At 60.8% G+C, this 49,761-nt stretch carries 42 protein-coding genes, 2 tRNA genes and 3 pseudogenes; 22 read left to right on the forward strand and 25 right to left on the reverse strand.

All coding sequences use genetic code 11. The features are described from left to right. The first annotated feature begins 130 nt into the window (after positions 1–130). From NTD85_RS23195 to NTD85_RS23205, 3 genes are read left to right on the forward strand one after another with little or no spacing between them, the layout of a single operon-like run. Positions 131–790, forward strand: a complete 660-nt coding sequence (locus NTD85_RS23195) for a paraquat-inducible protein A (protein ID WP_045122636.1) — start codon at positions 131–133, stop codon at positions 788–790. Beyond that, positions 777–1,400: a paraquat-inducible protein A gene (locus NTD85_RS23200; protein WP_007961513.1), complete on the forward strand. Its 624-nt coding sequence runs from the start codon at positions 777–779 to the stop codon at positions 1,398–1,400. Before NTD85_RS23195 ends, NTD85_RS23200 begins: the two co-directional genes overlap by 14 nt. After that, positions 1,393–3,696 (forward strand): PqiB family protein, encoded by a 2,304-nt coding sequence (locus NTD85_RS23205; protein ID WP_003228208.1) that lies wholly within the window; start codon positions 1,393–1,395, stop codon positions 3,694–3,696. The genes NTD85_RS23200 and NTD85_RS23205 overlap by 8 nt, the downstream gene beginning before the upstream one ends. A 212-nt stretch (positions 3,697–3,908) precedes the next feature. Here NTD85_RS23205 and mksF read toward each other — a convergent pair whose 3' ends face one another. From mksF to mksB, 3 genes are read right to left on the reverse strand one after another with little or no spacing between them, the layout of a single operon-like run. Then, positions 3,909–6,749, reverse strand: a complete 2,841-nt coding sequence (mksF, locus tag NTD85_RS23210) for an Mks condensin complex protein MksF (protein ID WP_003228206.1) — start codon at positions 6,747–6,749, stop codon at positions 3,909–3,911. Next, a complete protein-coding gene (gene mksE / locus NTD85_RS23215) occupies positions 6,746–7,459 on the reverse strand; it encodes an Mks condensin complex protein MksE (protein WP_262143306.1) in 714 nt (237 codons plus the stop codon). The genes mksF and mksE overlap by 4 nt, the downstream gene beginning before the upstream one ends. Then, positions 7,449–8,729, reverse strand: coding sequence for an Mks condensin complex protein MksB (gene mksB / locus NTD85_RS23220; RefSeq protein ID WP_003228202.1), 1,281 nt, complete (start codon positions 8,727–8,729; stop codon positions 7,449–7,451). The genes mksE and mksB overlap by 11 nt, the downstream gene beginning before the upstream one ends. 232 nt (positions 8,730–8,961) lie before the next feature. Here mksB and NTD85_RS23225 point away from each other — a divergent pair, with 232 nt between their 5' ends. Next, the gene (locus NTD85_RS23225; RefSeq protein WP_003228200.1) at positions 8,962–9,708 is read left to right on the forward strand and encodes a hypothetical protein; all 747 of its coding nucleotides are present in this window, start codon (positions 8,962–8,964) and stop codon (positions 9,706–9,708) included. Beyond that, on the forward strand, positions 9,701–10,153 hold the full coding sequence (gene rimI / locus NTD85_RS23230) for a ribosomal protein S18-alanine N-acetyltransferase (RefSeq protein WP_262143307.1): 453 nt from the start codon (positions 9,701–9,703) through the stop codon (positions 10,151–10,153). The genes NTD85_RS23225 and rimI overlap by 8 nt, the downstream gene beginning before the upstream one ends. A gap of 112 nt (positions 10,154–10,265) precedes the next feature. On the opposite strand, the gene NTD85_RS23235 is transcribed toward rimI, so the two are convergent. Next, on the reverse strand, positions 10,266–10,670 hold the full coding sequence (locus NTD85_RS23235) for a hypothetical protein (RefSeq protein WP_003228197.1): 405 nt from the start codon (positions 10,668–10,670) through the stop codon (positions 10,266–10,268). A gap of 140 nt (positions 10,671–10,810) precedes the next feature. Here NTD85_RS23235 and can point away from each other — a divergent pair, with 140 nt between their 5' ends. Then, positions 10,811–11,455 (forward strand): carbonate dehydratase, encoded by a 645-nt coding sequence (gene can, locus NTD85_RS23240; protein ID WP_003228196.1) that lies wholly within the window; start codon positions 10,811–10,813, stop codon positions 11,453–11,455. A gap of 6 nt (positions 11,456–11,461) precedes the next feature. On the opposite strand, the gene NTD85_RS23245 is transcribed toward can, so the two are convergent. The 3 genes from NTD85_RS23245 to acpA all read right to left on the reverse strand — a co-directional run bounded on the left by NTD85_RS23245 (position 11,462) and on the right by acpA (position 15,152). After that, positions 11,462–11,977 (reverse strand): lysine methyltransferase, encoded by a 516-nt coding sequence (locus NTD85_RS23245; protein WP_103486148.1) that lies wholly within the window; start codon positions 11,975–11,977, stop codon positions 11,462–11,464. 178 nt (positions 11,978–12,155) lie between these two features. Next, on the reverse strand, positions 12,156–13,337 hold the full coding sequence (locus tag NTD85_RS23250) for a hypothetical protein (protein WP_262143308.1): 1,182 nt from the start codon (positions 13,335–13,337) through the stop codon (positions 12,156–12,158). Positions 13,338–13,457: 120 nt separating this feature from the next. Continuing rightward, positions 13,458–15,152, reverse strand: coding sequence for an acid phosphatase (gene acpA, locus NTD85_RS23255; protein WP_262143309.1), 1,695 nt, complete (start codon positions 15,150–15,152; stop codon positions 13,458–13,460). Between the two features lie 147 nt (positions 15,153–15,299). Between acpA and NTD85_RS23260 the strand changes: the two genes are divergently transcribed. Together NTD85_RS23260 and NTD85_RS23265 are read left to right on the forward strand one after the other, a co-directional pair. Beyond that, the gene (locus NTD85_RS23260; protein WP_262143310.1) at positions 15,300–15,590 is read left to right on the forward strand and encodes a nucleotidyltransferase family protein; all 291 of its coding nucleotides are present in this window, start codon (positions 15,300–15,302) and stop codon (positions 15,588–15,590) included. A 24-nt stretch (positions 15,591–15,614) separates the two neighbouring features. After that, positions 15,615–15,731: pseudogene (locus NTD85_RS23265) on the forward strand (HepT-like ribonuclease domain-containing protein); the annotation flags it as partial. Between the two features lie 36 nt (positions 15,732–15,767). Here NTD85_RS23265 and NTD85_RS23270 read toward each other — a convergent pair. Next, positions 15,768–17,186 carry a short-chain fatty acid transporter gene (locus NTD85_RS23270; protein ID WP_007961537.1) on the reverse strand — a complete coding sequence of 473 codons (1,419 nt, stop codon included), beginning with the start codon at positions 17,184–17,186 and terminating at the stop codon, positions 15,768–15,770. 312 nt (positions 17,187–17,498) lie between these two features. Here NTD85_RS23270 and NTD85_RS23275 point away from each other — a divergent pair, with 312 nt between their 5' ends. After that, positions 17,499–18,812, forward strand: coding sequence for an MFS transporter (locus NTD85_RS23275; RefSeq protein ID WP_262143311.1), 1,314 nt, complete (start codon positions 17,499–17,501; stop codon positions 18,810–18,812). 6 nt (positions 18,813–18,818) lie between these two features. On the opposite strand, the gene NTD85_RS23280 is transcribed toward NTD85_RS23275, so the two are convergent. Further along, positions 18,819–20,189 (reverse strand): GntP family permease, encoded by a 1,371-nt coding sequence (locus NTD85_RS23280; RefSeq protein ID WP_262143312.1) that lies wholly within the window; start codon positions 20,187–20,189, stop codon positions 18,819–18,821. A 330-nt stretch (positions 20,190–20,519) separates the two neighbouring features. On the opposite strand from NTD85_RS23280, the pseudogene NTD85_RS27840 reads away from it, so the two are divergent. The 4 genes and pseudogenes from NTD85_RS27840 to NTD85_RS23295 all read left to right on the forward strand — a co-directional run. Next, positions 20,520–21,206 (forward strand): annotated as a pseudogene (locus NTD85_RS27840) (PAS domain-containing protein); the annotation flags it as partial. A 102-nt stretch (positions 21,207–21,308) separates the two neighbouring features. Further along, a pseudogene (locus NTD85_RS27845) lies at positions 21,309–21,746 on the forward strand (methyl-accepting chemotaxis protein); the annotation flags it as partial. 173 nt (positions 21,747–21,919) lie between these two features. After that, complete coding sequence (locus NTD85_RS23290) at positions 21,920–22,519, forward strand: flavin reductase family protein (protein WP_103521180.1); 600 nt, start codon at positions 21,920–21,922, stop codon at positions 22,517–22,519. A gap of 75 nt (positions 22,520–22,594) precedes the next feature. After that, positions 22,595–23,227, forward strand: coding sequence for a LysE family translocator (locus tag NTD85_RS23295; protein ID WP_262143313.1), 633 nt, complete (start codon positions 22,595–22,597; stop codon positions 23,225–23,227). 81 nt (positions 23,228–23,308) lie between these two features. On the opposite strand, the gene ggt is transcribed toward NTD85_RS23295, so the two are convergent. Then, entirely contained in the window at positions 23,309–25,141 is a 1,833-nt protein-coding gene (gene ggt, locus NTD85_RS23300) for a gamma-glutamyltransferase (protein WP_262143324.1), read from the reverse strand. A 265-nt stretch (positions 25,142–25,406) separates the two neighbouring features. On the opposite strand from ggt, the gene NTD85_RS23305 reads away from it, so the two are divergent. After that, a complete protein-coding gene (locus tag NTD85_RS23305; RefSeq protein WP_262143314.1) occupies positions 25,407–26,519 on the forward strand; it encodes a M14 family metallopeptidase in 1,113 nt (370 codons plus the stop codon). Positions 26,520–26,624: 105 nt separating this feature from the next. Here the strand turns inward: NTD85_RS23305 and NTD85_RS23310 are convergent. The 6 genes from NTD85_RS23310 to NTD85_RS23335 all read right to left on the reverse strand — a co-directional run bounded on the left by NTD85_RS23310 (position 26,625) and on the right by NTD85_RS23335 (position 32,238). Further along, positions 26,625–26,701: transfer RNA gene (locus NTD85_RS23310), tRNA-Met, on the reverse strand. 86 nt (positions 26,702–26,787) lie between these two features. Continuing rightward, a complete protein-coding gene (locus NTD85_RS23315; protein WP_262143315.1) occupies positions 26,788–28,242 on the reverse strand; it encodes an amidase in 1,455 nt (484 codons plus the stop codon). A gap of 61 nt (positions 28,243–28,303) precedes the next feature. Next, complete coding sequence (locus NTD85_RS23320; protein ID WP_410017548.1) at positions 28,304–29,338, reverse strand: extracellular solute-binding protein; 1,035 nt, start codon at positions 29,336–29,338, stop codon at positions 28,304–28,306. Positions 29,339–29,377: 39 nt separating this feature from the next. Next, entirely contained in the window at positions 29,378–30,184 is an 807-nt protein-coding gene (locus NTD85_RS23325) for an ABC transporter permease (RefSeq protein ID WP_003228176.1), read from the reverse strand. After that, complete coding sequence (locus NTD85_RS23330; RefSeq protein WP_003228174.1) at positions 30,184–31,104, reverse strand: ABC transporter permease; 921 nt, start codon at positions 31,102–31,104, stop codon at positions 30,184–30,186. Before NTD85_RS23330 ends, NTD85_RS23325 begins: the two co-directional genes overlap by 1 nt. Positions 31,105–31,119: 15 nt before the next feature. Further along, the gene (locus tag NTD85_RS23335; RefSeq protein WP_262143317.1) at positions 31,120–32,238 is read right to left on the reverse strand and encodes an ABC transporter ATP-binding protein; all 1,119 of its coding nucleotides are present in this window, start codon (positions 32,236–32,238) and stop codon (positions 31,120–31,122) included. A gap of 227 nt (positions 32,239–32,465) precedes the next feature. Between NTD85_RS23335 and NTD85_RS23340 the strand changes: the two genes are divergently transcribed. Continuing rightward, the gene (locus NTD85_RS23340; protein WP_262143318.1) at positions 32,466–33,368 is read left to right on the forward strand and encodes a LysR substrate-binding domain-containing protein; all 903 of its coding nucleotides are present in this window, start codon (positions 32,466–32,468) and stop codon (positions 33,366–33,368) included. Here NTD85_RS23340 and NTD85_RS23345 read toward each other — a convergent pair. Beyond that, complete coding sequence (locus NTD85_RS23345) at positions 33,361–35,418, reverse strand: methyl-accepting chemotaxis protein (protein ID WP_262143319.1); 2,058 nt, start codon at positions 35,416–35,418, stop codon at positions 33,361–33,363. The genes NTD85_RS23340 and NTD85_RS23345 overlap by 8 nt on opposite strands. Before the next feature lie 444 nt (positions 35,419–35,862). Here NTD85_RS23345 and NTD85_RS23350 point away from each other — a divergent pair, with 444 nt between their 5' ends. Beyond that, positions 35,863–37,080 (forward strand): MFS transporter, encoded by a 1,218-nt coding sequence (locus tag NTD85_RS23350; protein WP_003228168.1) that lies wholly within the window; start codon positions 35,863–35,865, stop codon positions 37,078–37,080. Positions 37,081–37,266: 186 nt separating this feature from the next. Here NTD85_RS23350 and ychF read toward each other — a convergent pair whose 3' ends face one another. The 8 genes from ychF to NTD85_RS23390 all read right to left on the reverse strand — a co-directional run bounded on the left by ychF (position 37,267) and on the right by NTD85_RS23390 (position 44,187). Continuing rightward, positions 37,267–38,367 carry a redox-regulated ATPase YchF gene (ychF, locus tag NTD85_RS23355; RefSeq protein ID WP_003228166.1) on the reverse strand — a complete coding sequence of 367 codons (1,101 nt, stop codon included), beginning with the start codon at positions 38,365–38,367 and terminating at the stop codon, positions 37,267–37,269. Between the two features lie 22 nt (positions 38,368–38,389). Next, positions 38,390–38,974, reverse strand: a complete 585-nt coding sequence (pth, locus tag NTD85_RS23360) for an aminoacyl-tRNA hydrolase (RefSeq protein WP_003228164.1) — start codon at positions 38,972–38,974, stop codon at positions 38,390–38,392. 169 nt (positions 38,975–39,143) lie between these two features. After that, entirely contained in the window at positions 39,144–39,746 is a 603-nt protein-coding gene (locus tag NTD85_RS23365) for a 50S ribosomal protein L25/general stress protein Ctc (RefSeq protein WP_003228162.1), read from the reverse strand. Between the two features lie 141 nt (positions 39,747–39,887). After that, on the reverse strand, positions 39,888–40,829 hold the full coding sequence (locus NTD85_RS23370; protein WP_003171603.1) for a ribose-phosphate pyrophosphokinase: 942 nt from the start codon (positions 40,827–40,829) through the stop codon (positions 39,888–39,890). Positions 40,830–40,874: 45 nt separating this feature from the next. Beyond that, a tRNA-Gln gene (locus tag NTD85_RS23375) sits at positions 40,875–40,949 on the reverse strand. 37 nt (positions 40,950–40,986) lie between these two features. Further along, positions 40,987–41,838 (reverse strand): 4-(cytidine 5'-diphospho)-2-C-methyl-D-erythritol kinase, encoded by an 852-nt coding sequence (gene ispE, locus NTD85_RS23380; RefSeq protein ID WP_003228157.1) that lies wholly within the window; start codon positions 41,836–41,838, stop codon positions 40,987–40,989. A 3-nt stretch (positions 41,839–41,841) separates the two neighbouring features. Next, on the reverse strand, positions 41,842–42,459 hold the full coding sequence (gene lolB / locus NTD85_RS23385; protein ID WP_003228156.1) for a lipoprotein insertase outer membrane protein LolB: 618 nt from the start codon (positions 42,457–42,459) through the stop codon (positions 41,842–41,844). A 3-nt stretch (positions 42,460–42,462) separates the two neighbouring features. Next, complete coding sequence (locus NTD85_RS23390) at positions 42,463–44,187, reverse strand: tetratricopeptide repeat protein (RefSeq protein ID WP_003228155.1); 1,725 nt, start codon at positions 44,185–44,187, stop codon at positions 42,463–42,465. Between the two features lie 182 nt (positions 44,188–44,369). On the opposite strand from NTD85_RS23390, the gene hemA reads away from it, so the two are divergent. From hemA to NTD85_RS23420, 6 genes are all read left to right on the forward strand, one after another. Further along, positions 44,370–45,656: a glutamyl-tRNA reductase gene (gene hemA / locus NTD85_RS23395; protein ID WP_003228154.1), complete on the forward strand. Its 1,287-nt coding sequence runs from the start codon at positions 44,370–44,372 to the stop codon at positions 45,654–45,656. Continuing rightward, the gene (gene prfA, locus NTD85_RS23400; RefSeq protein WP_262143320.1) at positions 45,653–46,735 is read left to right on the forward strand and encodes a peptide chain release factor 1; all 1,083 of its coding nucleotides are present in this window, start codon (positions 45,653–45,655) and stop codon (positions 46,733–46,735) included. The genes hemA and prfA overlap by 4 nt, the downstream gene beginning before the upstream one ends. Beyond that, positions 46,736–47,566: a peptide chain release factor N(5)-glutamine methyltransferase gene (gene prmC / locus NTD85_RS23405; protein WP_262143321.1), complete on the forward strand. Its 831-nt coding sequence runs from the start codon at positions 46,736–46,738 to the stop codon at positions 47,564–47,566. Continuing rightward, positions 47,560–48,315: a molybdopterin-synthase adenylyltransferase MoeB gene (locus tag NTD85_RS23410; RefSeq protein WP_262143322.1), complete on the forward strand. Its 756-nt coding sequence runs from the start codon at positions 47,560–47,562 to the stop codon at positions 48,313–48,315. Before prmC ends, NTD85_RS23410 begins: the two co-directional genes overlap by 7 nt. Continuing rightward, on the forward strand, positions 48,308–49,099 hold the full coding sequence (gene murI / locus NTD85_RS23415; protein ID WP_003228148.1) for a glutamate racemase: 792 nt from the start codon (positions 48,308–48,310) through the stop codon (positions 49,097–49,099). Before NTD85_RS23410 ends, murI begins: the two co-directional genes overlap by 8 nt. A gap of 114 nt (positions 49,100–49,213) precedes the next feature. Further along, positions 49,214–49,732, forward strand: a complete 519-nt coding sequence (locus NTD85_RS23420; RefSeq protein WP_262143323.1) for an acyloxyacyl hydrolase — start codon at positions 49,214–49,216, stop codon at positions 49,730–49,732. The last annotated feature ends 29 nt before the right edge of the window (positions 49,733–49,761 follow it).

Raw genomic sequence — 49,761 nt, forward strand, 5'->3', positions numbered from 1 at the left:
TTGCGAAAGCAGTTGGGGTTTTGTTTTGCCCGCAGGAAAGTATTTTTGCTTAGCCAGCGAACAATTTTGCACAGTTATTTTCGAATCAGAACACTAGAATAGCCCCATCTTTTTCGGAGCCAGAGCCTTTATGTCAGATCCGGTTGACGCCCCAGGGCTGTCAGATTTACCGCTGGAAGACTTGGTGGCCTGTCATGAGTGCGACCTGCTGATGCGCAAGCCCAAGCTTGCCCATGGCGAGAAAGCGCTCTGCCCGCGCTGCGGTTACGAGTTGTATGCCCATCGTCACAATGTTGTGCAACGCAGCCTGGCCCTGGTCATCGCCGCACTGTTGCTCTACGTGCCGGCGAACTTTTTACCGATCATGAAGCTCAATGTACTCGGGCAGTCTTCGCAGGACACGGTCTGGACTGGCGTTGTCGGGTTGTTCAATACCGACATGCGCGGCGTTTCGGTGGTTGTGTTCCTCTGCAGCATGGCGATTCCACTGCTCAAGCTGTTGTGTCAGCTCATGGTATTGCTGTCGATCCGTTTTGATATCGGCCGTAGTTACGGCTTGTTGCTCTACCGCATTTATCACCACCTCAAAGACTGGGGAATGCTCGAGGTCTACCTCATGGGCGTCCTCGTGGCGATCGTCAAACTGGCGGACATGGCGGCCATCACCGTCGGCCTCGGTCTGGCGTGTTTCATCGGTTTGTTGTTGGTTCAGGTCTGGCTGGAAGTGGTGATGTCACCGCACCAGATCTGGCAGGCGTTATCAGGAGAGGATGCCCATGCGGGCGATTGATGCGGGCATTCTGATCTGTACCGAATGCCATGAATTGAACAAACAGGATGCGGATACCGACGAGCAGACCTGCACCCGCTGCGGCGCGCTGGTTCACGCTCGTCGCCCGAACAGTCTGGCCCGCACCTGGGCCCTTCTGATCACGGCTGCGATTATCTACATCCCGGCCAATGTGTTGCCGATCATGACGGTCAGCTCGTTGGGTCAGGGCGATCCGAGCACCATCATGTCCGGCGTGATCCAGCTGGTACAACACGGCATGATCCCGATTGCCGCCGTAGTATTCATCGCCAGTATTCTGGTGCCGACCTTCAAACTCGTGGGCATCGCGCTGCTGCTGTTTTCGGTGCAGCGACGTCAGCCGTTGTCGGCGCGGCAGCGCATTTGGATGTACCGCTTTATCGAGTTCATCGGTCGCTGGTCGATGCTCGATATTTTTGTGATCGCCATTCTGGTGGCGGTCGTCAATTTCGGCCGGCTTGCCAGTGTCGAAGCCAATCTTGGCGCCATCGCTTTCGCCAGTGTGGTGATTCTGACGATGCTTGCCGCAGTAACTTTCGATCCCCGACTGATTTGGGATAACACGGAGTCGGACGACGACCATGACTGATTTGCCTGTAGCGAAAACCCGACCGGCCTCCAACTGGTCTGCCATTTGGGTACTGCCCCTGATTGCCCTGATCATCGGCGGCTGGCTCGGCTGGCGTGCCTATAACGAAACCGGCATCGAGATTCAGGTGCGTTTCGAAAGCGGTGAAGGCATCCAGGCCAACAAGACCGAAGTGGTCTACAAGGGCATGCCGGTGGGTAAGGTGAAGACGCTCAAACTTGATGACGAGGGCAACTCCAAAGGGGTGATTGCCACCGTCGAGATGAACAAGGACGTCGAGCAATACCTCAAGACCAGCACGCGCTTCTGGTTGGTGAAACCGAGCGTGACGCTGGCCGGTATCACCGGTCTGGAAACCCTGGTTTCGGGTAACTACGTGGCCATCAGCCCCGGCGAAGGCGAGCCCACCCGCAAGTTCAAGGCGCTGGCCGAAGAGCCGCCGCTGTCGGACTCCAAGCCGGGTCTGCACCTGACCATCAAGGCCGATCGCCTCGGTTCGCTGAACCGTGGCAGCCCGGTGTTCTACAAGCAGATCAAAGTCGGTCAGATCAAAAGCTACGTGCTGTCTGAAGACCAGAGCACCGTTGAGCTCAAAGTGTTCATCGAGCCGACCTACGCCAAACTGGTGCGCAAACACACGCGTTTCTGGAATGCCAGCGGCATCAGCATCGACGCCAACCTGTCCGGGGTGAAAGTACGCAGCGAGTCTCTGGCGAGCATCGTCGCCGGCGGCATCGCCTTCGCCACACCAGAGAATCGCAAGGACAGTCCGCCCACCGATCCAAGCCTGCCGTTCCGTCTCTATGAAGACTTCGACGCCGCCGCTGCCGGCATTCGGGTCAAGGTCAAACTCAGTGACTTCGAAGGTCTGCAGGCCGGCCGTACGCCGGTGATGTACAAGGGCATTCAGGTCGGCAACATGAAAGCGTTGAAAATCGATCCGGATCTGAACAGCGCCACGGCCGAGCTGACGCTCGATCCTCTGGCGGAAGACTATCTGGTCGAGGGCACGCAGTTCTGGGTGGTCAAACCGTCGATTTCCCTGGCCGGTATCACCGGGCTCGAAGCGCTGGTCAAAGGCAATTACATCGCCGTGCGTCCGGGCGACAAAGGTGCCGCGCCGAAACGCGAATTCGAGGCACGGCCAAAAGCGCCGCCGCTGGATCTGCGTTCACCTGGGCTGCACCTGGTGCTGTTCACCGATGTTCTGGGTTCGATCGAAGTCGGCAGTCCGATTCTGTACAAACAGGTCAAGGTCGGTTCGGTACAGAGCTATCAGTTCTCCAAGACCAAAAAACAAATCGTCATCGGCGTGCATATCGAGAAGGAATACGAAAACCTGGTCAACGCGTCGACACGCTTCTGGAATGTCAGCGGCATCACCCTCACCGGTGGTCTGACGGGCGGGATTCAAGTGAAGAGCGAGTCGTTGCAGACGTTGATGGCCGGCGGCATTGCCTTTGAAACACCGCAAGCCAAGGCGCCGCTGCAAAAGCGTATTCCGCGCTTCCGTCTTTTCGCCAACCACGATGAGGCGAACCAGAAAGGCACTTTGGTGACGATCAAGGTTGATCGCGCCGACGGCCTGCGCAGCGGCACCCCGGTTCGATTCAAGGGGCTGGACGTCGGCAAGATCGAAAGTGTTGATCTGGCTGATGACTTGCAATCGGTGCTGCTCACTGCGCGCATCACCGAAGTGCCGGAGCGCATTGCGCGGGTCGGCAGTCAGTTCTGGGTGGTCAAGCCTGAGTTGGGTCTGATGAAGACTTCCAACCTGGAAACCCTGGTCACCGGGCAGTATGTGGAAGTGCAGCCGGCGGCGAAAAACCTTGGCCCGCAGAAGAACTTCGTCGCACTGGCCAATCCGCCGGAAGTGAGCAAGCAAGAAGCCGGCTTGAGTCTGGTCTTGAGCGCCGCGCGCCGTGGCTCGCTGAAACCGGGTGTGCCCGTGACCTACCGCGAAATCACCGTGGGCAAGGTCACCGGTTATGAACTGGGGCAGACGGCTGACCGGGTGTTGGTGCACATTTTGATCGAACCGAAATATGCGCCGCTGGTGCGCAGCGGCAGCCGCTTCTGGAACACCAGCGGCGTCGGTTTCGACATCGGCTTGTTCAATGGCCTGACGGTGCGCACGGAGTCGCTGGAGACGGCGATTCAGGGTGGCATCGCCTTCGCTACGCCTGACGGTGAGCGCATGGGCAACCCGGCACGGCCTGAGCAGACGTTCCCGTTGTTCGACAAGTTCGAGGATGAGTGGCTGACCTGGGCGCCGAAGATTTCGCTCGGTAAGTAATCCGGAATTGATGTGGCGTCTACAACGACGCCTTCGCTGGCAAGCCAGCTCCCACAGGGCGCGCGTTGTATACAGAATTTGTGTTCAACGCAAAAACTGTGGGAGCTGGCTTGCCAGCGATGAGGCCTTCAATTCAGCACAAATCCAAAGCCATAAAAAAGGGCCGCGATCCCAACAGATCGCGGCCCTTTTTGGTTTTCAGCTAAAGCCGATCAAACTTCATCCAGTTCCGGCTCATCGGCTTGCACATTGACGGTGGCTTTCACCACGTCATGGCGGCGGATGTACTTCCAGTCCGCCTCGTCGATGTAGATCCCCGCCGGGCCGCTGCCGCCTTCCAGGTCGATGGCGACACTGGCGCAGACCTGCGGCTTCACACTCGCCAGAATCGGCACGAAGCCCAATTGCAGGCTGGTTTCCAGCAGCGCTGCCTGGTTCTTCTCGTCGATGTCCGCCGCCTCGTCGAGGTAGTAGGGCAGGCGCACGCGACCGGCCAGATCGCGATCCATCAAGTGCAGCAACAAGTACATGTTGGTCAGCGCCTTGATGGTCATGGTGGTGCCGTTGGACGCCGCGCCGTCGATGTCGGTGTGGATCACTGGCTGGCCGTTGACCTTGGTGATCTCGAACGCCAGTTCGAACAAGTCCTTGAGACCGAGCTGGTTGTGGTTCGCCGCCACCAGCCGCGCCAGGTATTCCTTGGCCTCTTCGTTCTTGTTGTCCTGTTCGGCGCTCTGGCTCAGGTCGAACACCGACAGGGTTTCGCCTTCTTCGTACTGACCGGCGCTGTGGATGATCTGGTCGATGTGCTTGAGCGCTTCCTTGTTCGGCGCCAGGACGATGCGGAAGCTCTGCAGGTTGGACACCTGACGTTTGTTGATCTCGCGGTTGAACAGCGCCAGTTGATGCTCGAGGCTGTCGTAGTCGCTGCGGATGTTGCGCAGAGTCCGGGCGATGTCGGTGACCGCCGCACGCCGCGCCTTGCCCAACGTCAGGGCTTCGTCGGTACGGTGCGCGTAAGCGTTGATCAGCAACGACAGACGGCGCTCCATGTCGTCTTCGCTGTCGAACTTGGCCACGCCTTTGAGGCGCACTTGCGCGTACAGCGCTTCGATCTGCCCGTCAGCGCGCAGCAGGCCTTGCCAGCTGTCCTGATAGTCGTTGAGCAGCGGCAGCAGGTTGTCCATCGAATCGTCGACCGGATCCATGAACGGCGTACCGAACGGCAGGTCGGCCGGCAGCAACTGACGACGGCGCAGGGCGTCATCGAGGGTGCGCTGCTTGGCTTCCATGTCGGCGATCTGCCGACCGACCAATTGCAACTTGGCCGACAGTTGCTGGACGCGCTCGGTGAACGCATCGCTGGAACGCTTGAGTTCGTCTTGCGCGGCTTCCATCTGCGCCAGTTGCTCGAGCTTGTCGCCTTCTTCGGCGCTAAGGGTCTGGGTGCGACGGAAATCTTCCAGGGCTTTCTGCGCATCCAGCACTTGCTGGTACAGCGCTTCGGTCTGGGTCTTGCTCGCGGCGCGGTCGGCGGCCACGGCTTGCTGGGTCTTGAGTTGCTTGAGCTCTTTTTCCAGACGTTCTTTCTGGTCACGCAGCGCGGCGCGGTCGGCCAGCGCTTGCAGAGCCGGCGGCTCGATGTGCGAGATGTCGATCGACAGGCCCGGCACTTCGAAGCGCTCGCCCTTGAAGCCATCGAGGATCAGCTCGACCGATTTGACCCACTCGCCATCCTCGTCGAGGGTGATGCCATGTTCGCCCAGCGGCAGGCTGAACAGCGCGCTGTTGAACAGGCGCATCAGGCGCTCGACGTCCTGCTGCGAGAACTCCTCACGCAGGCGGGCGTAGCTGTTGTTGTCGGCGTGATCGAGTTGCTGTTTCACCGACTTCAGGCGTTTTTCCAGATCGCGCAGACGTTCTTCCAGATCCTCGGCGCTGAACTGCCGGGACTGTGCCAGCGCACCGGCCAGTTCGTCGTGCGCGTCCTTGGCGGCGAGCAGTTGCTGCTCCAGCACCTTGACGTCATCGACCAGCGCGAAGCGGTTTTTCAGCACCGACAACTCACCGAGCCAGCGCTGGATGCCGGAGATTTCCCGCTCCAGACGCATCAGTTCCTGGGTGCCACCGCGTTGATCGTTTTGCAGATCGTCCTGCTCGCGACGGTAGTGTTCGGCCTGGATCGTCAGCTCTTCCTTGCGCGCCGTGGCGTAGTCCGACCAGGTGCCGAGCAACGAATCGAGCAGCGGCGACAGGCGATGCAGTTTGCCGCGTAGCACATCGCGCTGCTTCACGCCGTTGGCCAAGGCTTCGACTAGCGGCCCGGCGGCGACCAGCGAGTTGTAGTCCTGCTCCATCCGGCGTACATCGCGGAAGGCTTCTTCGCACGCGGCGATGTAGTCGACGCTGCCGGAACGCAGGCTGTGCTCGAAGGCATCGAGGAACAGTTGCTTCAACTTGGCCGCGGTGATTTCGCGCATATGCAGCAGGTTGATGAACAGCGCGCGGAAGGTCTTCAGGCTCTGCTCGCTGGTGGAGCGCAGCGGGATCAGGGTCAGGTCGAGCGGGATCGACGTGTGCCCGCCGACCAGCAAGCGACGCAATTCGTCCGGCTTGAGTTCGTAGGCTTTCAGGCCTTCTTTCTCAAGGTTGCTGAACAGCTCTTTCTGCCGCAGGCAGGTGTCGTTCTTCTGGTAATGCGCCAGGTCGAGCTTGCCGGCGTAAGCGAAGAACTGGTGACCGAAACCACCACCAGGGCCGCGACCGACCACGCCGATCACGTGCGGGCCGTGGGGCAGATTGACTTCGACGAGGATGTAACTGGTGTCGGAGGCGAAGTAGAAACGCCGCGATTGTTCCAGGCTGTACTTGCCGAAACTCATGTCCGACATGCGCGCGAGAATCGGGAACTGCAAGGCGTTGATCGACGCCGATTTCCCGAGGTTGTTCGCGCCGTAGACCGACAACGGTTCTTCCAGCGGGAACAGGCCGAGGCTGTAACCGGCGGTGTTCAAAAGGGCAAAGCGGCGGATGCCGTAGCGTTCCTGGCTCATGCGTCGGACTCCTGTTCTTCGGCAATGGCTCTAGCCAGTGCGTCTTCTTCGCTCTCTTCTTCGCTCTCTTCCTCAAATTCGCTGAGATCAAGCGGATCGTCGGTTTCGAGGCATTTGGCTTCGGCGGCTTCGTCGATCAGCACCGGTGCCGGCAGCGGCAGCACGCTGTGTACGCTGGCCGCCAGATCGCGGTCCTGCTGCACCGACAGGCACACATCGAGGAAGCGGTGCATCGGCGGCAGGAAACGGTACACGCCGTTTTCTTCACCGGCGAAACCGAGCTGGGTCATGCGGCGCATGATTTTTTCTTCCAGCTCTTCAACGGTCTGCACTTCGGCCTGGATGAACAGGTCGCGGTATTTCTCCAGCAGCGATGGCAGCTCTTCGCGGCCGAGGCTGCCGCCGTCGAGCACGGCGATCGGGTCGCGGCCCTGATCGGCCAGATGCTCGACGAGAATGAAGGTGAACAGCGCCAGACGCTGGGCCGTCTTGTTCACCGCCGCCGCCGCCATGTCCGGCACGAAGTAGTAGAAACCACGGGTGTCGCAGACCAGCTCGAACCCCAGCGCCTTGAACAGCGTGCGGTATTGATCCTGGAAGTTCGACAGTTGCGCGTACAGTTCCGGGTCGCGGCGGCTGACGTGATAGCCCTTGAACAGCTCGCGGAAGATCGGCGCCAGTTGGGACAGTTCGGATAGATCAAGATGCATTTGGGATGCTCGCAGAATCCTCGGCGGCGGAGTCGCGGGCCGAGAGCAGGGCGAAGGAGCGCAGGCTGACCTGGTGCTCGTGAGTGTGGTATTCGCGGCGTTCCAGACGCTCGCGCTTGAAGCGTTTTTCCCGCGACAGGCGCGAGAACCAGTAGAGCAATTCGTCGGTGGCGCCGTCCGGTTCCTGCTCCAGCAGCCAGGTCATCAGATCCGGCATTGGCAGGGACTCTTCGCAACGCTCGACCATCTCGCGCACGGTGCGCGGTGCACGCGGGGCATCTCCGGACTTCTGCGTTTTGTGCGCCTTGGGGAAACGCGCCGGTTTCGGCTCGAAGCGCGCCAGAGCGTAGACGTAAGCCTCGACCTGACTGGCGCTGCCGAGGAAGGTGCTTTGCGGCCGGGTGAACAGCGGCATCGCCGCTTGCGGCACGGCATCGATGCCTTTACGGCGAATCGCCGCCAGCGCCAGCGCGGCACCACGGGTCACGGCGTTGTGGCGGCGTGCTTCTTCACGCAGCGGCAGCAGCAGTTCGCGGGCGTGACGCAGGGTCAACTGGGCGCTGGTCTGCATTTCGAGGATACGCGCGTGGGTGCGCAGCAGCATGTCGTCATCAACCAGATGGCCGAGGCGCTGCTGTTCGCTGAGCATCTTCAACAGCACGGTTTCAACCTTGCGCACGCCTTGTTCGAAGGCGCCGTCGGCGTTCACCAGATCGATCATCGGCTCGACGTATTCGTCCCAGGTCGCCAGGACTTCGGCGTAACGCTGACGCAGCGGAATCTGCCGGTCGCTGGTCTTGGCCCGTTCGGCGACGGCCACCAGCGCCTGTTCGTCGTTGTCGAGTTTCTTCAGCACGTCGCGCACGCGCATGTCGAGCAAACGCAACTGACGGGCGAGGTCGTTGCCGTCGCGCACATCGAACGCGTCCTGAATGTAGCCGGCCAGCCGTTCGAGGTGGCGCAGATAGGCTTCGATTTCCAGGCACAGGCCCAGCCGGTGCTCACGGCGCAGGTAAGCGAGGAAGTCGTGGATCTGCGCGTTCAGCTCGAAACGGTTCGGGCTTTTCGCCACGGGCACCAGAATGTCCAGGCGAATCCACACGTCGAGCAGGCTGGTGATGTCCTGCGGCGTGCTGTCCAGTTGTTGGGCGGCCAGTTGCGTGCGCAGTTCGTTGAGGCTCAGGGTGCCTTGGTCGAAGTGCTCGCACAGTGGCTCCAGAAGTGCCCAGTGTTCAGCGAGGGCGCGCAAGACGCGCTTGGGTTCGATCATCGGAATGGCCGGCTGGTTGGCGATTAAAAGCCGCGATTGTACTGCATCAGGAGGGATGCGATTCACTCTCGGGACGGGCTGTCGCTTTTTCCCGGATTAAAGACGGGATCAAGACTATCGATCAACAACGGGCGATCTTGAGCGAAGGGCGGTAGAATCAGCACACTTTCAGTTATCCACAAGTGGCCGACCTTTGCTTATCGAGTCCCGCCGCCGCGCCTATTTGAACGCCATGCAGGTGGTCAACTGGCTGCCGCGCACCGAATTGCCTTTCGCCGCCCCATCGCGGCCCGAGCTGCTGGACATGCCCGAGCCTGAGCCAGAGGTGGCGGCGGTGCCGGTTGTTCAGGCCGAAGCCCCGGTGCAGAGTGCACCGCGCCCGGTCGAACGGCCGAAAATCGAGGTGCCGCGCCCGTCGCTCGCCAGTACCCGTACCGGTGCCAAACCGGTGGCAGAGGTCGAAGAGGCGCCAGTGGTGGTCAAACCCGCCCCCGTGCCGCCACCGCGGTTTGCCCTGCAACTGCTGCGCGCCGGGGCTTGCCTGCTGCTGGTCGAGTTACCCACAGGCGAAGCGTTCCAGAGCCGCGATCCGGCCTATCTGTTGCTCAAGGACATGTTGCGCGCCGCCGGTCTGCCGGATGCGCCGCAGATCGTCGGCGAGCCGGTGCGCTGGCCGTGGCTGAACCGCGGCACCCTGGATCAGGGCCCGGAAGCGGCACGCGACTTCGTTCAGGGTTTTCTTTCGGTACAAATGGAAGCGGCGCCTTGCGCCTGCCTGTGGCTGATCGGCCTGCCGGCGGTGCGTTTTGCCGGTGAAGCGGACGCCGAAGCGTTCAATAGTGAATTGCAGATCGAAGGCCTGGGCCTGGCCTGGGCCATCCCCGGTCTGGAATTGTTAATGGAAGAGCCACAGCGCAAAGCCGCTGTGTGGCAAGCCATGCGTCGGCTGATGGCGCGCTGGAAACCATCGAATGAGTGAAGCTGTATCGTTCCGCCCGATGACCGAGGCGGACCTGGACGCGGTATTGAAGATCGAATACGCGGCGTACAGCCATCCCTGGACCCGCGGGATTTTTCTCGACGGGCTGGGCAAATACCAGATCTGGCTGATGTTCGAAGGTCAGCAACAGGTCGGCCACGGAGTGGTGCAGATCATTCTCGACGAGGCGCACCTGCTGAACATCACGGTCAAACCGGAGAATCAGGGGCGTGGGCTGGGGCTGGCGCTGCTTGAGCATCTGATGTCACAGGCGTATGCGGCCTCGGCGCGGGAGTGTTTCCTGGAGGTGCGCGACAGCAATACTGCAGCGTTCAGGTTGTACGAGCGCTATGGCTTCAACGAGATTGGCCGGCGGCGGGATTACTATCCGGCGGTGGGCGGGCGTGAAGATGCCGTAGTGATGGCCTGCACCCTGGTCGACTGAACATATTTAAAAGCTTCGCGAGCAAGCCCGCTCCCACATTGGTTTTGAGTCGTGTCTCAATTCCCTGTGGGAGTGGGCTTGCTCGCGAAGGCATCCTTACAGGCAATACAGATCAGCGATTGCCATCCAGCGGATCACGCCGCGCCAGCTCCGCCTCATCCAGGCCGTTACCCCCGCCAATGTCGTCCTCGTCGACAATGCTCAGATCCCAATCCGCCTGATTGCCTTCGCCAGCCTCCTCGGCATCACGTGCACCGTCCTCATGAATCAGGGTTTCCGGGCTCAGGTCATCGTCGGTCGGTTCATGGTCAGCAGTTGATGCGCCGGTAAAACCCGCCTCGCGCACCCGTTCGTCGGGCATCAGTTGCTCGCGCTCGCGCTCGGGAATCTCGTCGCCGATTTTTGCGCTGGGTTCGTCTTCATCGAAATCCAGCTCATGCACCGAGCCCATGCGGTCTTCGTTATCATCGATGGGTTCCGGTTGCACCGCATCGAACGGACGTCGTGAATCAGTCATGGCAAATCCTCATACTGTGGGCCTTACTGAGGTGGACACACCGGGCACACGAGAATTCCAACGAAAACACTTGCGATCCTTGCGTGACCCCGACGGGCGGTCGTTTGTCATACCTGCGCATCTTTCTTGAGGCCTTAACCATGCACGACTTACAAGACCTGATTGATAACAACGAGCGCTGGGCTGACGCGATCACCAAGGAAGACCCGGATTTCTTCGCCAAGCTGGCGCGCCAGCAGACCCCGGAATATCTGTGGATCGGCTGCTCCGACGCACGGGTGCCGGCCAACGAGATCGTCGGCATGCTGCCGGGCGATCTGTTCGTACACCGCAACGTCGCCAACGTGGTGCTGCACACCGACCTCAATTGCCTGTCGGTGATTCAGTACGCGGTCGACGTGCTCAAGGTCAAACATATCCTCGTTACCGGCCACTATGGCTGCGGCGGTGTGCGCGCGTCGATGCAGGATCGCCAGTTCGGCCTGATCGATGGCTGGCTGCGCTCGATCCGTGACCTGTATTACGAAAAACGTGAAGAACTGGCCAAGCTGCCGACCGAGGAAGAGCAGGTCGACCGCCTCTGCGAGCTCAACGTCGTCCAGCAAGTGGCCAACGTCGCCCACACCAGCATCATCCAGAACGCCTGGCATCGCGGCCAGAGCCTGTCGATTCACGGCTGCATCTACGGCATCAAGGACGGTCGCTGGAAAAGCCTGAACACCACCATCAGCGGTTTCGAGCAACTGCCGCCGCAATATCGTCTGCGTCCGGTCGGCGCGTTGTAATCCCGATCAGTGCGCACCTCGCCAGCGCTGCAAAAAGTGCTGGCCCTCGATCGTGGGTGGTTCATCGTAACCGGTGATCCATCCACGACAGCGCGGCGAGCCGCAGTCGCAGGCAAACTGCTGCAGCAAGCGGTCTTCGGTGGAGGCGAAGTCGATGCTCAGGCGTTCACCCGGCTGAATGTCGCGCAGCGCCCACAGCCACAATTCACTCATGTCGAGAAAAACATTCGGATCGCAGGCATGTTCGAGCAACCCGCAAAAGCGCGGGTCGTAGATATGGATGCCGCTCAGCAACTGACGGCTCTGGCGGCAGCGGTAGGGCAGCAGTTGTCCGGAAATGCGGCACATTCTGGTGATACGCAGGAACTCCCGACGCGCCACAACGGCAGCGCGGCCATGTTCGTCCTGCACGATTTCGAAATCGACAGTGGACGGAAAACCCAGACGCACAGGCAACCCGGCAAACGGGTAGATGCCTGGCGCGTCGCGTGGAACGTGGTGCTGATGTGCCTGGTTGTTCATAACGATCCCTGTCAGCCAGATGCTGCGACTTCTCGGGTCTGACATCCTGTCAGCTCTGCAACATGTTTGGATCCAATCCTCCAGTGTTTGACGCTAACCGTCTACTGTCAGATCTGACAGGCGTAATTGGCTGCTTCCCGCGTCAGCAATGGCTGACACGGGAAGTCTTTTCTGCAAATCAGAAGTGTGGCGCGGGAACAGCAGGGGCCGGCAATTCGCCCTGAAGCTGTTGCAACTGGGCCTTGATCGGCGTGGTCGAGCATTTGGCGGCAGCCTGAGCCGGGGTCAGGTTGCGGATCGAGGTGTAGAACAGCTCGCAGGTCTTGACCTTCTGCGTCACTTGCCAGGTCTGCGTACAGCTGTTGAGCAGGGCTTTCGCATCGGTGCCGGGTTTACTGCCCATCCCGGCTTGCCAGCAAGCGGCGCTCAAGTCCTGACCCATGACCTTCAAACCGGCGGCATCGGCTTTCGCTTCATCGCCGTCGTAGCTGGCCGGGTCGGCGGCGTACCAGATGTAGCTCGGGTGGTTCGAACCCAGCACCGGCACGTTCACCCCTGCGCTCGGGCTGATGGTCGCCAGACCCAATACGGCCACGGTCGGGCCGTATTGCTGCTTGATCCAGTTACGCACCGGGGCACCGAAGGCGACCATCGGCAGGGTGGTGCCGGCGGCGGTCTGGCTGAACTGCTTGACCAGCGTGGTCTGGTAGTCCTTGAAGTAGTCGTAGACACCTTCCAGATCACTGCCGGCGTTGGATGGCGCGGCGATTGGCGCAATGTCGATGATGGTCTGATAGGCCGGCGTCTGGTCGGTCGGGATGCCGTTGACGGTCAGCAGGGTGGCCCAGCGATCGGTGGTGTTCGAGCGCAGATAATCCTGGGCCTGGGTCAGCGAGTAATCCGGCGGGAAGTGCAGCAGTTCGACGCTCTTGCGGTTTTCCAGGGCCATGCCCAGCGGCAGGAACAGATACCAGCTGTACGCCCATTTGCCATCGGCATTGAGTTTGCTGGCGCCGGTATAGGCCAGGTCACCGGCATCCAGCAGCGCCGACAGCGGTTTGTCGTAGCCTTCGGGGACGCCGCTGATCTCGGCGTAAATCTGCCCGTTATCGTTCTTCACCAGGACTTTGGCGTTTGTGTAGCCATCGCGCTGCACGCTCTGGCTCAGGTAATGGGCGACGGTCTGCTCCAGCGACCAGTTGCGATAGCAGATCACACTGCAGTTGTTGGGGTAGGCGAAGAGGCGAGTGACGCGCTCGGTGCTGCCCAGCTTCAGGTCGACATCGGCGTGGGCAGCCGCGCTCAGGGTGAGCGCGGCGAGGGTAAGAACTGCGGGGGTAAATCCTGCGAGTTTGAACATGCTCAGATCCTTTTCAGCGTGGGTTCCCCGGGGTTTCGGGGCGCTTCATAGTGGATCAGCCGTGTTGCACAGAGAAGCCGTCATTCACGGATTTTTGCGTCAGCCCGCAGAACTCATTTTTCAGACCTGAAAATGCAGGGCGTTGGTCAGATCGCCCATGGGTTTCTGGCCGCGAGCGATCATCGCTTCATCGCGCTGCTTGAGGCCGTCGAGGGTTTCCAGTTGGAACACTCGGGTGATCAGGCGCAGGATCGACGCCGTGTCGTAGACCGTGTGATCCACCGTGCCTTTGCGGGCGAATTGCGACACCACCAGCGCCGGCACCCGCGACCCCGGGCCCCAGCGATCACCCTTGGGTGGTGCCACGTGGTCCCACCAGCCGCCGTTTTCATCGACGGTGACGATCACCACCATGTTTTTCCGCTGCGGGCTTTCGCGCAGCACCTTCAGGGCGCGCACGATGTGCCGGTCACCGGAGGCGACGTCGGCATAACCGGCGTGCATGTTCAGGTTGCCCTGGGGCTTGTAGAACGTCACCGCCGGCAACTTGCCGGCCTCGGCATCGGCGAAGAACTTGTTGGTGCTTGATTCATCGCCCAGGCCGGCATCGCGCAGGCGTTTGTTGCGCTCGTCCGGGTTTTCCGGGCCTTGCTGCTTGAAGTAGTTGAACGGCTGGTGGTGGTACTGGAAGTTGGGGATCTTCGGAATGCCGCCCGAATCCTTGTATTGATCCAGCGTTGCCTGCCAGGCGCCGGCGTACCAGGCCCAGTCGACGTTCTTCTTCGACAGCTTGTCGCCAATGTGCTCGTGGGTCTGCGGCACCATGACGTTGGGCAGATCGGCCTTGGAATATTCCGGACGTTCCGGATCGCGAATCCACGTCGGCCAGTACGGCGGAGCGAGGGTGTTGACGCCGAAGCCGTCCGGGGTCAGCGCACTCGGGCCGAACTGCGGCGGGCCGGTCATGGCGCTGGCGGGTGACTGTTCCAGTGGCTTGAGGCGCGGGTCAGTCGGATCATCGCTTTGCAGGGCGGCAATCTGTGACTTGGCCACCGAATTGGCGACGTCCGGATAGAACGGCGCGGTGGCGCTGATCAGGTACTGGTGGTTGAGAAACGAGCCGCCGAAGGCACCCTGGAAGAAGTTGTCGCACAACACGAATTCCTGCGCCACATCCCACAGGCGCAGCGAGTAGCGGCTCTGGGCGTAGTGCCCCATGGTCAAACCACCGGAGTCGGCCCAGGCGACAAAACCATCGTTCTTGCCGCCATTGATCTGCATCTGGTTCTGATAGAACACGTGCCACAAATCGCGGGTCACCAGACCGAACGGCAAGTCTTCGGCATTCGGGCCCTTGAGGGCGAAAGGCGCATTGGGCAGGTTTTCCTGAAACTGCGTGGCGCTGGGGTAGGTCACGCCATCAAGCGTTTGCGGGCCGATCTGCAGCACGCCACCCCAGACTGGCGGCAGCGTCTGCAGCAGGCTGCCGTCGCGGTCACGTTGCTGATAATCGGCAGGCTTGAGCGCCGACAGCGGTTTCTCGACACCGGGGAAATCACCGAACAGGTTGTTGAAGCTACGGTTCTCGGCGTAGATCACCACCACGGTTTTCACCTGATCGCGCAGGGCCTTGTCCAGCTCGGTCGGGGTCAGCGGGCGCTCGACTGGTTTACCCGGTTGATCGCTGGCGTTGCCGCAGCCGGCCAGGGTCGCGCCCACGCCGAGGACGGCGACACCGCCGAGAAAGCGGCGGCGACTGGTGTCGGTGGGGTTGTCGGATTCAGGTGCGTTAGTGCCGACTGTCTCGTCTTTCATCTTTCAGCCCGTTCTGCTTAATTGTTTCAGTTTGTTTCGGGCGGACGCTAGCAAGGCAATGTGACAGTTAGGTGACAAATGGTGCGGTGTCTACTGCTCTTCGGCACTGCTAGACTGCTGCGATATCGAAACTGGCCTGAGTGAACCATGAAACCCTCCATTGCTCTTGATCTGCAACGAGCTGCCGTTCGCGAGGTTGTCGGCAGATTCCGTGTGGCCAATCCACGAGTTTTTGGCTCGACCTTGCTGGGTACCGATATGGAAGGTAGTGACCTTGATCTACTGGTGGATCCCTTGCCCGGTGCCACCTTGTTTGATCTCGGCGGGCTTCAGGTCGAGCTTGAAGATTTGCTTGGAGTTACAGTCGACCTGCTGACGCCGGGAGACTTTCCGCTGAAATTTCGTCAGCAGGTTCTTGAACAGGCCCGTCCCGTATGATCGAGAACCGGCGCAGCATGCGCGGGATTGTGTAACCGGATCGCTGATGGCTACTTCGACATCAATCTGGATGTCGTCTGGGAAACGGTTCAAGTTGCTTTGCCTGAACTGTTGAGATTCCTGCCCTCCGAGCAACATTGATTGCACCTGCCATGAGGCAGGTGCAATTTCGTCAATCTACGGCATCACCGGCGGCGTATACGCCAACGTCGTCCCCAGCACCCACAGCAAGAACAGCACCAGCGGCGTGTGCACCAGCAATTGCACGAACGAAAAGCCGATCAGGTCGCGCGCCTTCAGGCCGAGCACGCCCAGCAGCGGCAACATGTAGAACGGGTTGATCAGGTTCGGCAGGGCTTCGGCAGCATTGTAGATCTGTACCGCCCAGCCGAGGTGGTATTGCAGATCGTTGGCGACTTGCATCACGTACGGCGCTTCGATGATCCACTTGCCGCCGCCGGACGGGATGAAGAAGCCGAGAATCGCCGAGTACACGCCCATCAGCAACGCGTAGGTGTCGTGGGAGGCGATGCTGACGAAGAAGGTCGAGATGTGATGCGCCAGGGTCTGTGCGTCGGCACCTTTGACCGTGGTCAGCAGCGCGGCGATCGAGCCGTACAGCGGGAACTGGATCAGCACGCCAGTGGTGGTCGGCACCGCCCGGGCCACCGCATCGAGGAAGCTGCGTGGCCTCCAGTGCAGCAGGGCGCCGAGCATGATGAACAGGAAGTTATAGGTGTTGAGCCCGGAAATCGCGGTGATCGCCGGTTTGGTCGAGAACTCGTGGAACAGCCAGCCGGCCGCCAGCAGCACCAGCAAAATGATCAGCAGCGGACTGTGCTCCAGCCATTCGCCGGGACGGGTGCGCGGTTGCAGCGGTGGCAGGTTGAACGCCGGGTCGATGCCACAATCCTTGGCATCGCGCGCAGAGTTCGGGCCGGGTGCGGTGGCGTAGGCGACGATGATCGAAATCACGATCAGCGCCAGCAGCATGGCGCCGGACTGCCAGAGGAAGATGGTTTGGGTGAACGGAATCACCCCGGTGATCGACAGGATCGCCGGCGGCAGGCTCGCCGGGTTGGCCTGCAACTGCGCCGCCGATGAGGACAGGCCCAGCGCCCAGACCGCGCCCAGGCCCAGATACGCCGCCGCACCGGCCGCGCGGTAATCCATTTTCAGATCGGTGCGGCGGGCGAGGGCGCGCACCAGCAAACCGCCGAATACCAGCGACAGGCCCCAGTTCAGCAGCGAGGCGACCATCGAGATCAGCGCGACCCAGGCCACGGCAGAGCGGCCGTTTTTCGGGATGCGCGCCAGTTTGTCGATCAGCTTGACCGCCGGCGGCGAACTGGCGACGACGTAGCCGCCAATCACCACGAAGGCCATTTGCATGGTGAACGGGATCAGGCTCCAGAACCCGTCGCCAAAGGCCATCGCGGCATCGGTGGGTTTGGCGCCCATGGCCAAAGTGGCCAGCGCGACAATGATCACCGCCAGTGCGGCGAATACCCAGGAATCGGGGAACCAGCGTTCGGCAAAGCTTGAACAGCGCAAGGCAAAGCGCGCGGAGCGGCTATCTTCGATATCAACGGCCACAGGGAGTACCTCGATTTTTATGGTTATTTTCAGGTCTGCAGCACGCTGAGTGCTTTGGGTGGGAGCGGGCTTGCTCGCGAATGCGGTGTGTCAGTCGACGCTGATTTGGCTGACACACCGCATTCGCGAGCAAGCCCGCTCCCACAGGTTTTCACTGGACTGTGGCTGCAGACAAGCCTCAACAGTAAATCAACCGCCGCCATTTTGTGAGCAGGTTTTGCCCATCCGGGACTATGGTCTAACGGGTTGTCCCCAGGCGGATTTGCGTAGACCATGGGCGCCTTGGTTTTTTGCCTGCCAGAGTTCTTTGCCATGACTGCCCAATCCACAGCGCGACCGGCGCCGTTCAGCCGTTCCGACTACAAGACCCTCGGCCTTGCGGCTCTCGGCGGGGCGCTGGAGATCTACGATTTCATCATTTTCGTGTTCTTCGCCCTGACCCTCAGCCAATTGTTCTTCCCGCCGGAAATGCCCGAGTGGCTGCGTCTGCTGCAAAGCTTCGGGATCTTCGTCACCGGTTATCTGGCGCGCCCGCTGGGCGGTATTCTGATGGCGCATTTCGCCGATCGCCTGGGCCGGAAAAAGGTTTTCAGTCTGAGCATCCTGATGATGGCGCTGCCGTGCCTGCTGATCGGGATCATGCCGACTTATGCCCAGATCGGCTATTTCGCGCCGCTGCTGTTGCTGGCGCTGCGCATCCTGCAAGGCGCGGCGGTCGGCGGCGAAGTCCCGAGCGCCTGGGTGTTCGTCGCCGAGCACGCGCCTGCCGGGCATCGCGGTTACGCGCTGGGCTTTTTGCAGGCCGGGCTGACCTTCGGTTACTTGATTGGCGCGCTGACCGCGACGTTCCTCGCGCAGGTGTTCACCCCGGCAGAAATCCTCGATTACGCCTGGCGTTATCCGTTCCTGCTCGGCGGTGTGTTCGGCGTGATCGGTGTCTACCTGCGCCGCTGGTTGAGCGAAACCCCGGTGTTCATGGCCATGGAAGCCCAGCGTGAAGCGCGGGTCGAACTGCCGCTGCGCACGGTGCTGCGCGAGCATCGTCTGGCGATGTTGCCGGCGATGCTGCTGACCTGTGTGCTGACGTCGGCGGTGGTGGTGTTCGTGGTCATCACCCCGACCATGATGCAGAAAACCTTCGGCATGAGCGCCAGTCACACCTTTGCCCTGAGCGCGTTGGGCATTGTCTTCCTCAACGTCGGCTGTGTGATTGCCGGGCTGCTGGTCGATCGCATCGGTGCCTGGCGCACGGTCATGCTGTATAGCCTGCTGCTGCCATTGGGCGTTGGCGTGCTTTACAGCTGTTTGATCACGGGCGGTAACTGGGTGGGCCTGGCATACGCCATCGCCGGCCTGGGCTGCGGTGTGGTCGGCGCGGTGCCATCGGTGATGGTCGGATTGTTTCCGGCGCGGATTCGCGTATCGGGCATCTCCTTCACCTACAACATTGCCTACGCCGCGTGGGCGAGCATCACCCCGCTGTTGCTGATCGGTCTGATGCCGTGGAGCCCATGGATCTGCGTGATGTTCTGTGCGGTGATGGGCGCGGTCGGCATTGTCAGCGCAGTGTATTTCGGTTCGCGCATGAGCGGTGTCGGGCGCCAATCCGTGGCGCCCTGTTCCTGACGAGTGTCAGGTCAGCCAGTGCCACCACAGCAAAGTTCCGACCAGTCCCACCACCGAGACAATGGTTTGCAGAATCGACCAGACCCAGATCGTCTGTTTGAGCTGCAAGCCAAAATACTCGCGAACCATCCAGAAGCCGGCATCGTTCACGTGGCAGAAGAACACTGAGCCGGCGCCAATCGCCAGCGCCACCAACGAGCTTTGCGTCGCGGCGAGTCCGGCCATCATCGGCGCCAGGATCCCCGCCGTCGTGGTCGTGGCGACGGTCGCCGAGCCGGTGGCCTGACGCAGTGCCACGGCAATCAGCCAGGCCAGCAGCAGGTAGGGCATATGCGCACCTTCGGCGACTTTACTGATGGTCTGGCTGACGCCGGCGTCCAGCAAGGTCTGCTTCAAGCCGCCGCCGGCACCAATCGTCAGCAGCAACACGGCAATCGGTGCCAGGCTTTTGCGCAGCGTGCCGCCAACTTGCTCGCGCGGCATGCCGTTGGCCCAACCGAGGCAGATCACTGCCGCCATCACCGCAATGCCCAGCGCCACCAACGGTTCGCCGAGGAACTTCAGGGTCAGGGCGACGCTGCTTTCCGGACTCATCGCGACTTTCGCCAGGGTGCTGCCGAGCATCAGCAGCACTGGCAACAGAATGATCAGCAGCGACATGCCGAAACTCGGCTGGCGCGGCGCTTTCGGTGGGGCGCTGAACAGTGCGCCGAGCTCTGCCGGCCCATCGACGTGCATGCGTTTCGACAGCCAGTTGCCGTACAGCGGCCCCGCCAGAATCACCGCCGGAATCGCGATGCTGAAGCCCAGCAACATGGTCAGCCCAAGGTCGGCATGCAGCGCGCTGACCGCGATCAGCGGCCCGGGGTGCGGCGGCATCAAGGCGTGCAGGGTGGTCATCCCGGCCAGGGCCGGAATCGCGATTTTCAACAGTGGCTGGCCCGAACGACCGGCCATGACAAAGATGATCGGCACCATCATCACCAGCCCCACTTCGAAGAACAGCGGCAGGCCGATCACCAGTGCCACCAGCGCCATGACCCACGGCAGGGACTTGCCTTTACCCAGGCCGAGCAAGGTTGAAGCGATGCGGTCGGCCGCGCCGGACTCGGCCATCAGCGCGCCGAGCATCGAGCCCAGGGCAATGATGATCCCGGCCTCACCGAGGATCGCCCCGGCGCCTTTGCTGAACGCCTTGGCCACGTCTTCCGGGGGCAAACCGGCGCCGACACCGGCAATAAAAGTGCCGATCAGGATCGAGAGAAAGGGCGGAAGTTTGGTGGCGCTGATCAACACGATAATTGTGGCAATCGCCAACAGGCAGCAGAGAATCAGACGGGTGTCGTGAACCATCCAGGCAGCGGTCGATAAATCCAAAACGGGACTCCTTATCGGGCAGTTACCGGCAACATGTTGTTGCAATTTGCCCTGAGAATACCTGAAGTGGCCGGTCCAGAGCGGTGGCTTTTGTAACGGCTCAGTGAGGGCGATGAATAGGAGCAAAAGCCCGACGGGATTATTTTTGACTGACCGGTCTCAATCGCTCTTCAGAAAACTTTTCCAAGGCCGATGGTTAGGCTGCATCCCGCTTTCTACCCTGCCTATCGGTACTTTCCCATGTTCAACAAACGCCTCAAGCAAGAGCTGGCCACTCTTCGTGAAGAACTCTCCAGCCTGCTGCAGGTGAAGGAAAGCCTGGAAAGCGAGATGCTGGTGCTGACCCTGGAGGCCGATGGGCGGATCCAGTCGGTCAACCAGAACTTCCTCACCGAGATGCTCTACAAGAGCCAGGACCTGGTGGGGCGTGCCATTGAAGACATCGTCCCGGCGCATGTGAAGTCCGACGAATTCCATCATCGCTTCAAGGCCGCACTGACGCGGGGCGAGCATTTCGCCGGGGCCGTGCGCCTCTCGCGCGGTAATGGCGAAGAGGCGTGGCTGCGCTCCATCGTGCAACCGGTGCGTTCCTCGGACGGGCGGATCAAGCATTTCTCGATCTTTTCCAGTGACCTGACCCGCACCATCGAAGCCTCTCGCGAACACGAAAACCTGATCGGTGCGTTGGTGCGTTCGACGGCGGTGATCGAGTTCGACCTCAATGGCAACGTGTTGAATGCCAACGAGCGCTTTCTGCATGGCATGGGTTACAGCCTGGCGCAGATCAAAGGCAAACATCACCGGATGTTCTGCACACCCGAGGAGTACAACAGCGCCGAGTACCAGAATTTCTGGCGTCGCCTGAACAACGGTGAGTTTGTCGCCGAGCGCTTCAAGCGGGTCGACAGCCATGGTCGTACGGTGTGGCTGGAGGCGTCCTACAACCCGGTGGTCGACGCCAACAACAAACTGTACAAAGTGGTGAAATTCGCCACGGTGATTACCGATCAGGTCAACCGCGAACAAGCGGTTGCCGACGCGGCGAGCATTGCCTACAGCACTTCGCAGCAAACCGACAACACCGCGCAACGTGGCACCACGGTGGTCACCGAGGCGGTGAATGTGATGCGTGATCTGTCGAGACACATGCAGGCGGCCGGTGAGGGCATCGAGGCGCTGAACGAGCAGTCGCAGGTGATCGGCACCATCGTCAAAACCATCAGCGGCATTGCCGAGCAGACCAACCTGCTGGCGCTCAACGCTGCCATTGAGGCGGCTCGCGCTGGTGAACAGGGCCGAGGCTTTGCGGTGGTGGCCGACGAAGTACGGCAACTGGCCTCGCGAACCAGCCAGGCGACCGAAGAAATCGTCACCGTGGTGCGGCAGAACCAGGAGATGGCGCGCAATGCTGTGGCGCTGATGACCGATGGCAAGCTGCAGGCCGAGCAAGGCCTGGCGCTGGCGGCGGAAGCGGGCACGGTGATTGTCGAGATTCAGGACGGCGCGCAGAAAGTGGTGGATGCGGTCGGCCAGTTTGCCAATCAACTGTCTAACTAACCTCCATTGATCCCATGTGGGAGCGAGCTTGCTCGCGAATGCGGTGTGTCATTCAACATTGATGTAACTGACCTATCGCCTTCGCGAGCAAGCTCGCTCCCACAGGTTTTTCATCCGCCTTCTTTCTGTGGTCTGGCGCTACAATCTGTTCCTTTTCCCCGGAGCAGATCCCCATGAGTGCTTCCCACCGCCGCCCGGTGCCCTTGAACAAAGCCTACCGTCTGCTCAATCACGGGCCGACCGTGCTGGTCAGTGCTGCCCATGACGGCCAGCGCAACATCATGGCCGCCGCCTGGGCGATGCCGCTGGATTTCGAACCGCCGAAAGTCGCCGTCGTCCTCGACAAGTCCACCTGGACGCGCCAGTTGCTCGAAGCGTCCGGCACGTTTGTGCTCAACGTGCCGTGCGTCAATCAGGCTGACATCGTGCAAACCGTCGGCAATACCTCGGGGCTGGAGATCCAGCAGAATCAGGGGCAGGACAAGTTTCAGGCTTATGGCCTGCAAACCTTCGCCGGTGAAACCGTCGAGGCGCCTCTGCTCGAAGGCTGCGTGGCCTGGCTCGAATGCCGCTTGCTGCCAGAACCGCGCAACCACGAGCAGTACGACCTGTTCCTCGCCGAAGTCATCGCCGCCCAGGCCGATGAGCGGGTGTTCAGCGACGGGCGCTGGCATTTCGACGGGCATGATGGCTTGCGCACGCTGCACCACGTGGCCGGCGGGCATTTCCTGACGATTGGCGATGCGGTGGACGGTAAAACCCTGCCGCTGTGACCTGCATCTGATGGAAAACGCGCGCCGGATGTAGCAAGGTGTGGGGCATTGTCGAACCAATCAGGCGCTCGCCCCATGGACCTTTCGCTTTCCAGCTATCTCGCCCCGTTGCTGTCGCTGGCGCTGTTGTGGACGGTCGCGGTGGTCACCCCCGGCCCGAACTTCTTCAACATCGCCCAACTGGCGGTCAGCCGTTCCCGACGCCATGGCATGGTCGCGGCGCTGGGCGTCGCCAGCGGCACCGTGTTGTGGGGCCTGGCCGGCGGTTTGGGGATTCAGACCTTGTTCAGCGCGGCGCCAACCCTGTACCTGAGCTTCAAGATCGCCGGTGGCTGCTACCTGATCTACCTCGGCCTCAAGCAGTTCAAACGCAAAGCGCCGATTGCCGCCGGTACGCTGGATGAGTCGCAACAGACCCTGCTGGGCGCCTACGGGCGGGGCTTTCTGGGCAACATGACCAACCCCAAGTCGGCACTGTTCGTCGCCACCATCTTCGCCACCGCAATGCCGGCCCACGTCCCGCCGCTACTGCTAACACTGGCTGTGCTGACCATGGCCACGCTGTCGTTCAGTTGGTATTGCAGCGTTGCGTTGTTCTTCGCCAGCCGCCGGATCGCGAGTGTTTACGAGCGTTCACGGCAATGGCTGGATCGCTTGGCCGGTGGTTGTTATCTGCTGTTTGGGGCGCATCTGGTGGCTAATCGCTGAGCCGGGTGATATTGCGCGTTAAACCCGTTGCATGAAAAAAGGCTTACCTCGCGGTAAGCCTTTTCTTGTTTCTGCGTAACCTCAATCCCCCAACGCTTCCCCTTCACGCCGCGGATCCGCGCCACCCTCCAAAGACGCTTTACCCTGCGCATCCTTGACCCTAACGATCGCCTGGGTGCCGCTGGTCATGTCGATTTCATTCACCGCATGGCCCTTGTCCTTCAACGCCTGAATCAACGCCGGGCTGAACTGGCCTTGTTCCAGTTCGGTCGGGCCGTTGCGGCTGCCGAAGTTGGGCAGGCTGATGGCGCTTTGCGGGTCGAGGTTCCAGTCGAGCAGGCCGACGGTGGTCTTGGCCACGTATTCGATGATCTGCGAACCGCCCGGCGAGCCGACGCTGGCGAGGAATTCGCCGCTGTTGCGGTCGAAGATCAGCGTCGGCGCCATCGACGAGCGAGGGCGTTTGCCGGGTTCGACGCGGTTGGCGACTTTCTGCCCGTTCTCTTCGGGGATGAACGAGAAGTCGGTCATCTGGTTGTTCAGCAAAAAGCCCTGCACCATCAGATGCGAGCCGAACGCCGCTTCGATGGTGGTGGTCATCGACACCGCACCGCCCAAGTCATCCACGGCGACGACTTGCGAGGTGGAAATGCGCAGCGGCGAGCGATCCGGCGCGTAGGCCACTTGCACGCCCGGCGGGGTGCCCGGTTGGGCGCTGCCCATGCTGCGTTCGCCGATCAGGCTGGCGCGGCTGGCCAGATAACCCGGGTCGACCAGACCTTTGACCGGTACCGGAACGAAATCGGTGTCGGCGACGTATTGCGCACGGTCGGCGTAGGCCAGGCGTTCGGCTTCGGCGATCAGGTGCACCGCTTGGGGATCGGGTTCGATACCGGCCGGTTTGTTGGTTTTCACCGGTTTGAGCGGCGTCAGCGACAGGCGCGGGTCGCGGCTTTCCAGCGCCTGCAAGGTGCCGAGAATCTGCGCCACGGCGATCCCGCCCGATGATGGCGGCGGCATGCCGCAGACCTGCCAGCGCTTGTAGTCGGTGCACAGCGGTGCGCGTTCCTTGGCCTGATAGCGCTGAAGATCATTCAGCGACAGGCTCCCGGGATTGGCGTGGCCCTGCACCTTGGCGACGATCTCCTCGGCAATCGGGCCTTTGTACAGCGCGTCCGGGCCTTCGTTGGCGATGCGCTTGAGCACGGCGGCCAATGCCGGATTCTGCAGACGGGTGCCGATGGCTTTGACGCTGCCGTCGCGGTTGAGGAAGTAGGCGGCCATGTCCGGTGATTTACGGATCGCCGGGTCGGATTCCAGCAGCGAATGCAGGCGCGGCGAGATCACGAAACCCTGCTCGGCGAGTTTGATCGCCGGCTCAAACAGCGTGGCCCACGGCAGGCGACCGTGTTGCTTGTGTGCCATTTCCAGCGCACGCAGCACGCCCGGGGTGCCCACCGACCGACCGCCGATCTGCGCCTGGGGGAATGGCATCGGTTTGCCGTCGGCCTGCAGGAACAGCTTCTCGGTGGCACCCGCCGGGGCGGTTTCGCGCCCGTCATAAGTGCGCACCTGTTTGCCGTCCCACAACACGATCATCGCACCGCCACCGATCCCGGAGGATTGCGGTTCTACCAGAGTCAGCACCGCCTGCATGGCGATCGCCGCGTCTATGGCCGAGCCGCCCTTGCGCAGCATCTCGCGCCCGGCCTCGGCGGCCAGTGGGTTGGCGGCAGCGGCCATGTGTTGACTGGCGTGGCGAGTCTGCAGGTCGGTGCGGTAACCGGAAGCGGCTTCCGGCGCCAGCGGCAAGGTCGAGGAGGGCGGGGCGTTGCACGCGGTGAGGGTCAGGGCGCTGATGATCAGCGTCAGGGCAGGCAGGCGAAAGCGGCTCAGGGGCAGGGCTGGAAACACGTGGGGCTCTCCGTCCGTGGGGTGAAAGGTCTGACGGACTTTATCGACCGGTCGGTCGCGACGCAAACCGGTGGGCATTTTTGTCTTTCTTTTCGGGGCGGATATTCGCTAGGGTCAATCCCAAATTCATCGAACTGAAACAAAGCCCCTGTGGGAGCGAGCTTGCTCGCGAATGCGGCGTGTCAGGCAACCAAAATGTTGAATGCACAATCGCCTTCGCGAGCAAGCTCGCTCCCACAAATACAAAACCAACAAGAGGCGACGCATGCACAGCGAGTTCCCCACCGAATCCAGCTACCGCGATCAACGTGAACGGTTTCTTGCCGCCGCCAACGCCGCTGGCGCCACGCTCACTTCGTATGCGCACCCGCGTTGCGGCCCCTTTGGCGAACCGCTGAGCACCGATGTCGCGGTGCTCGGAGACCCGCAAGCCAAGCGCCGGCTGGTCGCACTCAGCGGCACCCATGGGGTCGAGGGCTATTACGGTTCGGAATGTCAGATTGACTGGCTGCAGGCTTTCGTTCCCGGCTCGCTGCCAAAGGATGTCGCAGTGGTGATGATCCACCTGATCAACCCATGGGGCACCGCGTGGCTGCGCCGGGTCAACGAAGACAACATCGACCTCAACCGCAACCATCTGGATTTCACCGCCCCGTTGCCGGACAACCGCGCCTACGCCACGCTGCACGAGATCTACACCTGCACCGATTTGCACGGCCCCGAGCGTCAGCGCGCCGACGCTTTGCTCGACGCACAGATTGCCGAACACGGCTGGCCAGCGGTGATGTCGATTGTCGAGGGCGGTCAGCACAGCCATCCCGATGGACTGTTCTATGGCGGCCGCGCGCCGAGCTGGTCGAATCGCACGCTGCACCAGATCATCGACGCGCATCTGGCGGATGCGGAAACCGTGATGTGTTTCGACCTGCACACCGGCGCCGGCGAGTACGGCCATCCAATGTTGCTGACCATCACCAAAGCGCCTTACCCGGCACTGACCCAGGCGCAATCGATCTACGGCCCGTGGCTGTACACCTTGCACACCGGCGCCGAAACGTTGAGCGAAACCGGTGTCGCAGCGACGGCTACCGGCTACACCTCACAGGCATTGCTCGATGCGTTGCCCGGCGTGCAGCTGATGCCATTCGTGATCGAATGCGGAACGTATCCGGGGCCGCAGGTGCATCGTTATTTGCGTGATGACCATTGGCTGCATCTGCATGGCGATCCGCTGGATGCGACGGGGCGGGCGATCAAGTTGAAACTGCTGGAACAGTTCTATCCGGCTGATCCTGACTGGCGGGCGATGGTCGGGTTACGCACTCGGCAGATCTGGGCGAGGGGGTTGATGGCCTTGTCGGCAGAGCAGCCTGAATAGGTCAGGTTTGGCATTGTGGTGAGGAGATAAATCCCCTCACCACAGATGATGTTTTTTCGAGGCATAAAAAAACGGCTTACCTTTCGGTAAGCCGTTTTTAGTACTTGGTGGCTACACAGGGACTTGAACCCCGGACCCCAGCATTATGAATGCTATGCTCTAACCAACTGAGCTATGTAGCCAAGTGGCGCGCATTATTCCCCTGAAATGGAAAAGCGTCAAGCGTAAATTTAAAAATTTTTTCTACGCTTTCAACCGTTTATCAAAATCATTGGCCGAGCAGCGGTGAAGGGCAGCGCTGGAACCAGCGGCTGACCTGTTCATACGCGTACGCCAATTGCAGGACAGCGAAGTCGGCCTGGTGCTTGCCGATGATTTGCAGGCCCATCGGTAAACCATTTGAATTGAATCCCGCCTGAACGTTGGCGACCGGGCAACCCGACAGCGTGCCGGGGATGACCACCTCCATCCAGCGGTGATACGTGTCCATGCTCACGCCCTCGATAGACGTCGGCCAAGGCTGGGTTTTATCGAACGGGAAGACCTGCGCGCTCGGCAGCAGCAGGTAATCGTATCGTTCGAACAAGCGCGAAATCGCCCGATACCAATCGCTGCGCACCGCGGATGCGGCGAACACTTCGCTGGCCGATAGCTTCAAGCCGTTCTCCACCTCCCAAATCGCTTCCGGTTTCAACAACGCACGTTTTTGCAGATCGGCATACGTCGCGCCCAAAGACCCCGCGACCATCCAGTGCCGCAACGTCCGCCAACTGCTCCACAACCGCTCAGGCGCGAAACCCGGCTCCACCGACTCAACCTGACAACCGATGCTTTCAAAGTCGGCAAAGGTTTTCTCACACAGCGACAGCACACCTCTCTCCATCGGCAGATAGCCATTGAAGTCCCCCAGCCACCCCAACCGAGTGCCTTTGAAGTCGCGCTCCAGCGGTTCGGCAAATGCCTCCCCGGATTCGCTGATCGACAGCGGCGCCCGCGCATCGCCCCCGGCCTGCACCGACAGCAACAACGCTGCATCGCGCACGCTGCGGGCCATCGGCCCTTCGTAACCGAGTTGATCGAAAAACAGATCTGCACTGTCATCAAACGGCACGCGGCCCTGCGACGGACGAAAACCAAAGATGTTGTTGAACGCCGCCGGATTACGCAGCGACCCCATCATGTCGCTGCCATCGGCCACCGGCACCAGGTGCATCGCCAACGCCGCCGCTGCGCCGCCACTGCTGCCGCCCGCCGTTTTGCTCGGGTCATAAGCGCAGCCAGTCGCACCGAACAGCGGGTTGTAACTCTGCGAACCGAGGCCGAATTCCGGGGTGTTGGTCTTGCCGATGATGATCGCGCCGGCCGCTTTGATCCGCTCGACCATGATGCCGTCGCGCTCGGGGATAAAGTCCTTGAACAGCGGCGAACCCAGCGTGGTGCGGATGCCCTGGGTCAGCGACAGATCCTTGATTGCGTGGGGCAGGCCGTGCATCCAGCCACGGTATTCACCGCGCGCCAGTTCAGCGTCGCGCGCATCGGCCTGAGCCAGCAGAACATCGGGCGCCTGCAGGCTGATCAGCGCATTGACCATCGGATTGAAACGTTCGATATGGGCAAGATAAGTCTGCATCACTTCGCGGCAGGACACCTGACGCAGGCGGATGCGGTCGGCGAGGGCGTGGGCCTGCAGCAGGACCAGTTCGCTGATGTTATTGGAGTTCATGACAACGGCGCCTTTCAGACGGCTGGAGAAACGCCCCGGCTGCATACCGGGGCGGCAGGGATCAACGCATCAGGTTGGTCCAGAGACGGTCGGCGAGGCGGATCGCGCCTTCACCGCAGGTCTTGCTGAACACCACGTTGGTACCCTCGGGAATGTGTAATTCCGGCGCATCCTTGAGCGCCGCGTCGAGGAACGGTTCGACGCCTTTGATCGGGCTCTGGTGCTTGAGGAAGTTCTGCGTCATCGCCGAGTTCTCCGGCTGGCTGAGGAACGCGATGAACGCCTTGGCATTCGCCGGATTCTTGCTGCCGGTGGGGATGACCATGTTGTCGACCCAGGCCAGCACGCCTTCTTTCGGGTACAGGTATTTCAGGCTCGGTTTCATCTCCCGGGCGCGCATCGACGAGCCGCCCCAGAACATCGACATGTCGATTTCACCCGAGGCAAGGTTCTCGCGAATCGAGCCGGCCTTGGAGCTGTAAGTCTTCACGAACGGCTTCTGCGCCTTGAGCAGCGTGAGGATCTGCTGCATCTGTTTCGGGTCTTCGCTGCACAGCGGAATGTTCAGATACAGGCTGGCCATGTCGACCATATCGCTGACCGAATCGAACATGTTGATCCGCCCCTGCAACTCGGCTGGCGGCTCGTACAAAACTTTGTAGCTGTCGGCCGGCCCTTGGTAGCGCGCACTGTCGAGCACCACGCTGGTAGTGCCCCAGATGAACGGCACCGAATACGCGCCTTCAGGGTCCCAGCTCGGTTTTTTCAGGTTATCCACAACGCTGGCGTAGTACGGTTCCTTGACCGGATCGAAACGCTCGAGCAGGTTTTCCTTGATCAGAATCGGGATGAACTGGTGCGACGGAATCGCCACGTCATAGCCAGCGCCGCCCTGTTTCAGCTTGGCCAGCAGGGTCTCGTTGGAGTCGTAGGAATCGACCGTGACTTCGATGCCCGTCTGCTTCTGGAACTTGGCGAGAATCTCCGGCGAGAAGTACCCGCTCCAGCTCACCACGTTGAGTTTTTCCGCGGCCTGAACGCTGCCGGCCATGATCAGCGGCACAGTCAGGAACAACCCGGTGCCGACGCTTTTCATCCACTTGCTCATGTTATTTCCCCACGGTTCGTAGAAGGTTCAGGCGGGCTTTTTGCCCAGCAGGTAAGAGAGGCTGACGAACAGCACCGAGACGCCGAGGATCAGGGTCGAGACGGCGTTGACGTCGGGTGTCACGCCCATGCGCAACAGACCGAAGATGAAGATCGGCAGGGTGGTGGTGCCGGCCTGGGAGACCATCATCGAGATCACGAAGTTATCCAGCGAGACGATGAAGGCCAGCATCAGCCCGGAGAAAATCCCCGGCATCAGCAGCGGCAAGGTCACTTTGCGGAAGGTGCGCCACGGGCCGGCGTAGAGGTCGGCGGAGGCTTGTTCCAGCGACAGGTCCATGTCGTTGAGGCGAGCGCGGATCGGCAGGTAGGCGAACGGAATGCAGAACACCGTATGGGCGATGATCAGGTTGCCGTAACCCAGTGACAGGCCGATGGTGGAGAACAAGGCGAGCGTCGCCACACCGACGACGATTTCCGGCAACACCAGCGGCAGCATGATTGCGCCCATCGACAGTTGCAGGCCCTTGAACCTGGCGCCGCGCGAAGTACCGAGGGCGGCGAGGGTGGCAATCGCGGTGGCGATCATGCTTGCGCAGACCGCGATCAACAGGCTGTTGCCGGCGGCCTGGCGCAGGGCCTGATTGGCGAACGCGGCGCGGTACCAGTCGAGGCTGAACCCGGTCCACACCGTCGCCGACTGGTTGGCGTTGAACGAGAACACCACCAGCACCACGATTGGCGCATACAGGTACAGATAGAACAGGAAACTGAAGCCGCCGAAGCCGGGGAAGTCCTGCACGCCCAGCCCTTTGCGTTTGAATAATCCGAGCATCACGCACCTCCCTTGGCGATGCGCTGGCGCTCGGCGCGCAGGGCATACACGGTCAGCACCAGCATCACGGCGGCCATCAGCACCAGCGACAGTGCGGCGCCGAACGGCCAGTTACGGGCATCGCTGAACTGCCGGAAAATCAGATTGCCGAGCATCATCCGCGTGCCGCCGCCGAGCAATTCCGGAGCGATCATTGCGCCCAGACAAGGCACGAAGGTGAGGATGGCGCCGGCGAGAATCCCCGGTTTGGCAATCGGCAACACCACTTTGCGCAAGGTGCGCACGCGTCCGGCATACAGATCCTGCGCCGCTTCGAGCAGGCGGATATCCATCTTTTCCAGCGTCGCGTAGATCGGCAAGACCACGAACGGTGCGTAGGTGTAAACCAGCCCCAGCAGCACCGCGCCGTCGGTGTACAACAACTGCAACGGCTCATGGATGACGCCCATGCCCATCAGGCTGTTGTTGATCACTCCGGTGTTGCGCAGCAGCAGAATCCACGCGTAAGTGCGGATCAGCAGGTTGGCCCAGAACGGCACGGTGATCAGAAAGATCAGCAAGCCACGCCGGTGCGCCGGTTGCATCGCCAGCCACACCGCGACCGGGAAACCGATCAGCAGGGTGATGATCGTGGTCAGCCCGGCGATGCCGATCGAGCGCAGGGCAATGATCAGATAGGAGTCGGCGAACGCGAGGCTGTCGTCCATCTGGCGTTCGAACAGCAACGAGGTGTAAGCATCAGTACTGAAGACTTTATTGACCCCGCCGTAGGGGTTGGCTTCCATCAGCGAATAGCCGATGACGATCAGGATCGGCACCACCAGAAACAAGCCGATGGCGAGCAGCGCCGGGCTCACTCCGAGGAAGCTCTGGAAAGCCTTGCGGCGTTCCAGCGTGTTGGCAATCGGTAAGGCGTGCATGGCAACTCCTCGGGCTCAATCGTGCAGGACGCTGGCGCTTCCCCGGTCGAACAACAGACCGGCCTGACTGCCGACGGCAAAGCGCAGGCTCTGATCGACGCAGTTGGGCGTGCGCACGGTGAGGCGCGAACCGTCGCTGAGGCTGACCTGATATTGCAGATCGGTGCCAAGGTAGATCTGCGCTTCGATCCGGCACGGCAAGGCGTTTTCCATGTCGGCTGCGACCAGATGCAGGCGTTCCGGACGCACCGACAACGTCACGCTGGCGCCGACCGCCACATCGCTGCATGCTTGCGCCGGCAACGGATGCCCGGCCGGCCCGGCGAACCAGGCCATGCCGTCTTCGACTTGCGTGACCGTGCCCTCGATGAAATTGGTTTCGCCAATGAAGTCGGCGACGAAGCGATTGCGCGGGCGTTCGTAAATGTCTTCGGGGCGGCCGACCTGCTGCACTTCGCCTTCGGACAACACGGCGATGCGGTCGGACATGGTCAGCGCTTCTTCCTGGTCGTGGGTGACGAAGATGAAGGTGATGCCGGTCTTGGCCTGAATCGATTTCAGCTCTTCGCGCATGGCCTGGCGCAGCTTCAGATCGAGCGCTGACAGTGGCTCATCGAGCAGCAGCACTTTGGGGTGTGGCGCCAGTGCGCGGGCGAGGGCGACACGCTGTTGCTGGCCGCCGGACAGCTGCGCCGGTTTACGCTGGGCGAAGCGCTCCATCTGCACCAGCGCGAGCATCTCGCGCACGCGCTCGGCGATCTGCGTCTTGCTCAGGACTTTGCCCATCGGCTGCGATTCGAGGCCGAAGGCCAGGTTTTCGGCGATGGTCATGTGCGGGAACAGTGCGTAATGCTGGAACACTGTGTTGACCGGCCGCTGGAACGGCGGGCGATCAGCGATGTTTTCGCCGTACAGCAGAATCTCGCCTTCGGTGGGAAACTCGAAGCCGGCGATCATCCGCAGCAGGGTGGTTTTGCCGCAGCCGGAAGGGCCGAGCAGGGTAAAGAATTCGTTGTCGTGGATGTCCAGGTCGATGTTTTTCAACGCCACCGGACCGGTGTTCGGATCACCGTAAACCTTGCGCACCGAGCGGATCGACACCGCCAGCGTTTGCAGCGAATGCAGGGCATTCATGCGTTACCTCCGATTCCCCCATCGCCTGCGATGGCGCTGTGAATCAGCGACGTCGTCGGGCCATGGATATTATTTTTCTGGGCAGGATCGAGATTGCGTTCGGGGTGAAACCAGCTGTTTTTTTGTTCTGCTGTGGCTCGATTATCAGCGAGGGCTTGCGCGGGGCGAAACTTCAATTTAAACATGGCAGGTGTTAGTTAATTTAACAGCCAAAGGTGCCAGGAATCATGCCCGACCAGCGTTTGCCGCCGCTCAACGCGGTGCGTGCCTTTGATGCCGCCGCGCGCTTGGGCAGCTACGTCGAAGCCTCGAAAGCCCTGCATGTGACCCAGCCAGCGATTGGTCGGCACGTGAAGTTGCTGGAGGAGTGGCTGGGCATTCAGTTGTTCGAGCGCACTTCGCGCGGGGTCAACCTGACAGCGGCGGGGGAGAAGTACCACCGCAAGATCGCCGCGGCCCTGCAGTTGATTATCGAGGCCGGCAAGGAAGCGCAGCCCAAAGAGGCCGAGCGCTGGTTGCGGATCATGGTGGTGCCGGGGTTCGCCAAGCGTTGGCTGATGCCACGGATTGAAGCGATGCGTCATTTGCGGCCAGGTTTGAAATTCGCCATTGAGCCGAACTCGACCTTCACCGAAGTCGATGGCAAAAGCGCCGATCTGGGCATTGTTTATGGCCTCGACGGGCAGTACGCCGACTCCCGTGAAGCGTTGATCTGCCCGCGCGTGTTTCCGATCTGCACCCCGCACTATCTCGCCAGCATCGGACCTGTGACCAGCCCGGCCGATCTGGTTCGTCACGAGCTGATCCACGTCGATGACGGCGAATGGTGGAACCTGTGGTTCGCCGCGCACGACCTGGATATTCACCTCAATTCGGACATGCTCTACGTCAACAACGATCACGCGCTGTCGGTGGCCGAAAGCGGGCAGGGCATAGCCCTGGCCAACGAAGTGCTGGTTCGCGAGGAACTGAAGTCCGGCAAACTGGTGCGCGCGGTGGACGCCCAGGTGAAGCTGGAAAGCTATCGGGTCCTCACGCCGTCCGCCGAACTGTCGGCGGATGCGGCGTGGTTTATTCAGTGGCTGAAGACCGAGCTGGAAGCAGACTTCCCCGAGGCGCGGATCAGCTGAGGCGGAAGCGTGCGGTGTTGTCGCTCAGGGCCTTGCTGCCCTGGCTCAGGGTGTCCGCCGCCAGGTTCACTGCACGGGCGCCTTCCAGCAGACGCACCGCGGCCTGATCGACCTGCTGGATATTGCCGCTGACTTCATCGGCGGTGCTTGCCTGTTCTTCGACGGCGGTAGCGATCTGCGCCAGGGTGTCAGTGACGCTCTGCACCGCGCTGGCGATTTCGCCGAGACGTTCACCAAGACCGGTCACCGCTTCGGCATCCGATTGCGCCTGGCCGCACGCGGCTTCCATCAGACTCACCGCTTCGTTGACCGTGGCGCGCAGGCTGTCGACCGTGCCGGCAATCTGCGCGGTCGATGACTGGGTGCGCTGCGACAGGCTGCGCACTTCATCGGCGACCACGGCAAAGCCGCGTCCCTGTTCGCCGGCGCGTGCCGCCTCGATCGCAGCGTTGAGTGCCAACAGGTTGGTCTGCTCGGCGACGCCACGAATGGTGTCGACCACCAGTTGAATCTGCTGACCCTGTTCGCTGACTCGACCAAGTGCGGCAGCGGTGTCGTTCAAGCGTTGGTTGAGTTGCTGAATGCTCGCCGTGGTGCGCTGACTGTCGCGGCTGCTGTCGGCAGCGATGCGCCGCGTGTGCTGGGCGCTGCCGGAAGCCTGTTCGCAACTCTGCGCCACCCCTTGCGAAGTGGCGGCGAGTTGCGTGGCAGCGGCGGCGATCTGGCTGATCTGCAATTGCTGCGCTTCGACTTCACTGAGCGCGCCGCTGGAGTGATCGTTGAGGCTGCGCACCGCGTGGCTCAGTTGCGAGGTCTCGTGATCGACCCCGAGCATGCTGGCGCGCAGTTGCACCACGGCAACGTTGAGCGCGGTGCTGATCGCCGCCAGCTCATCGCGGCCCACCACCGGCACTTGCAGGCTCAGGTTGCCGTCACGCAGGGCCTCGGCCAGCAGAGTAATGCCGCTGGCGCTGCGGCGGATCGAAGCCTGCAGGCAGACGAATAGGTACAGCGCCGCCAACAGCAGGCAACCGAAGATCGCCGCGACCACGATGAACTGGCGAATCGCCGAAGCGTGGTAGGCGTCCAGACGCTGATCCAGCGACAGCAGTGATTGCTGGCGCAACGACGCAAGGTCGCCCAATAGTGCATCGAGGCTGCGTTCGAAGTCTTCCGGTTTGAGGGTAATGCTGCCGCCGAACACGCCGTCATCCAGCACTTTCAGCCCAGCATCGAGGCGCTTGAGACTGTCGTGGTACTGACCGGCCCAGGTTTGCAGATCGCTCGGCAGGCGCGCTTCGAGCAGGCCTGCCGTTTTGACAAGCTGCTCGCGGGCGTCGCCGATGCGGCCGCGCAGGTCACGCAGCTGCAAGCGACTCTGCAAAGTGAATTGTCCCGAGACCACCGAAGCCTGGCCGACCGCCGCCAGGCGGCCCACGCGCTCGATCAGATCCGGTGCGTGCTGCGTGGAGATCTGCGTCAGCAGATAGGTTTCCAGCCATGGCGCCAGCGTCAGGCGGTTGTCCATGACAATCTGCTCGCGCAAGGCTTGCAGGGCGCTGAGGGCGTTGGTGAAACGGTCATAACCGTCCGGCCACCAGCCGACGCTGCTCAGGCTTTTCGAATCCAGACCGCCGAGTGCGGTTTGCAGGGCTTGATAGCGAGCGAGGGTTTCGCCTTCGGCGCCTTCATTTTTCAGGGCGTTGCCCAGATCCGTGGTGGCTTGCACAACGGCGGGCTGAACCTTGTCGAACGCGGCCATGGCGGCGAGGGTTGCCGGGGTCGGCTGGCGATTGGTTTCGGTGGCGCGCCAACGGGCGGCGCGGTCACGCTGGGCGGCGAGCAGATTGTCCAGCGCATCGAGGCTGAGCAACTGGCGCACCCCGGCACGTTCGCCGGAAATCAGGTTGAGCTTGTCGCGATAGTCCTGGCCGATCATCAACAGACTGCCGGCCAACGGCAGAATGAACAGCAGAAACAACAGCTGGAATTTACGTGCGAATCCAAACCGCCCCAGCAATTTGATCCCCGGTGACAAGAAAGCCTGCATGCCTCATGACTCCTCTGGACACCACGCACCAATGGCGTGCATCGCGGTCGTGCGACCTCGATGTCGTGCCCTGCTAAAAGGCCTCGAAAGTTCACTCTCGCCCGCTCTGTAGGCCGGCTCTGTAGCGAAACTTCCCATTCTCGGCTGCCTTTGTAAGGCGGCCGCGTTCGAGGAGAGAAGCAAGGCAAGATTCAGACCATGGCGTTGAGCTATCACCTATCCCATGTAGGAGCTGCCGAAGGCTCGGGCCGCGATCGGACGATCTTTTGATCTTGCCCTTAAAAACAAAATCAAAAGATCGCAGCCTGCGGCAGCTCCTACAGGGGTTGATGAGTTATGGAGTTGGACGTTAGTTAGCTGGCTAAGGGGATGGCGCTGGCGCACCGAAAAATGGCACATTGGCGCACCTGCCTGCGTGCACCCATCTGCTGTACGGAAACTTTCATGGCTATCAGCAACGCTCAGACCGCCGCTGCCTCGGCGTCCGCTCCTCCCCAAAGCAGCCCGTTGGTGATGCGTATCATCGGCGCGGTGGCGCTGGCGCATTTGATCAACGACCTGATTCAGTCGGTGCTGCCGTCGATCTATCCGATGCTCAAGGCCAACTATGGTTTGAGCTTCACCCAGGTCGGTTTGATTACCCTGACCTTTCAACTGACAGCATCGTTGCTGCAGCCGTGGGTCGGTTATCACACTGACCGCCATCCGAAACCGTGGCTGTTGCCGGCAGGTTCGGTTTGCACGCTGATCGGCATCGTGATGATGTCGATGGTCGGCAGTTTTCCGTTGATTCTGCTGGCGGCGGCGCTGATCGGTATCGGCTCCTCGACCTTCCACCCCGAGGCTTCGCGGATCGCGCGGCTGGCCTCGGGCGGGCGCTTCGGTCTGGCGCAATCGACCTTCCAGGTCGGTGGTAACGCCGGTTCTGCGTTCGGCCCGTTGCTGGCAGCGGCGATCATTATTCCGTTCGGTCAGGGCAACGTGGCGTGGTTCGGTCTGTTCGCGGTGTTTGCGCTGTTCGTGCTGTACCGCATCAGCCGCTGGTACGCCCATCACCTGAACCTGTTCAAACTCAAGGCCGGGCAGGCGGCGACTCACGGGCTGTCGAAGGGCAGGGTGACCAGTGCGCTGGTGGTGCTCGGCTTGCTGGTGTTCTCCAAGTATTTCTACATGGCCAGCCTCACCAGCTATTTCACGTTCTACCTGATCGAGAAGTTCGACCTGTCGGTGGCCAGTTCGCAGCTGCACCTGTTCCTGTTTCTCGGCGCAGTGGCGGCGGGGACGTTCTTTGGCGGGCCGATTGGCGACAAGATCGGGCGTAAGGCGGTGATCTGGTTTTCGATCCTCGGCGTGGCACCGTTCACCTTGCTGATGCCGCACGTCGATCTGTTCTGGACCACTGTCCTCAGCGTGGTGATCGGCTTCATTCTCGCTTCGGCGTTCTCGGCGATTGTGGTTTACGCGCAGGAACTGGTGCCGGGCAATGTCGGGATGATTGCCGGGGTGTTCTTCGGCTTGATGTTCGGGTTTGGCGGGATTGGCGCGGCGCTGCTTGGGCATCTGGCGGATGTGCACGGGATTGAGTACGTGTACTTCCTGTGCTCGTTCTTGCCGCTATTTGGTGTGTTGGCGATTTTCCTGCCGCGCACCAAAAAAACCTGACCTACACAATTCCAACTGTGGGAGCGGGCTTGCTCGCGAAGGCGGTGTATCAGTCGATATTAATGTGGCTGACACATCGCCTTCGCGAGCAAGCCCGCTCCCACAGGGTATTGCTGGTGTTGCATACAAATCTGTCAGGCACAAAAAAGCCGCGTATCAAACGCGGCTTTTTCTTGGGCGTGTTGCTTACACGTTGAAGCGGAAGTGCATTACGTCGCCGTCTTTGACGATGTAGTCCTTGCCTTCCAGGCGCCATTTACCGGCTTCCTTGGTACCGGCTTCGCCCTTGTACTGGATGAAGTCGTTGTAGGCGATCACTTCGGCGCGGATGAAGCCTTTTTCGAAGTCGGTGTGGATCACGCCAGCGGCTTGTGGTGCGGTGGCACCGACGCGGACGGTCCAGGCGCGGACTTCTTCGACACCAGCAGTGAAGTAGGTCTGCAGGTGCAGCATTTCGTAGCCGGCGCGGATCACGCGGTTCAGGCCAGGCTCTTCCAGGCCCAGGGCCTCGAGGAACATGTCTTTCTCTTCGCCGTCATCCAGTTCGGCGATTTCCGCTTCGATCTTGTTGCACACCGGAACGACCATGGCGCCTTCTTCTTCGGCGATGGCCTTGACCACGTCCAGGTGCGGGTTGTTCTCGAAACCGTCTTCAGCGACGTTGGCGATGTACATGACCGGTTTGGTGGTCAGCAGGTGGAAGCCCTTGATCACGGCCTTTTCGTCAGCGCTCATGTTCTTCATCAGGCTGCGCGCAGGCTTGCCTTCGGTGAAGTGCGCGATCAGTTGCTCCAGCAGAGCCTTCTGAACCACGGCGTCCTTGTCACCACCCTTGGCGTTGCGCGCGACTTTCTGCAGTTGCTTCTCGCAGCTGTCGAGGTCGGCGAAGATCAGTTCCAGGTCGATGATTTCGATATCGCGCTTCGGGTCGACGCTGTTGGACACGTGGATCACGTTGTCGTCTTCGAAGCAGCGCACGACGTGAGCGATGGCGTCGGTTTCGCGAATGTTGGCCAGGAACTTGTTGCCCAGACCTTCACCTTTCGACGCGCCGGCCACCAGGCCTGCGATGTCGACGAATTCCATGGTGGTCGGCAGGATGCGCTTCGGATTGACGATGGCCGCCAGAGCCTCCAGACGTGGATCCGGCATCGGCACGATGCCGCTGTTCGGCTCGATGGTGCAGAAGGGGAAGTTCTCGGCCGCGATACCGGATTTGGTCAGGGCGTTGAACAGGGTGGACTTGCCGACGTTAGGCAGGCCGACGATGCCGCAATTGAATCCCATGGTGTTTCCCCTCGGATTAGAGTCAGGCCTTCTGGCTGTGCAGGTTTTTCATCGCGCGGTTCCATTCACCGGCGAGGATATCCGGCAGCACGCCGAGGGCAAAGTCGATGCTGGCATCGAGTTTTTCCTGTTCGGCGCGTGGCGCACGACCCAGGACGAAATTTGAAACCATACTGGCGACGCCCGGGTGGCCGATGCCAAGCCGCAGGCGGTAGAAAGTATTCTGATTGCCCAGTTGCGCGATGATGTCGCGCAACCCGTTGTGACCGCCATGGCCGCCGCCCTGCTTGAGCTTGGCGACGCCCGGAGGCAAGTCGAGTTCGTCGTGCGCCACCAGGATTTCTTCAGGCTTGATGCGGAAGAAACCGGCGAGTGCCGCCACGGCCTGGCCGCTGCGGTTCATGTAGGTAGTGGGAATCAGCAGACGAACATCCTGACCCTGATGCGAGTAGCGCCCGGTCAGGCCGAAATATTTGCGATCGGCCACAAGGTTCACACCTTGCGCGGCAGCGATGCGCTCAACAAAAAGGGCCCCTGCGTTATGCCGGGTCTGTTCGTATTCAGCGCCTGGATTTCCCAGGCCAACGATCAGTTTGATGGCAGTCACGATAGGGGCCCTTCCTTGGAGTGGTGGATAACATCGCCGCAAGCAGTGAAGGCGGCGAAAGTGGACGAAAATTGCTCATTTACCATGAATGTAAACTCCGCGTTCTCGCCCGCTTTCTCGCTACGTTCCAGTCCGCGATGTTTCACTCACTCCGACGAACAGAGTGAAATTACTCTGCTGCGCCTTCTTCGGTAGCTTCTGGAGCAACACGTGGAGCGTGGACGTTGGCTACTGCCTTGTCATCGCCGTGTGCCAGAGCAACGAACTCGACACCTTTAGGAGCTTTGAGGTCCGACAGGTGAACGATGGTGCCGATTTCAGCGTCAGCCAGGTCGACTTCGATGAACTCAGGCAGATCTTTTGGCAGGCAGGAAACTTCGATCTCGGCAACAACGTGCGAGATTTCGCCGCCTTTCTTCACTGGAGCAGCTTCGTTGATGAAGTGCACAGGAACGATAGCGGTCAGTTTCTGGCCAGCTACAACGCGTACGAAGTCAGCGTGCATCACGTGGCCTTTGGCCGGGTGACGTTGCAGAGCTTTGATCACGACGTTCTGCTTCTTGCCACCAACGTTCAGCTCGATGATGTGGCTGTAAGCCGCTTCGTTTTCGAGCAGTTTGGCAACTTCTTTGGCCAGCATGCTGATGGATTCAGGGGCTTTGTCGCCACCGTAAACTACAGCTGGAACCAGGCTTGCGAGACGACGCAGGCGGCGGCTCGCACCTTTCCCCAGGTCGGAACGCACTTCAGCATTCAGAGTAAAATCGTTCATTTTGTATCTCCAAAATAGCCATGACCGAGTGGCGTTTGCGACCAGCGCCGAACACGGTATGGGCAAAAAAGCCCCGCCCCGACAGGAATGCCGGGGCGGGGCGCTTTTCGTCAACGAGACATTTCGAGAAGGGCAGGGCCCTTAACGGAACATCGCGCTGATCGATTCTTCATTGCTGATGCGGCGAACCGCTTCGGCAACAACCGGTGCGATATCCAGTTGACGGATACGTGCACAGGCTTGTGCTGCAGCGGACAGCGGGATGGTGTTGGTCACCACCAGCTCGTCCAGCACGGAATTTTCGATATTCTCGATGGCCCGACCCGACAGCACAGGGTGTGTGCAGTAGGCAAAGACCTTGGCTGCGCCATGCTCTTTCAGGGCCTTGGCCGCGTGGCACAGAGTGCCGGCGGTATCGACCATGTCATCGACCAGAATGCAGGTACGCCCTTCGACATCACCGATGATATGCATCACTTCAGAGTGATTGGCTTTCTCACGGCGTTTGTCGATGATCCCGAGATCCACGCCCAGGGATTTGGCAACAGCCCGTGCACGCACGACGCCACCAATGTCCGGGGACACGATCATCAGGTTTTCGAAGCGCTGATCTTCAATGTCATCCACCAGAACCGGGGAGCCGTAGATGTTATCTACCGGAATATCGAAGAAACCCTGAATCTGGTCAGCATGCAGATCAACCGTGAGAACACGGTCGATGCCGACTACGGTAAGCATGTCAGCAACGACTTTCGCGCTGATAGCCACACGTGCGGAACGCGGACGGCGATCCTGACGGGCATAACCAAAATAAGGAATAACAGCAGTAATACGAGTAGCCGAGGAGCGGCGGAAGGCATCAGCCATCACTACCAGTTCCATCAGGTTATCGTTGGTCGGAGCGCAAGTCGGCTGAATAATGAAAACGTCTTTACCGCGAACGTTTTCATTGATCTCGGCAGTAATTTCGCCGTCGGAAAATTTGCCGACAGAGATGTCACCGAGAGGGATATGCAGCTGACGTACAACACGCCGAGCCAGATCGGGGTTAGCGTTCCCCGTAAAGACCATCATCTTGGACACGCGCAGTACCTAGAGGCTGAGGGTAACCTGGATGAGTATAGAAAATGGCAGGGGCGGCTGGATTCGAACCAACGCATGGCAGGATCAAAACCTGCTGCCTTACCGCTTGGCGACGCCCCTGTATCTGTTGCTTCAAGTGCCTGGCACTTGATTCCTTTTAGAGCAGACTTTGCAGCTTGCGATGCAACATCGAAACGTTGCTTCCTTTCGCTACAAACCCTGTAAGGGTCTCTGTCAGAAGGGCCGAGACTTTATCAGCTTCAGCTTTGCTTGGGAAGCCCCCAAACACACAACTTCCAGTTCCGGTGAGTTTTGCTTCGGTAAATTTACCTAACAAATCCAATGCGTTACGTACCTCTGGATAACGCCTTGCAACCACCGGCAAGCAGTCATTTCGACTGTTTCCCTCGGGAACGGGGCGCACTTTAATGGGCGGCGTGTTACGTGTCAACAAAGGATCGGAAAAAATTTCTGCCGTACTTACAGAGACTTGCGGCACGAGTACCAGATACCACGGTTCTTCGGGGTCGACCGGGGTCAGTTTCTCGCCCACGCCTTCGGCAAATGCTGCATGGCCACGGACGAAAACCGGCACGTCTGCACCGAGCGAAAGGCCCAGTGCCGCGAGGCGATCTTCATCCCAGCCCAGTTGCCACAAGTGATTGAGGCCGAGCAGGGTGGTCGCCGCATTGGAGCTGCCGCCACCGATGCCGCCGCCCATGGGCAGCACCTTGTCGATCCAGATGTCGATGCCGAGTGTGCAGCCGGACTGTTGCTGAAGCATTTTTGCCGCGCGCACGATGAGATTGCTGTCGTGGGGCACGCCCGCGAATTCGGTGTGCAGCTGAATCACGCCGTCATCGCGTACGGCGAAGGTGATTTCGTCGCCGTAATCGACAAACTGAAACAGCGTCTGCAGTTCGTGGTAGCCGTCTGCACGGCGCCCGAGAATGTGCAGCATGAGGTTGAGCTTGGCCGGCGACGGCAGCGTCAGACGTGGAGCGGTCATGCTTTATTGCCCCAATTTACGCGGTTGCCAGGTCTTGATCACCAGCGTCACGTCCAGATCGGTGCCGTGCAGCTTGATCCGCTCGGGCAGCCAGTAACCGTTTTGCTCGGCATAGCTGAGGTATTCGACCTTCCAGCCGTCCTGTTCCAGATTGGCTAGGCGACTGTCGTTATCGAGGGACACACGGCTTTTGCTGCTTGGCGCCGGCAGGCCCCGAACCCACCAGGCCAGATTGGACACCGGCAGTTTCCAGCCGAGTTGTTCTTCAAGCAGCGCTTCCGGCGATTCGGAGTCATAGCGGCCCTGGTTGGCAACTTCCAGCGAGACCTTGCCCGGGCGCCCGGTCAGGCGCGCCGCGCCGCGACCCAGCGGGCCGGACAGGCGAATGTCGTAGTAGTCCTGGCGTTGCAGCCAGAACAGCGTGCCGCTACCGGAATCTTTCGGTGCGCGGATGCCGATCTTGCCGTCGATCTGCCAGCCGTCGAGGGCGGTCAGCTGTTGTTTGTTCGCGGCCCACTGAGCCGGACTGCCGTGGCCCTCGACCGATTCGCGAGCGCCGAAGCCCGCGCAACCAGCGAGCAGGGCGATGAAGCTGAAAACAATAACGTGGCGCAAAAACATGAGTTAAAGAGTCTCGGATCCGGTCAGGCGCTTGATGGTGCTGCGCAGGATGGTGCTGTCGGGCTGATCTTTGAGGTATTTGCCCCAGATCTGCTTCGCCTCGCGCTGATTGCCCTTGACCCACAGGACTTCGCCCAGGTGCGCGGCGACTTCGTGGTCAGGGAAACGCTCGAGGGCCTGACGCAGATATTTCTCGGCGTCGTCCAGATTGCCCAGGCGGAAATTCACCCAGCCGAGGCTGTCGAGTACCGCCGGGTCTTCCGGATTGATCTGGTGCGCCTGTTCGATCAGCGCCTTGGCTTCAGCGTAACGGGTGGTGCGATCGGACAGGGTGTAGCCCAGCGCATTGAGCGCCATGGCGTTGTCCGGATCGCGCTTGATGATCAGGCGCAGGTCTTTTTCCATCTGCGCCAGGTCATTGCGTTTTTCCGCGAGCATGGCGCGGGTGTAGAGCAGATTCAGGTCGTCCGGGTATTGCAGCAAGGCTTGCTGCAACACTTTCCAGGCCTTGTCGTCCTGTTTGTTGGCCGACAGGGTTTCGGATTCGATCAGATACAACTGGATCGCGTAATCCGGCTGGGCGTCACGCTCGGCGGCCAGTTTGCTCTGGGCTTCGGCGGTCTTGCCGTTGTTCATCAGGATATCGGCCTGACGCAGTTGCGCCGGCAGATAGTCGTTGCCCGGGCCGACCTGGGCGTACTCGATCAGCGCGCCCTGCGGATCGTTGCGCTCTTCAGCGATGCGACCGAGGTTCAGGTGCGCCGAATCGACGTGACTTTCGCGCGCGATCAGGTCTTCCAGATAACCCTTGGCCTCGTCCCAGGCCTTGGCTTCCAGGCAGACCAGCGCCAGCGAGTAACGCAGTTCGTCGTCTTCCGGGTATTGCTGAACGAGCGTGGAGAACTCGACCTTGGCGTCGTCCATCCGGTCCTGTTCAACCAATGTACGTGCGTAGGTCAGGCGCAGACGCTTGTCGTCCGGGTACTTCTTGATGCTTTTGCGCAGCAGCGGCAGTGCCTCGTCGCCACGATTCATGGTTTGCAGCAGGCGGGCGCGCAGCAGGATCGGGGCGATTTCGCCGTCTTCCGGCGGATGGTCTTCAAGCAGGCGCAGCGCCGCTTTATTGTCGCCGTCCTGCTGCAGCAGCAGGGCCTTGCCGAAAATCAGCTGATTGTTGTTCGGATGACGCTGCAGCAGGCGGTCGAAACTCTTCATCAGGCCGTTGCGGGTTTCCTGATCGGTATCGGCCGCGGACAGCGCGAGAAAATCGAAATGGGTGTCGCCCTTGCCCTGCAGGACTTTTTCCATGTAGACCATGGAGTCGTCATAACGCCCGGCGCGGGCCAGTTGCACGGCGGCGGCGCGTTGCGCTTCAAGATCGTCCGGGGCGTTTCTCGCCCAGATCAGCGCGGTATCCAGCGCAGGCTGGTCGGCACCGAGGTATTCGGCGATGCGGAACGCGCGCTCGGAAACCCCCGGATCCTGGGTGTTGATGGCCTGGGTCACGTAGTTGTCCAGGGCAATGTCGAAACGATTGCGCTGGCCGGCGAGTTCGGCGGTCAACAGGCTGTATACGGTTTCCTCGCTGAACGAGCTGTAAACCTTGGGCTTTTCAGGCGTGGGCGTGGTGTCTTCGACCGGCGGGGTACCGTCCGGCGAAACGGGGGCCAAGGCCTGGCAGCCGCTGAGGAAGACAAAAGCTAGGAGCAACGCGGAAGATCTATTCATATAGGAAGAGGACGACTAACCTGCGGTCGGATCATCATGACACAAGCCTTCGGCCAAACATAACCGAGTCTCAGTTGTGAGCATTATAGGCACCAACCATTGGGACAATAGTCAGCGGTAGTTGTTCTGAATCTGACGAAGTAGGACAATTGCCGGCTTCACGTCACTATCAGCGACCTTGAATGGCCTTCCTCGCACTCGGTATTAACCACAAGACTGCTTCAGTAGACGTCCGCGAGCGCGTGGCCTTTACCCCTGAGCAACTGGTTGAGGCCTTGCAGCAGCTCTGCAGAATGACCGACAGCCGCGAAGCCGCGATCCTCTCCACCTGCAATCGCAGTGAGCTTTATATAGAACAGGATCAGGTTTCAGCTGATCTGGTCCTGCGCTGGCTGGCCGATTATCACCATTTAAGCCTCGATGAGCTGCGCGCGAGTGCTTATGTGCATGAAGATGATGCGGCAGTTCGTCACATGATGCGCGTCGCCTCCGGGCTCGACTCGCTGGTGCTGGGCGAACCGCAGATTCTCGGCCAGATGAAGTCGGCCTACGCCGTGGCTCGCGAGGCCGGGACCATCGGCCCGCTGCTGGGGCGGCTGTTTCAAGCGACGTTCAATGCCGCCAAGCAAGTGCGCACCGACACTGCCATCGGCGAAAACCCGGTGTCCGTGGCGTTTGCCGCTGTCAGCCTGGCCAAACAGATTTTCAGCGACCTGCAGCGCAGCCAGGCCCTGCTGATCGGCGCCGGCGAGACCATCACCCTGGTTGCCCGCCATCTGCATGAGTTGGGGGTCAAGCGCATCGTGGTCGCCAACCGCACGCTGGAGCGCGCCAGCCTGCTGGCCGAGCAGTTCGGCGCTCATGCGGTGCTGCTCTCGGACATTCCGGCGGAGCTGGTGCGCAGCGATATCGTGATCAGTTCGACCGCCAGCCAGTTGCCGATCCTCGGCAAGGGCGCGGTGGAAAGTGCGCTGAAGCAGCGCAAGCACAAGCCGATCTTCATGGTCGACATCGCCGTACCCCGTGACATCGAGCCGGAAGTCGGCGAACTCGACGACGTTTACCTGTATAGCGTTGACGATCTGCACGAAGTGGTCGCCGAAAACCTCAAGAGTCGTCAGGGCGCAGCCCAGGCCGCGGAAGAGATGGTCTCGGTCGGCGCCGACGATTTCATGGTGCGCCTGCGCGAGCTGGCGGCGGTCGATGTGCTCAAGGCCTATCGGCAACAGAGCGAGCGCCTGCGCGACGAGGAGCTGCAAAAAGCCCTGCGTCTGCTGGCCAACGGCGGCAACGCCGAAGATGTGCTCGGGCAACTGGCTCGCGGCCTGACCAATAAACTGCTGCATGCTCCAAGCGTGCAACTGAAAAAGCTTTCTGCCGAAGGCCGCCTCGATGCGCTGGCCATGGCCCAGGAACTCTTTGCCCTTGAGGGCTCACCGGATAGTTTTTCGGATAAAAAACCGCAATGAAAGCGTCACTGCTCAACAAGCTGGACATCCTCCAGGACCGATTCGAGGAACTGACTGCGCTGCTTGGCGACGCTGAAGTCATTTCCGATCAGGCCAGATTTCGCGCTTATTCCAAGGAATACGCCGAAGTCGAGCCGGTCGTCGCCGCTTATAAAAAGCTGCTCGGCGTACAAAATGATCTGGAGAGTGCCCAGGCACTGCTCAAGGACAGCGACCCGGACATGCGTGAAATGGCCGTGGAAGAAGTCCGCGAAGCCAAAGAGCTGTTGATCACCCTGGAATCCGATCTGCAATGCATGCTGCTGCCCAAGGACCCGAACGACGGTCGCAACGTGTTTCTCGAAATCCGCGCCGGCACCGGTGGCGACGAGGCGGCGATCTTCTCCGGCGACCTGTTCCGCATGTACTCGCGTTACGCCGAGCGACGTGGCTGGCGCGTGGAAATCCTCTCGGAAAACGAGGGTGAACACGGCGGCTATAAAGAAGTCATTGCCCGGGTCGAAGGCGACAATGTCTACGGCAAGCTGAAGTTCGAGTCTGGCGCGCACCGTGTGCAGCGCGTGCCGGCCACCGAATCCCAGGGCCGCATCCACACTTCGGCCTGTACCGTGGCGGTATTGCCGGAGCCGGACGAGCAGGAAGCGATTGAGATCAACCCGGCGGATCTGCGCGTCGACACCTACCGTTCTTCCGGGGCCGGTGGTCAGCACGTGAACAAGACCGACTCGGCGATCCGCATTACCCACTTGCCGACCGGCATCGTGGTCGAATGCCAGGAAGAACGTTCCCAGCACAAGAATCGTGCCCGGGCGATGGCCTGGTTGTCGGCCAAGCTCAACGACCAGCAGACCGCTGCTGCCGCGAACGCGATTGCCAGCGAACGTAAATTGCTCGTGGGTTCCGGCGACCGCTCCGAGCGCATTCGCACGTACAACTTTGCCCAGGGCCGGGTCACCGACCATCGCGTCAACCTGACCCTGTACTCCCTTGATGAAATCCTCGCCGGCGGCGTTGAAGCGGTGATCGAGCCTTTGCTGGCCGAATACCAGGCCGACCAACTTGCAGCGATAGGTGAATAAATGACCATCATTGCCAGTCTGTTGCGCGCCGCCGAACTGCCGGACTCGCCCACAGCGCGTCTGGATGCCGAACTGCTCCTGGCTGCGGCACTGGGCAAACCGCGCAGTTTCCTGCACACCTGGCCCGAGCGCATCGTGCCCAGCGAGGCGGTGCTGATTTTTACCGAGTACCTGCAACGGCGTCGTGGCGGTGAGCCGGTGGCCTACATTCTTGGTCAGCAGGGGTTCTGGAAGCTCGATCTGGAAGTCGCTCCGCACACACTGATCCCGCGTCCGGACACCGAATTGCTGGTCGAGGCCGCGCTGGAACTGCTGGCGGCAACGCCGGCGAACGTTCTCGATCTGGGCACCGGCAGCGGCGCGATTGCCTTGGCCCTCGCCAGTGAGCGCCCGGCGTGGAAGGTCACGGCGGTGGATCGTGTACTGGAAGCCGTGGCCCTCGCCGAACGCAATCGCCAGCGCTTGAACCTGAACAACGCCACGGTGCTGAGCAGCCACTGGTTCAGCGCCCTCGAAGGCCAGCGTTTCCATTTGATCATCAGCAACCCGCCGTACATCGCCGCCGCCGACCCGCATCTGGTCGAGGGCGATGTGCGCTTCGAACCGGCCAGTGCGCTGGTGGCGGGTGTCGACGGGCTCGACGATCTGCGCCTGATCGTGGCCCAGGCCCCGGAGCATCTCGAAGCCGGCGGCTGGCTGATGCTCGAACACGGCTATGATCAAGCCGAAGCCGTGCGTGATCTGTTGCTGACCCGCGGTTTCGAAGAAGTCCACAGCCGCACCGATCTGGGCGGTCATCAACGGATCAGCCTGGGGCGCCTGCCGTGCTGAATGATCAGGAATTGCTGCGCTACAGCCGGCAGATTCTGCTGCAACACATCGATATCGATGGGCAACTGAAGCTTAAAGACAGTCGTGTACTGATCGTCGGCCTCGGCGGTCTCGGTGCGCCGGTTGCGCTGTACCTGGCGGCGGCCGGTGTCGGTGAGTTGCATCTGGCGGATTTCGACACGGTCGACCTGACCAACCTGCAACGCCAGATCATTCATGACACCGACAGCGTCGGCATGAGCAAGGTCGACTCGGCGCTCAAGCGCCTGAGCGCGATCAATCCAGAGATTCAACTGGTGGCCCATCGTCAGGCGCTGGATGAGGATTCCCTGGCGGCCGCCGTGGCCGCGGTGGATCTGGTGCTCGACTGTTCCGACAATTTCTCCACCCGCGAAGCGGTCAACGCCGCGTGCGTGGCGGCGCGCAAACCCTTGGTCAGTGGCGCGGCGATTCGTCTGGAAGGGCAGTTGTCGGTGTTCGACCCGCGCCGCCCGGAAAGTCCGTGCTACCACTGTCTCTACGGACACGGCAGCGAAGCCGAACTGACCTGCAGCGAGGCCGGTGTAGTCGGGCCGCTGGTGGGGCTGGTTGGCAGCCTGCAGGCGCTTGAAGCCTTGAAAGTGCTGGTCGGTTTTGGCGAACCACTGGTAGGTCGTTTGCTGTTGATCGATGCCCTGGGTTCGCGCTTCCGTGAAGTGCGGGTCAAGCGCGACCCGGGGTGCAGCGTCTGTGGTTCGCAGCATGCGTGAGGCACCGATCGCGGTGTTCGATTCCGGTGTCGGCGGCTTGTCGGTACTGGCCGAGATCCAGCGTTTGCTGCCCCATGAATCACTGCTGTATTTCGCCGATTGCGGGCACATCCCCTACGGTGAGAAAACCCCGGAGTTCATCCGTCAGCGCTGCAATGTGATGGCCGGTTTTTTCCGCGAGCAGGGCGCCAAGGCCCTGGTGATCGCCTGCAACACGGCGACCGTGGCCGCTGTTGCCGATCTGCGCCGGGATTTCCCCCAGTGGCCGATTGTCGGCATGGAACCCGCGGTCAAACCTGCTGCCGCCGCCACCCGCAGCGGTGTGGTCGGCGTACTCGCCACCACCGGCACCTTGCAGAGTGCCAAGTTCGCCGCGTTGCTCGATCGCTTTGCCACAGACGTTCGCGTCGTCACCCAGCCGTGTCCCGGTCTGGTGGAACTGATTGAAAGCGGTGATCTGCACAGCGCCGAGTTGCGCACGTTGCTCAAGCATTATGTCGATCCGCTGCTGGCCAACGGTTGCGACACGATCATTCTCGGCTGCACCCACTATCCGTTTCTCAAACCGCTGCTCAAGTCGATGATCCCGGACCACATCAGTCTGATCGACACCGGTGCCGCCGTCGCCCGTCAATTGCAGCGACTGCTGGCCGAGCGTGAACTGCTCGCCGAAGGCCCGAACCAACCAGTCAGATTCTGGACCAGCGCCGATCCCGAGTCCTTTCGCAAAACCTTGCCCCTGCTGGGCCAAGTTGCCGGTGACGTTGAAAAATTCACCTTGTAAAAAAAGTGTGAAATATCTAAAAAGTCAGCTGAACTTCTGCTCAAGCGCCGATTTCTATACCGCTGGGTTTACTAGAAAACCAAAACGATCGTTCCGGAAAAGGAAGTTTTCAACGTGAAGCGACTATTCTGCTTGGCCGCGATTGCGGCTGCACTGATGGGGCAAAGTTTTACTGCACAAGCGGCAAACGTTGAGTTTGCAGTGGGGGCAACCAGCGATTCGACAATGACTTATCGCTTGGGCATGAATTTCGATTGGGACAAGAGCTGGCTGCAAAGCGACGTCGGTCGCCTGACCGGTTACTGGAGCGGCGCTTACACTTACTGGGAAGGTGACAAGACTTCCAGCAACAACAGCCTGTCGTTCTCGCCGGTATTTGTTTACGAGTTTGCCGGTCAGTCGGTCAAACCGTATGTCGAGGCCGGTATTGGTGTCGCGGCCTTTTCCAACACCAAATATGAAAGCAACAACATCGGTCAGTCCTTCCAGTTCGAAGACCGTATTGGTTTCGGCCTGCGTTTCAACGGCGGACATGAAGTGGGGATCCGTGCGACGCACTACTCCAACGCCGGTCTGAACAGCAACAACGACGGTGTAGAAAGTTACGCGCTGCATTACTCGATACCGCTGTAACTGCAGCTTGCACAAATCTTTGTGGGAGC

Origin of the sequence: Pseudomonas sp. 13B_3.2_Bac1, from assembly GCF_025466205.1 — a bacterium.
GTDB classification, from domain to species: Bacteria; Pseudomonadota; Gammaproteobacteria; order Pseudomonadales; family Pseudomonadaceae; genus Aquipseudomonas; species Aquipseudomonas fluorescens_H.

Bases quoted from the DNA above. Each gene is read 5' to 3' on its own strand.
- NTD85_RS23195 (WP_045122636.1), top strand. From the start codon at position 131: ATGTCAGATCCGGTTGACGCCCCAGGGCTGTCAGATTTACCGCTGGAA.
- NTD85_RS23200 (WP_007961513.1), top strand. From the start codon at position 777: ATGCGGGCGATTGATGCGGGCATTCTGATCTGTACCGAATGCCATGAA.
- NTD85_RS23205 (WP_003228208.1), top strand. From the start codon at position 1,393: ATGACTGATTTGCCTGTAGCGAAAACCCGACCGGCCTCCAACTGGTCT.
- mksF (WP_003228206.1), bottom strand. From the start codon at position 6,749: ATGAGCCAGGAACGCTACGGCATCCGCCGCTTTGCCCTTTTGAACACC.
- mksE (WP_262143306.1), bottom strand. From the start codon at position 7,459: ATGCATCTTGATCTATCCGAACTGTCCCAACTGGCGCCGATCTTCCGC.
- mksB (WP_003228202.1), bottom strand. From the start codon at position 8,729: ATGATCGAACCCAAGCGCGTCTTGCGCGCCCTCGCTGAACACTGGGCA.
- NTD85_RS23225 (WP_003228200.1), top strand. From the start codon at position 8,962: ATGCAGGTGGTCAACTGGCTGCCGCGCACCGAATTGCCTTTCGCCGCC.
- rimI (WP_262143307.1), top strand. From the start codon at position 9,701: ATGAGTGAAGCTGTATCGTTCCGCCCGATGACCGAGGCGGACCTGGAC.
- NTD85_RS23235 (WP_003228197.1), bottom strand. From the start codon at position 10,670: ATGACTGATTCACGACGTCCGTTCGATGCGGTGCAACCGGAACCCATC.
- can (WP_003228196.1), top strand. From the start codon at position 10,811: ATGCACGACTTACAAGACCTGATTGATAACAACGAGCGCTGGGCTGAC.
- NTD85_RS23245 (WP_103486148.1), bottom strand. From the start codon at position 11,977: ATGAACAACCAGGCACATCAGCACCACGTTCCACGCGACGCGCCAGGC.
- NTD85_RS23250 (WP_262143308.1), bottom strand. From the start codon at position 13,337: ATGTTCAAACTCGCAGGATTTACCCCCGCAGTTCTTACCCTCGCCGCG.
- acpA (WP_262143309.1), bottom strand. From the start codon at position 15,152: ATGAAAGACGAGACAGTCGGCACTAACGCACCTGAATCCGACAACCCC.
- NTD85_RS23260 (WP_262143310.1), top strand. From the start codon at position 15,300: ATGAAACCCTCCATTGCTCTTGATCTGCAACGAGCTGCCGTTCGCGAG.
- NTD85_RS23275 (WP_262143311.1), top strand. From the start codon at position 17,499: ATGACTGCCCAATCCACAGCGCGACCGGCGCCGTTCAGCCGTTCCGAC.
- NTD85_RS23290 (WP_103521180.1), top strand. From the start codon at position 21,920: ATGAGTGCTTCCCACCGCCGCCCGGTGCCCTTGAACAAAGCCTACCGT.
- NTD85_RS23295 (WP_262143313.1), top strand. From the start codon at position 22,595: ATGGACCTTTCGCTTTCCAGCTATCTCGCCCCGTTGCTGTCGCTGGCG.
- NTD85_RS23305 (WP_262143314.1), top strand. From the start codon at position 25,407: ATGCACAGCGAGTTCCCCACCGAATCCAGCTACCGCGATCAACGTGAA.
- NTD85_RS23315 (WP_262143315.1), bottom strand. From the start codon at position 28,242: ATGAACTCCAATAACATCAGCGAACTGGTCCTGCTGCAGGCCCACGCC.
- NTD85_RS23320 (WP_410017548.1), bottom strand. From the start codon at position 29,338: ATGAAAAGCGTCGGCACCGGGTTGTTCCTGACTGTGCCGCTGATCATG.
- NTD85_RS23325 (WP_003228176.1), bottom strand. From the start codon at position 30,184: ATGCTCGGATTATTCAAACGCAAAGGGCTGGGCGTGCAGGACTTCCCC.
- NTD85_RS23330 (WP_003228174.1), bottom strand. From the start codon at position 31,104: ATGCACGCCTTACCGATTGCCAACACGCTGGAACGCCGCAAGGCTTTC.
- NTD85_RS23335 (WP_262143317.1), bottom strand. From the start codon at position 32,238: ATGAATGCCCTGCATTCGCTGCAAACGCTGGCGGTGTCGATCCGCTCG.
- NTD85_RS23340 (WP_262143318.1), top strand. From the start codon at position 32,466: ATGCCCGACCAGCGTTTGCCGCCGCTCAACGCGGTGCGTGCCTTTGAT.
- NTD85_RS23345 (WP_262143319.1), bottom strand. From the start codon at position 35,418: ATGCAGGCTTTCTTGTCACCGGGGATCAAATTGCTGGGGCGGTTTGGA.
- NTD85_RS23350 (WP_003228168.1), top strand. From the start codon at position 35,863: ATGGCTATCAGCAACGCTCAGACCGCCGCTGCCTCGGCGTCCGCTCCT.
- ychF (WP_003228166.1), bottom strand. From the start codon at position 38,367: ATGGGATTCAATTGCGGCATCGTCGGCCTGCCTAACGTCGGCAAGTCC.
- NTD85_RS23365 (WP_003228162.1), bottom strand. From the start codon at position 39,746: ATGAACGATTTTACTCTGAATGCTGAAGTGCGTTCCGACCTGGGGAAA.
- ispE (WP_003228157.1), bottom strand. From the start codon at position 41,838: ATGACCGCTCCACGTCTGACGCTGCCGTCGCCGGCCAAGCTCAACCTC.
- lolB (WP_003228156.1), bottom strand. From the start codon at position 42,459: ATGTTTTTGCGCCACGTTATTGTTTTCAGCTTCATCGCCCTGCTCGCT.
- NTD85_RS23390 (WP_003228155.1), bottom strand. From the start codon at position 44,187: ATGAATAGATCTTCCGCGTTGCTCCTAGCTTTTGTCTTCCTCAGCGGC.
- hemA (WP_003228154.1), top strand. From the start codon at position 44,370: ATGGCCTTCCTCGCACTCGGTATTAACCACAAGACTGCTTCAGTAGAC.
- prfA (WP_262143320.1), top strand. From the start codon at position 45,653: ATGAAAGCGTCACTGCTCAACAAGCTGGACATCCTCCAGGACCGATTC.
- prmC (WP_262143321.1), top strand. From the start codon at position 46,736: ATGACCATCATTGCCAGTCTGTTGCGCGCCGCCGAACTGCCGGACTCG.
- murI (WP_003228148.1), top strand. From the start codon at position 48,308: ATGCGTGAGGCACCGATCGCGGTGTTCGATTCCGGTGTCGGCGGCTTG.